Annotated in this window: 38 protein-coding genes and 3 pseudogenes (2 of these 41 running past the window's edge); 23 read left to right on the top strand and 18 right to left on the bottom strand. The window is 50.0% G+C overall.

Annotation, left to right across the window (positions count from 1 at the left end):
- The 5 genes in view from C8R30_RS02345 to C8R30_RS02360 are tightly spaced (at most 46 nt apart) and all read right to left on the bottom strand, a layout consistent with a single transcriptional unit that may run on beyond the window.
- Positions 1 to 995 carry the 5' portion of a phytoene/squalene synthase family protein gene (locus tag C8R30_RS02345; RefSeq protein WP_258191917.1) on the bottom strand. 73 nt of this gene lie to the left of the window's left edge, so 995 of the gene's 1,068 nt are visible here — the first part of the coding sequence; it begins with the start codon at positions 993 to 995; the stop codon falls past the left edge of the window.
- Between the two features lie 46 nt (positions 996 to 1,041).
- Positions 1,042 to 2,310: a diaminopimelate decarboxylase gene (gene lysA / locus C8R30_RS02350; RefSeq protein ID WP_107789451.1), complete on the bottom strand. Its 1,269-nt coding sequence runs from the start codon at positions 2,308 to 2,310 to the stop codon at positions 1,042 to 1,044.
- Positions 2,307 to 2,480, bottom strand: coding sequence for an LPS translocon maturation chaperone LptM (gene lptM / locus C8R30_RS16615; protein ID WP_420812380.1), 174 nt, complete (start codon positions 2,478 to 2,480; stop codon positions 2,307 to 2,309). The genes lysA and lptM overlap by 4 nt, the downstream gene beginning before the upstream one ends.
- A gap of 22 nt (positions 2,481 to 2,502) precedes the next feature.
- On the bottom strand, positions 2,503 to 3,126 hold the full coding sequence (locus C8R30_RS02355) for an ABC-type transport auxiliary lipoprotein family protein (protein WP_090667114.1): 624 nt from the start codon (positions 3,124 to 3,126) through the stop codon (positions 2,503 to 2,505).
- Complete coding sequence (locus C8R30_RS02360) at positions 3,123 to 4,031, bottom strand: MlaD family protein (RefSeq protein ID WP_090667112.1); 909 nt, start codon at positions 4,029 to 4,031, stop codon at positions 3,123 to 3,125. The genes C8R30_RS02355 and C8R30_RS02360 overlap by 4 nt, the downstream gene beginning before the upstream one ends.
- 224 nt (positions 4,032 to 4,255) lie before the next feature.
- Between C8R30_RS02360 and C8R30_RS02365 the strand changes: the two genes are divergently transcribed.
- The 6 genes from C8R30_RS02365 to C8R30_RS02390 all read left to right on the top strand — a co-directional run bounded on the left by C8R30_RS02365 (position 4,256) and on the right by C8R30_RS02390 (position 13,087).
- Entirely contained in the window at positions 4,256 to 6,568 is a 2,313-nt protein-coding gene (locus tag C8R30_RS02365) for an acyl-CoA dehydrogenase (RefSeq protein WP_090667109.1), read from the top strand.
- Positions 6,569 to 6,842: 274 nt separating this feature from the next.
- Positions 6,843 to 8,687: an AMP-dependent synthetase/ligase gene (locus C8R30_RS02370; RefSeq protein WP_107789452.1), complete on the top strand. Its 1,845-nt coding sequence runs from the start codon at positions 6,843 to 6,845 to the stop codon at positions 8,685 to 8,687.
- Positions 8,688 to 8,755: 68 nt separating this feature from the next.
- Positions 8,756 to 9,178 carry an acyl-CoA thioesterase gene (locus C8R30_RS02375; RefSeq protein WP_107789453.1) on the top strand — a complete coding sequence of 141 codons (423 nt, stop codon included), beginning with the start codon at positions 8,756 to 8,758 and terminating at the stop codon, positions 9,176 to 9,178.
- A gap of 52 nt (positions 9,179 to 9,230) precedes the next feature.
- Positions 9,231 to 9,671, top strand: coding sequence for a copper resistance protein NlpE (locus C8R30_RS02380; RefSeq protein ID WP_107789454.1), 441 nt, complete (start codon positions 9,231 to 9,233; stop codon positions 9,669 to 9,671).
- A gap of 61 nt (positions 9,672 to 9,732) precedes the next feature.
- Complete coding sequence (locus tag C8R30_RS02385; protein ID WP_107789455.1) at positions 9,733 to 11,484, top strand: SagB/ThcOx family dehydrogenase; 1,752 nt, start codon at positions 9,733 to 9,735, stop codon at positions 11,482 to 11,484.
- Positions 11,485 to 11,623: 139 nt separating this feature from the next.
- Positions 11,624 to 13,087 carry a porin gene (locus C8R30_RS02390; RefSeq protein WP_090667095.1) on the top strand — a complete coding sequence of 488 codons (1,464 nt, stop codon included), beginning with the start codon at positions 11,624 to 11,626 and terminating at the stop codon, positions 13,085 to 13,087.
- A 93-nt stretch (positions 13,088 to 13,180) separates the two neighbouring features.
- Here C8R30_RS02390 and C8R30_RS02395 read toward each other — a convergent pair whose 3' ends face one another.
- Genes C8R30_RS02395 through C8R30_RS02405 form a run of 3 tightly spaced genes read right to left on the bottom strand, consistent with a single transcriptional unit; the run spans position 13,181 to position 18,956 of the window.
- On the bottom strand, positions 13,181 to 16,564 hold the full coding sequence (locus tag C8R30_RS02395) for an EAL domain-containing protein (RefSeq protein ID WP_107789456.1): 3,384 nt from the start codon (positions 16,562 to 16,564) through the stop codon (positions 13,181 to 13,183).
- A gap of 5 nt (positions 16,565 to 16,569) precedes the next feature.
- Entirely contained in the window at positions 16,570 to 16,992 is a 423-nt protein-coding gene (locus C8R30_RS02400; protein WP_090667089.1) for a response regulator, read from the bottom strand.
- 5 nt (positions 16,993 to 16,997) lie between these two features.
- On the bottom strand, positions 16,998 to 18,956 hold the full coding sequence (locus tag C8R30_RS02405; RefSeq protein ID WP_181258687.1) for a PAS domain-containing sensor histidine kinase: 1,959 nt from the start codon (positions 18,954 to 18,956) through the stop codon (positions 16,998 to 17,000).
- Between the two features lie 663 nt (positions 18,957 to 19,619).
- Here C8R30_RS02405 and C8R30_RS02410 point away from each other — a divergent pair.
- The gene (locus C8R30_RS02410; RefSeq protein ID WP_107789458.1) at positions 19,620 to 21,467 is read left to right on the top strand and encodes an ABC-F family ATP-binding cassette domain-containing protein; all 1,848 of its coding nucleotides are present in this window, start codon (positions 19,620 to 19,622) and stop codon (positions 21,465 to 21,467) included.
- 2 nt (positions 21,468 to 21,469) lie between these two features.
- On the opposite strand, the gene C8R30_RS02415 is transcribed toward C8R30_RS02410, so the two are convergent.
- A complete protein-coding gene (locus C8R30_RS02415) occupies positions 21,470 to 22,978 on the bottom strand; it encodes a DUF4139 domain-containing protein (RefSeq protein ID WP_107789459.1) in 1,509 nt (502 codons plus the stop codon).
- Positions 22,979 to 23,074: 96 nt separating this feature from the next.
- The gene (locus C8R30_RS02420; RefSeq protein WP_181258688.1) at positions 23,075 to 23,377 is read right to left on the bottom strand and encodes a flagellar protein FliT; all 303 of its coding nucleotides are present in this window, start codon (positions 23,375 to 23,377) and stop codon (positions 23,075 to 23,077) included.
- A gap of 470 nt (positions 23,378 to 23,847) precedes the next feature.
- Between C8R30_RS02420 and C8R30_RS02425 the strand changes: the two genes are divergently transcribed.
- From C8R30_RS02425 to C8R30_RS02475, 11 genes are all read left to right on the top strand, one after another.
- Positions 23,848 to 25,368: a hybrid sensor histidine kinase/response regulator gene (locus C8R30_RS02425; RefSeq protein ID WP_090667076.1), complete on the top strand. Its 1,521-nt coding sequence runs from the start codon at positions 23,848 to 23,850 to the stop codon at positions 25,366 to 25,368.
- A gap of 10 nt (positions 25,369 to 25,378) precedes the next feature.
- Entirely contained in the window at positions 25,379 to 26,011 is a 633-nt protein-coding gene (locus C8R30_RS02430) for a response regulator (protein ID WP_090667074.1), read from the top strand.
- Between the two features lie 483 nt (positions 26,012 to 26,494).
- Positions 26,495 to 30,649, top strand: a complete 4,155-nt coding sequence (locus tag C8R30_RS02435; protein WP_107789461.1) for a PAS domain S-box protein — start codon at positions 26,495 to 26,497, stop codon at positions 30,647 to 30,649.
- Complete coding sequence (locus C8R30_RS02440) at positions 30,649 to 31,851, top strand: EAL domain-containing response regulator (protein ID WP_090667071.1); 1,203 nt, start codon at positions 30,649 to 30,651, stop codon at positions 31,849 to 31,851. Before C8R30_RS02435 ends, C8R30_RS02440 begins: the two co-directional genes overlap by 1 nt.
- 73 nt (positions 31,852 to 31,924) lie before the next feature.
- A complete protein-coding gene (locus C8R30_RS02445; protein ID WP_107789462.1) occupies positions 31,925 to 35,890 on the top strand; it encodes a PAS domain S-box protein in 3,966 nt (1,321 codons plus the stop codon).
- Positions 35,891 to 35,925: 35 nt separating this feature from the next.
- The gene (locus C8R30_RS02450) at positions 35,926 to 38,847 is read left to right on the top strand and encodes a chemotaxis protein CheB (protein WP_090667067.1); all 2,922 of its coding nucleotides are present in this window, start codon (positions 35,926 to 35,928) and stop codon (positions 38,845 to 38,847) included.
- 45 nt (positions 38,848 to 38,892) lie between these two features.
- On the top strand, positions 38,893 to 41,391 hold the full coding sequence (locus tag C8R30_RS02455; protein ID WP_090667065.1) for a hybrid sensor histidine kinase/response regulator: 2,499 nt from the start codon (positions 38,893 to 38,895) through the stop codon (positions 41,389 to 41,391).
- Positions 41,388 to 41,696 (top strand): antibiotic biosynthesis monooxygenase family protein, encoded by a 309-nt coding sequence (locus C8R30_RS02460; RefSeq protein ID WP_090667063.1) that lies wholly within the window; start codon positions 41,388 to 41,390, stop codon positions 41,694 to 41,696. The genes C8R30_RS02455 and C8R30_RS02460 overlap by 4 nt, the downstream gene beginning before the upstream one ends.
- A 5-nt stretch (positions 41,697 to 41,701) precedes the next feature.
- The gene (locus C8R30_RS02465; RefSeq protein WP_090667062.1) at positions 41,702 to 42,763 is read left to right on the top strand and encodes a cobalamin B12-binding domain-containing protein; all 1,062 of its coding nucleotides are present in this window, start codon (positions 41,702 to 41,704) and stop codon (positions 42,761 to 42,763) included.
- Between the two features lie 3 nt (positions 42,764 to 42,766).
- The gene (locus C8R30_RS02470) at positions 42,767 to 44,344 is read left to right on the top strand and encodes a two-component system sensor histidine kinase NtrB (RefSeq protein ID WP_090667060.1); all 1,578 of its coding nucleotides are present in this window, start codon (positions 42,767 to 42,769) and stop codon (positions 44,342 to 44,344) included.
- A 397-nt stretch (positions 44,345 to 44,741) separates the two neighbouring features.
- Entirely contained in the window at positions 44,742 to 45,548 is an 807-nt protein-coding gene (locus tag C8R30_RS02475) for a GGDEF domain-containing protein (RefSeq protein ID WP_090667058.1), read from the top strand.
- 420 nt (positions 45,549 to 45,968) lie between these two features.
- On the opposite strand, the pseudogene C8R30_RS02480 reads toward C8R30_RS02475, so the two are convergent.
- Positions 45,969 to 46,085: pseudogene (locus C8R30_RS02480) on the bottom strand (IS200/IS605 family transposase); the annotation flags it as partial.
- Positions 46,086 to 46,194: 109 nt separating this feature from the next.
- On the opposite strand from C8R30_RS02480, the gene C8R30_RS02485 reads away from it, so the two are divergent.
- The 4 genes and pseudogenes from C8R30_RS02485 to C8R30_RS02500 all read left to right on the top strand — a co-directional run.
- Complete coding sequence (locus tag C8R30_RS02485) at positions 46,195 to 46,428, top strand: hypothetical protein (RefSeq protein ID WP_090667056.1); 234 nt, start codon at positions 46,195 to 46,197, stop codon at positions 46,426 to 46,428.
- The gene (locus tag C8R30_RS02490) at positions 46,428 to 46,874 is read left to right on the top strand and encodes a type II toxin-antitoxin system VapC family toxin (protein WP_090667054.1); all 447 of its coding nucleotides are present in this window, start codon (positions 46,428 to 46,430) and stop codon (positions 46,872 to 46,874) included. Before C8R30_RS02485 ends, C8R30_RS02490 begins: the two co-directional genes overlap by 1 nt.
- The gene (locus tag C8R30_RS02495) at positions 46,867 to 47,568 is read left to right on the top strand and encodes a transposase (protein ID WP_090667052.1); all 702 of its coding nucleotides are present in this window, start codon (positions 46,867 to 46,869) and stop codon (positions 47,566 to 47,568) included. Before C8R30_RS02490 ends, C8R30_RS02495 begins: the two co-directional genes overlap by 8 nt.
- Before the next feature lie 333 nt (positions 47,569 to 47,901).
- A pseudogene (locus C8R30_RS02500) lies at positions 47,902 to 48,153 on the top strand (ISNCY family transposase); the annotation flags it as partial.
- A gap of 25 nt (positions 48,154 to 48,178) precedes the next feature.
- Here the strand turns inward: C8R30_RS02500 and C8R30_RS16620 are convergent.
- From C8R30_RS16620 to metH, 3 genes and pseudogenes are all read right to left on the bottom strand, one after another.
- Positions 48,179 to 48,298, bottom strand: a pseudogene (locus C8R30_RS16620) (DUF5615 family PIN-like protein); the annotation flags it as partial.
- Between the two features lie 49 nt (positions 48,299 to 48,347).
- Positions 48,348 to 48,578 (bottom strand): DUF433 domain-containing protein, encoded by a 231-nt coding sequence (locus C8R30_RS02505; protein ID WP_107789463.1) that lies wholly within the window; start codon positions 48,576 to 48,578, stop codon positions 48,348 to 48,350.
- 148 nt (positions 48,579 to 48,726) lie between these two features.
- Positions 48,727 to 52,440 carry a methionine synthase gene (metH, locus tag C8R30_RS02510; protein ID WP_107789464.1) on the bottom strand — a complete coding sequence of 1,238 codons (3,714 nt, stop codon included), beginning with the start codon at positions 52,438 to 52,440 and terminating at the stop codon, positions 48,727 to 48,729.
- A 263-nt stretch (positions 52,441 to 52,703) separates the two neighbouring features.
- Here metH and C8R30_RS02515 point away from each other — a divergent pair, with 263 nt between their 5' ends.
- Positions 52,704 to 54,020, top strand: coding sequence for a glycerophosphodiester phosphodiesterase family protein (locus tag C8R30_RS02515; RefSeq protein WP_204799846.1), 1,317 nt, complete (start codon positions 52,704 to 52,706; stop codon positions 54,018 to 54,020).
- A 95-nt stretch (positions 54,021 to 54,115) separates the two neighbouring features.
- On the opposite strand, the gene C8R30_RS02520 is transcribed toward C8R30_RS02515, so the two are convergent.
- The 4 genes in view from C8R30_RS02520 to accB are tightly spaced (at most 60 nt apart) and all read right to left on the bottom strand, a layout consistent with a single transcriptional unit that may run on beyond the window.
- Complete coding sequence (locus tag C8R30_RS02520) at positions 54,116 to 54,895, bottom strand: DUF3426 domain-containing protein (RefSeq protein ID WP_107789465.1); 780 nt, start codon at positions 54,893 to 54,895, stop codon at positions 54,116 to 54,118.
- A gap of 16 nt (positions 54,896 to 54,911) precedes the next feature.
- Entirely contained in the window at positions 54,912 to 55,832 is a 921-nt protein-coding gene (gene prmA, locus C8R30_RS02525; RefSeq protein WP_090667042.1) for a 50S ribosomal protein L11 methyltransferase, read from the bottom strand.
- 31 nt (positions 55,833 to 55,863) lie between these two features.
- Positions 55,864 to 57,231 carry an acetyl-CoA carboxylase biotin carboxylase subunit gene (gene accC, locus C8R30_RS02530; RefSeq protein WP_090667040.1) on the bottom strand — a complete coding sequence of 456 codons (1,368 nt, stop codon included), beginning with the start codon at positions 57,229 to 57,231 and terminating at the stop codon, positions 55,864 to 55,866.
- Positions 57,232 to 57,291: 60 nt separating this feature from the next.
- Positions 57,292 to 57,671, bottom strand: the 3' portion of a protein-coding gene (gene accB / locus C8R30_RS02535; RefSeq protein WP_107789466.1) for an acetyl-CoA carboxylase biotin carboxyl carrier protein. Its footprint extends 79 nt past the window's final position; only the last 380 of its 459 coding nucleotides appear in the window; the start codon falls outside the window, past its right edge — the gene reads right to left on this strand; the stop codon is at positions 57,292 to 57,294.

Genomic DNA, 57,671 nt, shown 5'->3' on the forward strand with positions numbered 1-57,671 from the left:
CAATCTTGGCGCGCCAGTAAACTGGTCAGCAATACGGTTGTCTTGACGCTTTGCCGTGAAATTTTGACTTGATTGCCTTCGTCAAAGTTACGATTGCGATTGATTTTGTTGAGCGTCAGCACAGCCATACCCAATGCCCATAAACAAAAGCGGCGTATGCCTGCTTCCTTGGATGGAATCATGCAGGTATAGGTAAGCGCGTTGCGTAAATGCGCCTTGGCAATACCGATCAGCACAGCAAGTCCTTGGTGGAATCGTGGGTCACTGATTCCAGGTCGTAAATCGGCAAGATCGAATCCTTGCTCCCGGAATATATCCTGTGGCAGCCAGCAAGCCCCCCGTTTTCTATCCTCCCAGATGTCTTTGAGGATATTGGTCATTTGCAAGCCTTGACCGAATGATACAGAGAGCGCCATCAAGGTTTGTTTATTGCGGCCAATTTCATCGGAGTAATCGCTGAACAATTCAGTCAGCATTTCACCGACAACACCCGCGACATGGTAACAGTAGCGATCAAGCGCCGCTAAATCCTTGAGTCCGGCGAGTGATTCGCAATCCTGGTAATCTGCCATGCCTTGACCCATGATACGGACACAACGCTCGAGTGCATTGCGCTGAGTCGCATTGAAGCTATGTGTAATGCGAATCACTGCCGGGGTGTTTTTGATCAAGTCGTGCTCAGCCGGAATCGTGTGGGTGGAGAGCAGGGGATAGAGCGCTTCTGCAAATGCTTCTGCTGGGATTTCGCCACTCACGACACGTATGAACATGTCGGTAAATTTGCGGGTTTGCTCCGAGGATAAACCGTTATCGTCTTCCACTGTATCCACGATACGGCATAGCAAATAAGCATTCCCGATGACCGGATAAAGCGAAGGGGGCAACTGCGGGATAGTCAGTGCAAAAGTCCTGGAGACATCTTGCAGAATGCGATCTTGATAATTTCTATCTTCGATACTGGCTGGGATCGTCATTACCTGATAGCTTGTCGTCATAAATAAGCGTTGTGATCGGATGAGAACTCGATTTTTCCGGGCCGACTCATCGGTGGAGCTCATCAAGCATTTTTTCGGGTGCCATGAGTTGCTCGACTGTTTCCCGGGCGCGAATCAAATGAACAGTATCACCATCCACCATGACTTCTGCTACGCGCGGGCGTGTATTGTAATTCGAACTCATGCTCATTCCATAGGCCCCGGCAGCCATGACGGATAATAGATCATCTTTCGCCAAGTTTAGTTTGCGGTCGTGGCCAATAAAATCGCCAGTTTCACAAACAGGCCCAACCACTTGATAAGTCATGCATTCACCAGTTTTCGGGATGACCGGCAAGATGTCATGATATGCATCGTACAGGGCGGGGCGCATCAGATCGTTCATCGCGGCGTCGACAATCGCAAAATTGCGATGCGGGGCGTGCTTAAGATATTCAACACGCGTCAGCAATATACCCGAATTGCCAACTAGCGAACGGCCTGGTTCGATCAGCAAACGTTGTTTGCGGTTGTCCAGGCAGCGGCATAATGCAGCGACATAGTTCTGGATCGAAGGCGGGGTTTCTTGATCGTAGCGAATGCCGAGGCCGCCACCCAAATCCAGGTGTTCGATGTGCACACCCTGCTTTTCTAGGCGATCCAGGAGAGCCAGCATTTTGTCGCTGGCTTCGATGAACGGCTCGAGTTCGGTCAACTGCGAACCGATATGACAATCTAAGCCTGTAACATGAACGTGGCTGAATGACAGTGCGGCAGTCAGATAGATGCGTTCTGCCTCGTTCATCGGAATGCCGAATTTATTTTCCTTGAGCCCGGTCGAGATATAGGGATGTGTCTTTGCATCGACATCGGGGTTGACGCGCAAGCTCACCGGCGCAATCCGGTTCATTTCCTTGGCAACCTGGTTGAGGCTTGCCAACTCCATTTCGGACTCCACGTTGAAGCAGAGGATTCCTGCCGCCAGTGCTGCGCGCATTTCATCTTGGCTTTTACCTACGCCGGAAAATACGATTTTCTGTGGATCGCCACCCGCTGTCAGGACGCGTTGCAGCTCGCCGCCCGAGACGATATCGAAACCGCTGCCGAGCCGTGCAAGTACATTGAGAATAGCCAAATTGGCGTTCGCTTTGACCGCATAACATATGAGATGGTCTCGTCCCGCAAAGGCTTGATCGAAGGCCTGGTAGGCCGCCGTCAGCGCTTTACGCGAATAGACGTAACAGGGGGTACCGAATTGTTTGGCGATCGCTGATAAAGGTACCGATTCAGCATGGAGTTGGCCGGACTGATAGGTAAAGGTCACTGACTCGCTCATTGATTGGGTTGCTCATCCTGAATTGATTGCGACGCGGGCGGTGGCTCATTTTGCGGAAGATAGAGTGGTGCTTTGTGACCGCAGGCAGCCAGCCAAAGAGGCAGTAGAGCAGCAAAGTAAAGTAAACGCACGTGATGCATAGAGTGTGGACAATGAAAAGATATTAACATAACCCCGGCGGCATCGCTGATATCATTGATTGCCGTGGGATGCTTTCAATGTCAGATGTTCGATCAACCAGTCGATCAATGCGGCAGCCATCGCATCGCTCGCTGAAATCAGCGTAGCGACCGCGCCTGCTGCATCTGCACTGGGCGTATTCCGTTCGATTGTGAAGGGATTTTGCGCGAGCAACTGCCGTGTGCTGCGTTCGATCAAACTGGCACGCAGGCGGATAACAGCACGGCTCTGCTCAGGCTGATCGAATACCTGGGTGAATTCTTCGAGTTCGATGAGCAAGGTATAATCCGCTTTTAACCCATCGCGACTGCTGACGATCCCGTTGCGGGTATGCGTGCTCAGCTTATGCTTGAGGCGCTGAGTGAGTAATTTCGCGGGTGAGGCAGCCCAGCGGCTATTGGCATAAGCATAAATACGCGCGGGGTCATGATAAGCCAAACGGTAAGCAATGGTTTGGTTATCCAGCCAGACTGGCGCAAGGATATCGGTTACCAAAATGCTGTGGTCGATGGAGATGGGGGTATGCTGTTCAACGGATGCCGGTGGGCCGAAATCATAAACCGCTACCGGTGTGGTTTTTTTGGGCGTAAGCGTACAGCCGGCAAGCAACAATAACATAATAGCAAATTTCATCATGGCTGGATTTTCCGTGGCGGTATAAAGCCTGTTTCTCCTGGACCAGGTGCGGCTGGCGGGCTGCCAAACAGTAGGCTTTGCGGTTGTTCTTCCAGTTTGAGTAACATGCGATTGATATGGTGGGTACTTTGAGTTATCGCAGAGGTGACCTCCCGTAATCTGGGCAGGCTGTCTGCAATTTCGTGGCTACTTTGTGTCAGGCCGTCCAGCAACCCTTCCCGCTGATTGAGTTTGGCAATGGTTTGATTGATATCGGATAGCAGTTGGTGGGTTTGTTTCATCACCTGGCTCGCTTCATGGGTGACTTCCGGCAGGGATTGAACGCCTAATTGCAATTGTTCCATCAAACTATCGGAACGGCGGATGGCCTGAGCGAGATGCGTGAGGATGGCACCGAATTGGGCTTGATTTTGCTCGTTCAACAACGCGTCGATCCGTTTGATCGCCTGATTGGCGTTTCTAATCAAATCCTCGAAAGAATTCGACAGCTCTCTCATGAACGAAGGCCGCAAGGGAATGCGCGCATCGTGAGGGAGTCGTTCGGTGGATGGCTCCTTACCTTCGATATTCAATTCGACAAAGGCAAGTCCGGTAAAACCTTGTGTAGCGAGTTGCGCATAGATGTTTTTAGGAAAAACAATGTTATTGCTCACAGCGATGCGTATCAGGATACGGTTGGGGTTGTCACGATCGAACTTGATGTCTTCGACCTTGCCAACCGGAACACCCCGGTAACGTACCGAAGATTCAGGATTCAACCCCGCTACCGATCCTTCTTCAGATACCAGGGTGTAATGATCATGCAGGATCTTCTGATCACTAAACCACATGATGGCGGCGGCGGCAGCGACACCAAGGATAATGACGAATAAACCCGCGGCAAGGGCGTGAGCCCGGTTTTCCATTGATAATCCTAATGAAATGAATGCTGATGTATGTAGGTGCTAAGATGCCGGTTCACGTAAATCTACCGGACATGAACGTTGATTGAGCATGGTTAATCACTGCGTTGATTTTACAACACCTCACGAGAATTTTGATAGCCCATTGAAAACTTCTCTACACAAGACTTGACACAAGCATTTTCTGCGGTAGTGTAACTAGCATCTTAACTTAAACAGGGAAAACTATGCTCCTGTCTTTCATATTGTTCATGCTCTCGTTGATAACCATTATCGTGGTCGTTATGGTGGTTCCATTCTTGCGTCGCCACCTTTTTTCGAAATGGATTCTGAAATTTTTTCGTAGAATTCTTCCCCAGATTTCGCAGACTGAGCAAGAAGCACTGGATGCGGGTACCGTATGGTGGGAGGGTGAGTTGTTCAGCGGCAAGCCTGACTGGCATAAGTTGCTGGCTTATCCCAAGCCTGTGCTCAGCCCGGAGGAAAGCGCTTTTCTGGAAGGGCCAACCGAGCAACTCTGTGCAATGCTGGATGAGTGGCGTATTACTCATGAGCACTATGATCTGCCCCCGCCTGTGTGGCAATTTATCAAGGAGAATGGGTTTTTTGGCTTGATCATTCCTAAGGAATATGGCGGGTGCGGCTTTTCAGCGCTCGCACACTCCGAGGTCGTGATGAAAATCAGCTCCCGCAGCAATTCGGCAGCGGTTACGGTCATGGTGCCCAATTCGTTGGGGCCGGCGGAATTGCTATTGCATTACGGAACAGAAGAACAAAAGCAACATTATTTGCCGCGTTTGGCAAAAGGTAACGAGGTGCCTTGTTTTGCGCTGACAGGACCTGAAGCGGGCTCCGACGCGGGGGCGTTGCCCGATGTGGGAATCGTCTGTCGAGGCGAATTCAATGGACAGCAAGACGTCCTTGGCATGCGTGTCACATGGGAGAAACGCTATATTACTTTGGGCCCGGTTGCGACTATTTTAGGGCTGGCATTCAAGCTGCGCGACCCGGACGGATTGCTGGGCAGCGAAGAGGAGCTAGGCATTACGCTGGCGTTGATTCCAACCAATACGCCTGGCGTCAATATCGGCCGGCGTCATTTTCCATTAAATGGGGCCTTCCAGAATGGACCGAACTCTGGCAAGGATGTATTCATTCCGATGGAATGGGTAATCGGTGGGCGTGAAGGCGTGGGCAACGGTTGGAAAATGTTGATGAACTGCCTGGCTGCTGGGCGAGCGATATCGTTACCGGCTACCAGTACAGGCGCAGCCAAACTGGCAGCACGCACGAGTGGGGCCTATGGACGCGTGCGGGTGCAATTCAAGCTGCCGATCGGTTATTTCGAGGGCGTCGAGGAGGTCTTGGCGCGCATTGCTGGCAACACTTATATGATGGATGCTGCGAGAGTCATGACAGCCGGTGCTGTCGACCTGGGAGAAAAACCATCAGTAGTCTCGGCTATCGTCAAATACCATTTGACCGAGCGCAGTCGCCAGGCGATCAACGATGCCATGGATGTCCATGGCGGTAAAGGCATTTGTATGGGGCCAAGCAATTATCTTGCGCGCACCTATCAGCAAATTCCAGTGGGCATTACCGTGGAAGGCGCCAATATTTTGACGCGTAATATGATCATTTTCGGTCAAGGTGCGATTCGCGGCCACCCTTATGTATTGCAGGAAATCAATGCCGCTAGTGATCCGGATAAAAAACGCGGCTTGGTGTCGTTTGACCAGGCGTTGATCAGCCATATTGCGTTCAGTGTGCGCAATGTGTTTCGCAGTTTCTTGTATGGGGTAGGTAGCCGGTATATCAAAGGGGTGCCTGAAGGCGTGCTGAGTGACACCGTTGGCTACTATCAGCAATTGACTCGTTTCTCGGCAGCATTCGCCCTGTTTACCGACATTGCCATGCTGAAGTTGGGAGGGGCACTCAAACGTAAAGAGCGGCTGTCAGCCAGACTGGGCGATATTCTCAGTATGCTGTACTTATGTTCCGCAACGCTTAAACGTTTTGAGGATGATGGGCGGCCTGCCGCAGATCTGCCATTGTTGCACTGGTCGATGCAGGATGCGCTTTATCGAATTCAGCAAGCTTTTGATGAATTGCTGCGGAATGTGCCGTGGCACTTCTTGATGCGGGCAGGGATGCGTCTACTGATCTTTCCGTTGGGAAGGCGGCTTGCGCCCCCGTCGGATACGCTTTCCCATTCCGTTGCCAGGCTTATTTTGGCGCCAGGGGAAGCACGTGATCGTCTCACGGCAGGAATTTATGTGCCAACGGCCGATAGTGAACCATTGGCGCAACTCGAACAAGCTTTGGAGTGTGCAATCGCATGCGAGGTAATCGAGAATAAATTAGGCGATGCGGTCAAGGCGGGGCACCTGACTGGGCAAAATGACGCGAAAGCAGCTGAGGCACTAACGCGCGGCATCATTACATCCGAAGAGGCAGCGTTGCTCGAAAAAATGAAAGTGCTGCGGCGTCAGGTGATAATGGTCGATGATTTTCCACCTAATCTTAGAGGCTGTGAATAAATTAACCCTGCATTCCAATCATTCCGTTGGGCGTGTGCAGTCCGATGTTTCACAACCGTTTCACAACCTTTTAGGAGGCAGCAAGAACAGCGTCATAACCAATAGCGCCGACCAGTAGATTGTTAAAGTGAAACGAGTGCCCTTCATGGCGGGTTTGTAAGACTGCTCTGTAGCGGACTTGATGCGCTAAACCAAGCGGCAAATTGTAGTGGTTAGGCAGGAACGATCTACTGGGTTTTTGTGAATAGCGAAATTATACAAACAGGGAGTAAAAGTGACAGACAATCAGCGCACTCAAACAGATGTGATTCCGGTAGAAGTAGCTAAAACGCTCGACGGTTTATTTCGGGAGCGCGTACGCCGTTCACCCCAATCCATAGCATATCGGGATTACGATGTAACGGCGGAAAAATGGATCGACTATACTTGGGCGGAAATGGCAGGGGCGATCGCGCGCTGGCAGACTGCGCTTTCGAGTGAAAATCTGACCCCGGGTGATCGTGTGGCGGTAATGTCGAGAAACTGCCCGCAGTGGGTAATGTTCGAACAGGCGGCCATCGGATTGGGGTTGGTGGTTGTGCCCCTTTATACTGAAGATCGTGCGGAAAATGCAGCTTATTGCTTGCAGCATTCCGGTGCCAAATTACTGTTAGTAGAAAAATTGACACAGTGGGAAACGTTCTCCGAAGTAACAGAACAACTTGTTGAATTGTCGCGCATCGTTGTCATGACGCTATCCGTGGATGAGGCGTCTCAACCGAATGATGAACGCGTGGTGGCATTGAGTGGGTGGTTGCCCGAGCAAGCAAGCGAAAGTAAACATTCGGATAGCGACCCGCACGCACTTGCAACGATCATTTATACGTCTGGCACGACGGGGCGACCTAAGGGCGTGATGCTCAGTCATCACAATATCCTGACCAATGCCCATGCCTCCGCTCAAATTGTGACGGTCACCTCCGATGATTTACTGCTTTCTTTTTTACCGTTATCTCACACTTTCGAGCGCACCGCAGGCTACTATGTGCCGATGATGTGTGGCGCAACGATTGCTTATGCACGCTCGATCCAGCAACTGCAAGAGGATTTGCTCACCATTCGCCCCACCATTTTGGTATCTGTACCACGCATTTATGAACGCATTTATGCTGGCATTCGTACCAAGTTGGATGAAGGCCCGGCATTTGCCAAAAAATTATTCAATTTTGCAGTCGATGTCGGTTACAGCCGATTCGAGTATCAGCAAGGGCGAGGCCGTTGGCGCCCCGCACACTTGTTATGGCCACTGTTGGATAAGTTGGTCGCACGCAAATTGATGGATAAGCTGGGTGGACGGTTGCAGCAAGTGATGAGCGGGGGGGCTGCGCTGTCACCTGAGATTTCACGTATTTTCATTGGTCTAGGGTTGCCGATATTGCAGGGCTATGGCATGACAGAAACCAGCCCTGTCATAAGCGCTAATCGTCTCGACAATAATCTGCCTTCGAGCGTAGGGCCGCCTATTCCGGGTGTGGAAGTCAAGCTGGGCCAGCATGATGCCTTATTGGTGCGCGGCCCTAATGTCATGCTGGGTTACTGGAACAATCCGGAAGCGACGCGAGCGATTATTTCCGATGATGGCTGGTTGAATACCGGTGATATTGCCAGTATCGACGAACAAGGGCGAATTACCATAACGGGCCGCCTGAAAGATATCATCGTGACTTCAACGGGTGAGAAAGTGCCGCCAGCTGATATGGAAGCGGCTATCTTACGGGATCCATCGTTCGAACAAGTCATGGTCATTGGTGAAGGGCGTTCTTATTTGAGTGCATTGGTCGTATTGAGCAAGCGTGGCTGGGAAAACGTTGCCGCACAATGTAGGGTACAGGCCGATCCGGTCCAGCTCGCAGAGAATGAGCAAGCTCGAGAAAGGGTGCTGGAGATGATAACTCAGCAAATCAGAGAATTTCCCGGCTATGCCAAGCTTTATCAGGTTGCCTTGATCCCTGAACCCTGGACTGTCGATAATGAAATGCTGACACCAACGTTGAAATTGAAGCGGGCAAAAATCATGGAACGCTATAAGGATATCATCGAAGAGCTGTATGCTAGGCGTTCAGAAGGGAAAAACGAATAAATTACTGCACGCGCGATTTCATTTTAACCGCTGGTGTAGGTTTTTCTAAGGATTACGGAAAGACAAAAATGCTAAACATACCAAGTGATCCGACCTTGCATGTTGCCTTGCCAGGCGGGCAGCCTATCCTGCGTACCGTGCCAATGCCCGCGGATACCAATCATGCAGGGGATATTTTCGGGGGTTGGATTATGTCGCAAGTGGACATGGCAGGCAGTATTGTTGGCATTCGGTGTGCACGTGGGCGCGTTGCCACCGTCGCCGTCAATTCTTTCGTGTTCAAACAGCCTGTGTTTGTGGGTGATATCGTCAGTTTTTACGCCGATATCGTCAAAATAGGACGAACCTCGATCACTGTCGACGTGTCGGTCTACGCGCAACGCGGTGTACGTGAAGGCGGTGAGGAAATTTGTATCAAAGTAACCGAAGCTGTGTTGACTTACGTGGCCATCGACGAACAGCGTCGGCCCAGGATGGTGCCCCAGGAATAGTGAGACTTAATTTATTCTGCCCCAATTGACAGGTGCGCGAAGCATAGACATCATGAGACGACAAATAACTGCCATCACGTTTGCCACGATTGCGTTTTTTTTGTATGGCTGTGATGCGGAAGTGCCGACACCTGTAGCACACCAAGCGGCAAGTGGGCATGTGAGCGTGAATTCTCTCGATTGGCAGGGTCGGTATTCGGGTGTTTTGCCTTGCGCTGATTGTCCGGGGATCGTGACCTTGCTCACGCTTGATCTAGATCAATCGTATCGTCTCAGCAAATACTATTTAGGCAAGGATGATAAGCTATTTGAGCAACGGGGTGTATTTATCTGGGAAGAGAAGGGCAGTGTCATTCATTTGCAAAATTCACCGGATGGACCCGATCGTTATCAAGTTGGTGAGAATATCCTTTTTCAGCTCGACAAACAGGGAAAAAGAATCAGCGGCGATTTGGCAGAGGATTATATTCTGCACAAGGTTAAAGACGATTAAAACGGAGTACTACACATTTCGTTGCTCTTATCTCTTTTGAGGGTGACCGGGTTGAACGATCATGAATGAGGCGCCCCCTAAACCACTGAAAGCGCCGGATATCGATCGGGTTATTCGCTATCATATCCAGACGAAGCATCATTTCAATCGTTATGCGAGATCCTTGGGGTATCTCGATTGGTCAAGCCAGCCCGATCCATTTCGGCGATTCGAGGGCGCGCCCTTGATCGCACTGCCATTGCTGGCGCCGGATGAATCGCCGCGATCACCTGTCTATGATGCACTCTTCCGATACGGTTCCGTTGATAGTCAACCTGTCAGTATTCGTTCGCTGTCCAGATTCCTGGAGCTTTCACTGGCTTTGTCTGCGTGGAAGAAAAGCGGGGCCTCCGAATGGGCTTTGCGTAGCAATCCTTCTTCGGGCAATCTGCATCCGACCGAGGGCTATCTTGTTATACCGCAGAGCGAAGGACTCGATCTTCAATCTGGGCTCTATCACTATGCGCCTAAAGAACATGGTTTGGAGTGGCGAGCGGCATTCCAGGATGAAGAATTGGCAAGATTGATGTCGCCATTTCCATCGGGCGCGTTTCTGTTCGGGCTTTCGTCAATTCATTGGCGGGAAGCCTGGAAGTATGGCGAGCGGGCGTTTCGCTATTGCAATCATGATGTTGGGCACGCGCTTGGCGCTGCACGGGTCGCGGCGGCAACACTGGGTTGGAAAATGGCGTTGCTGGAGGGTATGGAGCAAAGGACAGTGGCACGCCTTTTGGGGGTCGACCGTAGTAGCGATTTTGTCTCGGCAGAACAGGAGCATCCGGACTGCCTGGCAGTGATCTGGCCATGCGATGCAAGCCATGATGCAGGGGCTGATGTCAATCCGCAGGAAATACCGTTGCTGTTGGATACGTCGATTGTGGATGCGCTTGCGGCTATGACATGGCAGGGAAAAGCGAACCGGCTGAGTAGCGAGCATGGCGTGCACTGGCAAGCGATCGATGAGGTAGCAACTGCATCGTGGAAGAAACGGGCTGATAAACAGATTTTATCGCTGACAGTCCTTTTCGATCGGGACGCTGCAACTGGCGATGGATATGCGCCTTCTTCCAGCGCGTTATCAGCAGCTCAAATCATCCGTCAGCGTCGCAGTGCGGTGTCGTTTGATGGGCAGACATCGGTTGCGGCAGCAACTTTTTTCCGGATGTTGCGGCGGACCGTTCCTGGTGTCGAATACAAACAAGCGGCGCGTCCGGTGCCATGGGACGTCTGGCCGTATGATCCGGCGCTTCACCTGATGATTTTCGTGCACCGTGTGGAAGGGTTGGTGCCCGGACTCTATCTTTTAGTCCGCGACCCGGCAAAGCTTCCATTCATCCAGGCATCACTCAGCCAGGAATTGATTTGGAAACGGCCACTGATCTGTCCTGAAGACCTGCTCTTCTACCAGCTATGGGAAGGTGATGTCCGCTATGTGGCTGCACAGCTAAGCTGTCGTCAGAGTATTGCCGCAGACAGCGCTTTTTCGCTGGGCATGCTAGCCGAGTTTGACAGTCGCTTGCAGGCTGAGGGCGCGTGGTTCTACTCACGATTGTTTTGGGAGGCCGGATTGCTAGGTCAGATCTTGTATCTGGAAGCAGAAGCGGCGGGTGTGCGGGGGACAGGGATCGGGTGTTTCTTTGATGATGCCGTTCATGCCTTGGTGGGGATAGAGGGGATCACATTCCAATCGCTTTACCATTTCACGATAGGCGGGGCAGTGGAAGATCGACGCTTGCTGACATTGCCTGCTTATTTCCATTTGAACCGGCAATAGGGACCGGCTAGACGGTTCTCAGATAGGTTTGTTCGCTTGTAACAAAACTGTCATAATAGGCGATCTGATCGAGTTGAGTCTGATTTTTCTGGTGAACTTCGAGCCATGATTGAAACCGGCAGAACCCAGGAATGTGAATATGCGACTTATTTCTAAACCCCTATCGCACATTGTTAAATCAACGTTGACCGGCGCGCTACTCACTCATTCAGCAATGGCGGCAGAACCTAAAGATCCTGAACAATATAAGCAAGAGCTGCTGACCATCGAGAGGCGTTTGGACGCCAAGCTGAAAGAACTGGATGAGAAGCTGAAGCGGTTGGAATATCTGGAACAGCGTGAGTCAGCCAGGATGACGGATGCTGCGCCGGTTGCGCCCGAAAATGCGGCACCGATCGCTACTACACCGGTAAAAGTTGAGAAGATCGCGCCGGTGCAAACCGCTGAAGAAAAAAAATCTGATAAAGCGGATGCTAAACCGAAGGAGGGGTTTGCCAACGTCAGTTACGGCAAAAACGGATTCGAATTCAGAACGGAAAATGACAAATTTTCGTTGGCTATCCAGAATCGAATACAGGCTCGCTATGCAATTCCATTCGACAGCGACCCTCGCTCGCTCAGCGATCTGGAGCGTGATGACAGTTCATTCATGATCCGCCGGGCGCGAACCCGGCTCAGAGGCCATGCGTACTGGCCATGGCTGCAGTTCTATTTGCAATATGACTGGTCTCAGCCTGTACTGCGCGACCTTACCCTGACCATCGATAAGTATAAGTGGGCAAAATTGTGGGTTGGCCGAGGCAAGGTTTTTTATAACGATGAACGGGTAACTTCTTCCGCTAATCAGCAATTTGTCAATCGTTCTATCGTCAACGATCTTTTTACCGTGGACCGGCAACAAGGTGTGCAAGTTTTCGGTAATCTATTTCCAGGTGCTTGGCATGATATTAGCTACTATGCCGGTGTCTTTACGGGGCTGGGGGTTGGCGAAAGCAGCAATGACGATGATCATATGATGTATTCGGGCAGGTTGCAATGGAACCCCTTGGGCGGGCAGATGCCATTTTCTCAATCGGATATCGAATATCATGAAGAACCAGCACTGAATTTCGCTGTTGCGGCTGCCACCAACCGAAGCCGATGCACGGTATTTGCAACCGATAGCAACAGTTGCCGTGATCTACCCGGCTTGGCAGCGGGTCAAGATGGCCAATACCGTATCAATCAAATGATGGAAGAAGTTCGTTTTAAGTGGCGGGGTTTTTCGATGCAGCATGAAATGCATTGGAAAGAAGTGGTAGATACCTTTAAAAGTCAAGGCGATCCAGCCAGAAAAACGAACATGATGGGCGGCCTGGTCCAAGCGGGCTATTTTCCACACTATCTATTTCCGCTCATTCCTAAAAATTTGGAGTTCGCCGGCCGATATGCTTTCGTCGATCCCAATACCGGCTTTAAAAACGATCGGCAGCAAGAGGCCAGTGGGGTGGTGACCTATTTCTTCAATGGGCATTTAAACAAAGTGAATTTCCAAGTCAGCCATTTAACGATCGGCAATCAATCGAATCAGCGCTACTGGCTGCAGTGGGATCTCACGTTTTGATAAAGCCGGCGGGAGAGGAGGCAATGCATAACCAGCCTTAACCCTATTTGTCATGCCATCGCGAACGAATTATTGTTTGATATGCCGGGCTCGTTAGTTGGGAACGGATTGGTATTTAGGCAGTAACTTGTCTCGTAGCCACTTATCGAGTTGCGCCGGCGGGGCGGGCCGGTGAAATAGATAGCCTTGATAGTAATCGCAACCATGCTGCTGCAAGAAACTCAACTGTTGCTCGGTCTCCACGCCTTCGGCCAACACTTCCAGCTTGAGGCCACGCGCCATGGCGATAATTGTGGCGGCAATTTCACGATCATTGGGGTCTTCGGCCAAATCACGCACAAAGCTCTGGTCGATTTTCAATTTGTCGATAGGAAAACGTTTCAGGTAAGCGAGCGAAGAGTAGCCCGTGCCAAAATCGTCAATCGCCAGACATACGCCGAGGTCTTTCAACGCTTTAAGTGTGGCAATAGACTGCTCTCCGCGTTCGATGAACATCGTCTCCGTTAATTCTAACTCCAAATATTCAGCGGGCAAGCCCGTGTCAGCAAGGACACGGCGCACCATGCTAACCATATTTTCCGACTGAAATTGACGTACCGAAAGATTGACGGCCATGACCAGGGGGGGTAAACCGGCATCCATCCAAGCACGCGCTTGATTACAGGCGGTACGCAGTATCCATTCGCCCAGTGGCACGATCAAGCCGGTTTCCTCAGTGATGGGAATGAATTTGGCGGGTGGAACCATCTCTCCATCCACCGGCTGCCAGCGTACCAACGCTTCTACCCCTGCGATCCGGTTGCTGCGTGCATCGATCAAAGGTTGATAATGAAGGATGAATTCATTGGCAATGAGCGCGTGGCGCAAGCGGGTTTCCAGTGCCAGCCGCTCGTTAGCGGCAATACTCAATGCTTTTGTATGAAAGCGATAAGTATTGCGGCCTTCTTGTTTGGCCAGATACATGGCCATGTCAGCATGTTGAATGAGCTCGGTGACACATTGAGCGTCATCCGGATAACTGCTGATGCCAATGCTGGCGCCAATAAAGATTTTATGGCCACTCGGCAAGGTGAAAGGCGTTGTGAGCTGGTCGATCAGCGCTTGCGCAACCGTAGCGGCTTGGCGAGTATCTTTTATTTCTTCCAGTATCAGTAAAAATTCGTCTCCACCCAGGCGTGCCAAGGTGTCTTCCTCACGCAACCGGCTCTTCAGGCGATTCGCCAGTAATGAAAGCAATTCGTCACCCACGGGGTGACCGAGACTATCGTTGACGTTTTTGAAGCGATCCAAATCCAGATAGAGCGTGGCAATGCGATAGTGGTTCCGGTCCGCACGCTCAATCGCGTGTTGTAAACGCGATTGTGCCAGCAGGCGATTAGGAAGACCGGTTAGCGGATCATAGTGGGCAAGGTGTTCGAGGCGCGCCTCAGATTGCTTGATCTGGCTGATGTCGGTAAACACGCCCACGTAGTTACGCGGTTTCCCGCTTTCGTCGTGCACGGTGCTGATGGTCAGCCACTGCGGATAGATTTCCCCATTTTTGCGGCGATTCCAGATTTCACCCCGCCAATAGCCTGCTTGAATCAGATTGTTCCACATCGACTGATAAAACGCTTGATCATGGCGGCCTGATTTGATGAGTTTTGGATTTCTGCCGATCACTTCCGATTTACGGTAACCGGTAATTTCCATGTAGGCGCGGTTAACAGCCACGATACGCGGTTCAAGATCAGTGATCACCACGCCATCGCGCGTCGATTCGAAGACTGTGGCAGCTTGCTTCAACGCATCGGCATTACGTACCTTCTGCACTGCCAGCGCAGTAATACGCGCAAATTCATCAACCAACTCAAGGTCGGCAGGCTCGGGTTCGTGCGGCATCGTGTAGTAGATGGTGAAAAGTCCCAGAACCTGTCCCATCTCATTTTTGAACGGGACTGACCAGCAGGCCTGTAGACCGGCTTTATGCGTGAGTGTTAGAAAAAAATCCCAATAAGGGTGGTCATCGAGATTGCTGACGATAACCGGCTCACCGCAACAGGCAGCTGTTCCGCAGGGGCATGTGTTGTCGGTAACTTCTAGCCCGGTGATGGCTGCATTATAGTCTTCAGGCAGGCTTGGCGCTGCACCATGGATCAAGCGCTTGGTATAGGGATCCAGTAATAAAATGGAAACGAGCATGTCCGTTTCGATGGTTTCCAGATGTCGTGCAATATCATCCAGGATCGCTGGCAAGGGATGGTTGGCAACAATCTGATCAAGCACGGACTGGCGTGCTTGACGGATGACCTCGGCGCGTTTGTGTTCGGTTACGTCGAGCCAGGCGCCTACGATTTCCAACGGTTTGCCTAGACTATCGCGAATCAGCCGCGCTTCATCCTTGATCCAGACAGCTTGACCCGCGCTATTGAGAAACCGGTATTCGTGCGACAACCGATCCTTGATGAACAGATCGGGTTGGCGGGACAATGCAGCTTCTCGATCGTCTGGATGCAAGTGCGAACACCACCAGTCTGGCTTCAAGACTTGACCGGAGGGGTAACCGAGCAGCTGTTCGATGTTGTCGCTGACCCAAACAGGGTGGGGTGTATTGTCTACGAGGCGAAGGTTATAGAGAATCGCCGGGCTGGCGGCTAACAAATGGGACAGGCGCAGATTGGCTTCTTTTAGATTGGCCCGCTCGTGCGCCAATTCCGCCTGATATTGAACTCTTTCAATGACAGCAGCAACTTCATAGAGATAACCTTCGTGTTTGGCTACATAGTCATCCACCCCGAGCCGTAATGCCTGGGCGGCCACCATTTCACTGCCTTGGCTCGTGATCAATACCACTGGAAGGTCCAGCTTGCGATCTTCGCGTAACAATTTGATAAATGCCAACCCATCCATGCCGGGTAAACGGTGTTCGATGAGCAGTACATCGAAATCGGGATCTTCGCCTGCGCTGCTCGGCAGGGATGCTAACGCATCCTGGGGGCTGCCTACGGTAGTCAAGCAAATGTGAGGAGCATATTGCGCGAGATGCTGGTGCATGGATTCGGCATCAGCAGCATTGGACTCGACCTGCAAGACTCGGATTGTCCGCTGGCTGTGGACCGCTTTATTGCGGAAGCGGCTGAGCGCGGTACGCAACGTACGAGGCAGCCATTCAAGATAATTATCCCGCTTGACCAGATAATCATCGGCACCCATTTTAAGCGCGGCAATGGCGGAATCCTGATCGCCGTAGCCGGTAAGAATCACAACAGCAATGGGGAGTTGCCGATCGCGCACGAGTGTTAATGCTTCCAAGCCTGTACCATCAGGAAGTGAAAGATCGGTTAAAAGCAGATCATAAGCATCGGGTTTAGTTAACAGTGCCAATCCTTGGGCCAGTGTCGTTGCAATTTCCAATACGATTTCAGGTGCCGATCGGGCCAGCATACGCCTGGTTAGATCGGCGTCACTGGAAGAATCTTCAATATAGAGCACACGCATGATCTTTACCTTGGCAGTTCATTGGTGATACACCAGTAGAGCTCGATTTGCTGGGCTACTTGCAAGAAATTGTCGAAATCGACAGGCTTGACGATGTAGGAATTCGCGCCTAGATCGTAGGCGGTATTGATGTCCCGATCTTCTTTTGAAGTCGTCAAGATAACGATCGGGATACGGCGCAATCCGTCGCGCGTTTTCAATGATCTCAAAACGGAGAGACCGTCGATGCGTGGCATGTTGAGGTCAAGCAGGATGACGGCCGGTTGTGTTTCTCCTGCTTCCCACAGCGGTATCCAAGCCAAGGCTTCTTCCCCATCACGCGCAACGTGCACAGGATTGACCAGGTTGCGGCGCTTGAAAGCGCGTAGCGTGAGATCGACATCGAGCGGATTGTCTTCGACAAGGAGAATGGGTGGATGCGACGTCATAATTATTATTGTGGATCTCTGTGAGTGATGTACACGGGTAGCTTCAGATAGAAGGTGGCGCCTTTCCCCGGCGCACTGTCGGCCCAAACTTGCCCACCCATGCGTTGCATGGCTTTCTTGACCAACGCTAGGCCAATACCGGTTCCAGGGTAGTCCTCCAGTCGGTGGAGACGCTCGAAAATTTCAAATATTTGATCATTGTATTTCATATCAAAACCGATGCCGTTATCGCGAATCCATGTTATGACGAAGCTAGCCTCCTTGCGAACGCCAAATTCGATGCGGGGTTGTGATGCGTACTTACTGAATTTGATTGCATTTCCCAGCAAGTTGCGCAGCACGAGCGCAAGGCCATCGGCGTCAGCCTGTACATAGGTAGACGGCAAATCTGCAACAATCTTAATCTCATGCGCCGAAATATCTTGTGTATACTCTGCGATCACTTCATTGACCAGGATAGATAGATCGAGTGGAGTAGGTTCCAGTTTGCACCGTTCCATCCGTGAATAAGCAAGCAAATCATCAATGAGCGCACTCATTTGAGTGACCCCGGCACGAATATTGGCGACAAACAAACGACCTTCCTCGTTCAGCCGCTCAGCGTAATCTTCCTCCAAGAAACGGCTATAGCCTTCAATGCCACGAAGGGGCCCCTTCAAATCATGTGAAACAGAATAGACGAAACTCTCCAGCGATTGATTGAGCGTATTGAGCTCGGCGGTTCGTTCAGCAACGCGTGCTTCCAAACTGGCATTGAGCTGGAGGAGCGCTTGTTCCGCTAGCTTCCGGTCGGTGATGTCTTGCACTGTGCCATGCAGTGCCAAAATTTGGCCATCGCGCTTGCGGATCGCATCACCGCGGGCGGTAATCCAGCGGTGGCTACCATCGGGTCTGACGACCTCTGCGTCACATTCATAGGCACCCCCTTCGGCCAAGCTTTTTTCGACGGCAGCAGCTAATTTTAGCCAGCTTTCTTCAGTAAAATACATCTGAACTTCCGGATAAATGGCTGGAGGGAGTGCTGGATTACGACCATAAATACGATAGATCTCCTCGGACCAGGTATGCGTGTGCGTATCTCTATCCCATTTCCAGTAACCTAGCTTGGCTAGCCGTTTCGCTTCTTTGAGATTTTCTTCCATTTCTTTGCATGTTTGGATATCCTCAACGACCAGCACGAAATAATCAACCAAGCTATCTGCCAGACGGATCCATGTCATAAACAAGCGAACCCAAATACCATGCCCATTGTTGCGAAGGTGGTATCTTTCTGTCGAGCGGGTTTGAATTTCACCCGCAAGCAGAGGGTGTAGGAACTCAGCGTAGCCGGTGGGATCGTTTGGATAAAAGATATCCTGAAAAGAGCGCATCCGTATTGCTTCATAGCCATCACCAATGATCTCACACAGCCGTGTGTTGGCTCGTATCCAGTGACCCTCTGCGGTAAGGAGGGCAAGACCGACTGCGGCTTGCTCGAAGATGGCAGCGAATGCTGAGATGCTTTCGCTCCTTTGCGCGCATGCAATCATCGGGTCGATGATGTGCTCAGCTTGGTGGATGATATAGCGCAGATGGCCTGACGGATCGAATACAGGCGTATTGCTTAGCTTCCAGTATTGGTATAGGGCACTTTCTCCGCTATCCCGCGACGGGATAATGTATTGCCTTATAGTGATGGTGTTTGCGCATTGATCTGTCAGCACGCGATTGAGCGAGGCACGTAGCACGTTGATGCTGTCGTCACTATCTTCTATTGAGCTGAGAGGAAAGATTTCGAACAAATTTTTGCCAATAATCAACTCACGCCGCAGCGAGGTAGCGGCGAGAAATGCGTCGTTTGCCATTTCAATGATGAAATGGTCATGAGCGCGTAGGATCAAGCAGAGATGAGAACTGGTCTCGAAAAATTGTTGTAGCGGCAGGATTGCGGGTGTGGATATCGGATCAGTGCGCTGATTTGTCATTGGTTTTGAAGGTAATAGCGTAACGATCACTACGAATGACCATTTCTTAAATGGACCTGAATGATACATTCGAGGCTATATCGGTTCTTTTGCAATTCACCACAGAACTTCTCCTTGATTGCAGAGGGCCCAATGTTTGGTGAACGATGCCACAAGTCTTTTATAATAATACGAATTATTATCTTCATGGTTTCCAATCAAATCTTTTTGTCCACAGTTTCTGTGGATAAGTTTGTGGGTAATTTGTAAATACCTGTGCTAAGGTAATTGGTTTACAACTAAATTTTCTGATTCGATCAAATATTGAGCAGATTTATTATCTTTAATAATCAGTTACTTAATATTCAGAGTGCGTCATTGTGCGGGCTTGGCAGCGATGTCGCTGACGCTAGCAGAAGTGTGGATTATTTTATAATGTCAAGCAGTTTCTAATATAAATGCATAACAGGGATGAGGGAATATTCCTTGCTAAGCAGGTTGTACTTTCTACGCGTGCCCAAATCGGTTTGCCAATGAAATGCCGAGAGATGTTGCTAAGCTTGGATCGCATAATCGATCTTTTTTAGAAAGATACCCATCGATCGGTATTGTAGAGATTACCGTTCGCGTAGGTTTCCGGAATGGGTTTGAAGCGATGGAATCGATACATTTCTAACATTAATCATGCTTAATATTCAGCACCTTACTTATTTGCAAAATGGTATTCCGCTGTTACAGGATGCGAACTTACAGGTCTTTGCAAACCAGAGAGTTGGTCTTGTCGGTCGGAATGGTTGTGGAAAATCAACCTTATTTCGTTTGATACGTGGAGAAATACAACCTGATCAGGGAGAAGTTACGCTGCAAGCCGGAAAAACCATTGCATTCGTCGAGCAAGAGATTGTCAACTCGCATCAGCCTGCGTTGACGTTTGTGTTGGATGGAGATAGTGAGCTGCGGCGATTGGAGGCCATTTTGGCGCGCGCTGTTCATGATGCCGAGTGGTTTGATGCCCAACAACGCTATGAAGCGATTGATGGGTATGGTGCGCAGGCACGTGCCGCACAGTTGCTGAATGGCTTGGGTTTCTCGAACGAGGCGTTGAACTATGCTGTCAAGCAATTTTCTGGCGGCTGGCGGATGCGCTTGAACCTGGCACGTGCCTTGATGCATCGTGCAGATTTATTGCTTCTCGACGAGCCAACCAATCACCTTGATTTGGAAGCCATAATCTGGTTGGAGCACTATTTGGCCCGTTATCCAGGTAGTTTGATCGTGGTGTCGCATGACCGTGAATTTTTGAATGCGTGTGTGAATCGTATCGCCTATATTCATCACCGTATCATCGACAGTTATAGCGGCAATTACGATGATTTCGAGCGTGCCCGTGCAGAACATAACGCACAACAGGCTCAAGCTTTTCAGCAGCAACAGAAGCATATTGCGCATATGGAAGATTTTGTGCGGCGTTTCAAGGCCAAAGCGTCCAAAGCCAAACAAGCTCAGAGCCGGATCAAGGCGCTTGAGCGATTGACGCGTATCGTGCCCATGCAGGTAGAAGAGGGACAGTATTGGCTTCAGATCGAGGCGCCCGAACGTGGCCCGGATGTACTGATAAAAACGCACGATATGGGCTTTGGCTATGATGGCCAGCCGTTGTTTGAGCATGTCAATCTCCATCTCCGGGCCGGTGCGCGAATCGCACTCATGGGGCCGAACGGCGCAGGCAAATCGACACTGATCAAACTCTTGTTAGCAGAACTGATGCCCCGTGCCGGTGAAGTGGAGATCGCGACGGATATTCGCATCGGTTATTTCGCGCAGCATCAGCTCGAGCGCCTGGATGGCGCGATGACGCCGCTGCAGCATCTTCAGTGTCTGGCGCCTAAGGAAACGACTTTGGCGCTCCGCACCTTTTTGGGTCGGTTTGGGCTGGCTGCCGAAAGCGAAAACCGGCCAGTAATGACTTTTTCAGGGGGGGAGAAGAGCCGCCTGGCGCTGGCTTTGCTGGCCTGGCAACGGCCGCATGTATTGCTTCTGGACGAACCGACCAATCACCTCGATCTGGATATGCGAGACGCGTTGACGCTGGCATTGGAAGAATACACTGGAAGCGTTGTTCTGGTATCCCATGATCGCAGCCTGATACGCGCAGTAGCCGATGAGTTGTGGCTGGTGGCAAATGGGCAGGTGCGTCAATTTGACGGCGATTTGGAAGATTATAAAAATTGGGTTGAGCGTCAGCGTACACGCCCCACCGATAAGCCCAAGCAGACGAATTCCACGCAAGCAAAAATGGCCAGGCCGAATAAGAAAGCGTTGCTCACTAAGCAAGCCAAGCTTGAAGTCGCATTAACTCAGGCACAAGCAGAGCTGGCGTTAATCAATCAGCAGCTCGCTGATCCGGCAACTTACACAAGCCGTGCACGCGAAGAAATCAATCGGCTCAATGATTGCCATGCTGAGCTGGAACGCAAAATTACGGCGCTGGAAGAGAGTTGGTTAGCACTGGAAGCTGCAATGGAAGAATAGGTTTAATAGTTGACCCGTACACGGTAATTCAGCGTGGCTTCACTTTCAGCCGGAACCGCAATTTGCCATTCAGCCATGCCTGCCGAGAGTTTGGTATGGGGTGAAGACTCGGATAGGACTGCCCAGTCCCCAGGGATAGGTTCTCGTACGTGTACGGTAATGGTTTCTTTTTTTGCGTTTCTGAGCGTGATTTGATATGCCGTTTCGTAGATGCTGGTATGGCGTAACGTACCGGCAATCTGCTGGAAATCGGTTTGAACTTTGTCCGCTGTCACGTCAAACGCATTACCTAATTTGAGCCGTACTTGCTCATTTCTCGGGGTGTGATCAATTTGATCTTCCCCGATGAATTGACTGTTTCCCTGGGTATCTTTTTTGTATACGCGAATAATGCCTTTGGGTAATGGTATGCCCAGACCCGCCCCCTTATTGAGAAAGCGAACCAATACGCTCGTTTTTAGTTTTTGGCCGATGGCAGTGTACATTCCGGTATAGTAGTAGTCACCACCTTGCAGCACATATTCCTTGCTGACAGCAATATTCGCAGCCGACATGAGCGCAACCTGCTTGGTTTGGTTGTCTGCAAGGGTGGTTGGCCGCTGGAGGGTGTAGAGATGGTATTCGAACAAAGATTCTTCTTTCATTTGTGCTGCATCGATAGCCTCGGCTGCCATGGCCATCGTTTTTCTAGTCAAGCGGCGCGCGGGTTGAACGCGGTGCACATCACCCGCGACCAGTTGTAATTCAGCTTGCGGATAAGTTACCCCACTTTGATTGGTCAGGGTGACAAGACCATTCAGATCGAGGTGGCTATCATCCTCGTTAAGAGCGGCTACATAATCAGCGTGCCAGGATAGTCCTTCCGTAAGATAGGAAAGCTCGAGGTTGTGTTTGCCTTGTGAAGGGCTGATCAGTGAAATGAGTAGAGTCGGTCTGTCACGCAGATTCTCCGGTACGCCAGGAAATACGATCCGACCAGGTGGGTTATTCTCGATACGGTCATCGAATTTAAGTATGACGCCTTCATTGACCGAGAGTATCGTCGCATTTTCTTTTGTTTCCTCACCCGTTGTGGGATGTGTGCGTACGACGGTGACTGCCTTGCCTACATGCTTTTCCAGCAGTTTTCTGGGTGTGAGTAGATCGAAATCAAAGTTCTGTTCCAGCAGATGAAAGCCAGTAGGAGCAGTCAGATTGCGCAATAACGCTGTTTCGGGGCGTATCTGCGCAGAAACTTCGCGCCAGGCAAGGTTGTTGCGCGCGCGGTCCAATATCAGTTGGCGTGTATCTTTGATCAGCGCCAGATTGTCGTTATAAATGGTAACGACTAGATGCTTCTGATCCTGCGCCGTGGTGACAAGCTCATCGCTGTTTGTCGTTGCATGACTAAACGGGATGGTTATCAGAGTGAATATCCCTAAACTCGCGTGCAACCATTTTTTTTGAACGCGCTTTTTTCCGGAAATGAAAGAGGGCGTGTTTTGCTGTCGTGCCGTTGTTAACCTGCTCATCGTCTGGATCGCAATTTTTATTGGGTGATAACGATTATTTCAACATGTCCGCCAACGACTGTCGAGCGTTATTGATTGCCCTCAATCCACTGAAAATCATTCGAAGGCTTTGTGTACGCTGGATAAGTAGTGATGTAAACGCGTTATGCCCGGTTCGGTGATCGCTCTGATTTGCGCGTCACAAGCTAAAATCTGCTGAATAAGCGCTACTTTCTCTTTTTGTGCCTCTTTGCTCAAGACCTGACGAATGGGGTGGGCGGTCAATGTATCTGTCAGCTGTTTGCATTGCTGCCCAAGCTTATTCACGGTATCCCACTCATTTTTTTCAACCGCTACCAGCATCTGGCGGGTGGTCGCCAAAATCGCCTTATAGGTCGCAAGGATTTGCGCTTCGTTCATATCGATGGTGAAGTAAATTGAACAATCAAAAAAGGTGAAAGATGAGCATCGCATGCAGGTAAGTTATCGCTTGTATTTAAGGGCGTCATTCTACGTGTGCAGTATGGGTGGTTAAAAGCTTAAAAAAAGCTAAAAATTAGCGTTCATTCGCCACATGATTCTTTAAGATCAAAAATCACCTCTTAACGAGCGATCAAGTTGGCCTTGTTACCGCTTCAGTGAATTGATGATTGTTGTTGAGGTAATCGGCAAAATGGAGAAAAGTTTAATGCGCATGTAATCGAGCCGCGGTACTATCGCCAATATATGTGGCAATAAAATGTAGGAATAGCATGGTGTTGCGGATTTATGGCTTGTTTTCTTAGCTAAAATGGACAGTCGGCAGAGAAATCTATTGAAAAAATACTTTAGCTTTGACGGATAGCTCTGTAATATGCATCATTCATTTTCCAGGTAAAGTGTTGAGAACGATGACGATCAAAACGCTCAAGATACTGTTGGTGGGATATACGACCGATCATGCTAGGCAGATTTGTACCATGCTAAAGCAAGGAGAATTGCACTTCCATTCGGAATTTATCAATGATGTCAGTGCTCTACCTAAGGCCTTGGTGGAATGCTCGTGGGATATCATCTTGTGCGATGATGTCACGCCTGACTTGGGCGCCATACAAGTCCTGTCTTATCTCGCCAAGCATCATCTCACCATTCCTGTGATTATCGTGTCGAGTAGGGAGAGTGACGAAACATTGGCGGAACGGTATATGAAGGCCGGAGCGCAGGATTTTATCCTGATGGCGCGTATGGCAAGATTGGTGCCAGCGATCCAGCGCAGCCTGAAGCAAATGGAAACAGTTCAGCATATTCGCGAGACACAACTTGCGCTGCAGAAAAGTGAAGCGCGTTTCCGAGCGATCGCTTCTAATCTGCCCGGCCTCGTGTTTCAATTTCTATTGAATCATGACGGAACCAGAAGCTTCCCCTATGTGAGTGAAGGTTCTGTGATGTTGCTGGGGATTTTACCGACCGCATTGATTGCACAGCCTGAATTATTCACCGATTTGATATTGCCTGAAGATAGAGTGGCTTATGAGGAACTTATGTTCGCATCAGCTAAACATTTTTCAACTTGGAATTGGGAAGGACGCATACAAGTCAAGAGTGATCCCGATATCAAATGGGTCGGTTTACGTGCAACGCCACGGCGATCACTCAACGGTGCGGTATTGTGGGATGGTATCGTCATGAACATTACCCGCAATAAACTGGCGGAAATCGAAATCGCGCGCTCCCATGCGCAGCTGGCGGAGTTGTCTTCTTATCTGCAGAAGGTCAAGGAACATGAACGTGCCAGAATAGCACGCGAAATTCACGACGATATCGGTGGAACGCTGACAGCGATCAAGTGTGAGCTGCTGCCCTGTATGGATACGAAACCAAGAAAACCTGATTTCTATCGTCAAAAAGCGGTTTCGATCGAAGAATTGGTCGATTACGTCATTGATAGTACCCGTCGAATTTCTATGGATTTACGACCGGGTGTGCTGGATTTTGGCATCGTGGCGGCCATCGAATGGCAAGCCAAAGAGTTCAGCAAACGCACGGATATTGCTTGTCAGTTTTCTTGTGAACAGGACGATATACCGCTGGATGCTGACTTGGCCATTGCGATCTTCCGTATTTTCCAGGAAATACTGACCAATATCTCCAAACATGCGAGCGCATCGAGAGTCGATGTCAGATTGTCCGAATACGATAACTGGGTTCATCTCGAAGCATCCGATAATGGAAGGGGAATCACCGACGCAGATATGAAGAAAACGGGCTCCTTTGGCATCCGTGGTATGCGTGAACGTTGCCAGCAATTAGGGGGTGATCTGCGTGTTTATGGTGTGCCAGGTCAAGAAACACGTGTCGTGGTTCAAATTCCGGTCGCTGGTAAAGTGCAATCATCCAAGAAAATAGCCGGGAGTTCCCCAGTTTGGCAGTAAGGAGGAAATCATGATTCGTGTAATGATTGCCGATGATCATGCCATTGTTCGCCAGGGATTGAAACAGATTCTCAGTGAAACAAATGATATTGAAGTCGCGGGTGAAGCCGAAACCGGGTTCGAAGCCATCACGATTGCACGTCAGCAGGCTTTTGATATCATGCTGCTCGACATTTCGTTGCCGGACAGAAATGGCATCGAAGTACTCAAACAGATCAAAAAAGATCAACCCAACCTGACCGTTTTGATGCTCAGCATGCATAACGAGAGCGAATTCGCGATACGTGCGATCAAGGCAGGTGCCGCCGGTTATTTGAACAAGCAAAGCGCGCCCATGCAGCTTGTCACCGCCATTCGTCAAGTTGCAGCCGGAAATAAATACATTACACCAGCACTTGCCCAGGAGCTGGCCAATGCCATAACAGCCAATAGCGAGCGGCCATTGCATGCGAGTTTATCCGACCGGGAATATCAGACGCTCTGCTTGATCGCGGCCGGTAAATCCCTGTCGGAGATTTCAGCCATCATGTGTTTGAGCCCCAAAACAGTCAGTGTTTATCGTGCCCGCCTCATGGAAAAACTCAAACTGACGAATAATTCCGAGTTGGTCCGCTACGCGATCAAACACAAACTGGTCGATTAGCTACCGCTACACTTAGCTCGCCTGCTTGATGCATTTTCGGTAGCCGCTAAACGCTACTGACCACAGCGAACGCCAATTCTCGGTATCGTCGTCAAAGTCACATCATTCCCCCCATGGATTTTTCGATTTCAATTTCCTGTGCAATCGCTATAAATAACCACCTTTGATCCGTTTATTGCTGGCACCATCGCGAGACGTATACTTCGATAATCAGTTATATTATCTTGACCACAATGTGGATTTGGCAATGCAGCTACGGAAGCGCGAAAGCATCGAAAGGTACCCTGACCCACAGGGTAGGCGAACGAACAATTCGTTTCAACAAATGTTTTATTCGACGGGTTGAACCGGTCGAATCAAAAAGTGATAAGCGCGGGCTGTATCGTGTCTGGTTCGAATGATAGGTTGCAATCGTTAAATCGTTAGACTAGCAATCGGCTGGTTTGCAGTCTTACAGTCTCAAGGGCGCAGGATAGAGGATAAATGGATAATCATAAAACAGGGTGTTTTCAAGAACAGAACGCTGCACGCAGCGACGCATTACGGTATTACCGGATCTTGGATACGCCTGCAGAAGAAGCTTTCGACCGTGTGACGATATTGGCGGCACACACGCTCAATGTGCCCATTGCGGCCATCGGCTTCGTCGAAGCACACCGTGTCTGGTTCAAATCACGCCATGGGTTAGAAGTTAGTGAAGTCGAAAGCGTGCCTGGGTTATGCGCATCGGTCGTACTGGAGAACGAACCCTATATTGTAGAAGACGCAAAAACAGATCCGCGAACAGCACAGCACCCTATGGTCACCGGCTCGTTTGGCTTGCGTTTTTATGCCGCTGTTCCCCTGGCCGGCAGAAACGGACTAAGATTGGGCGCCCTTTGTGTATTTGATCGATCGCCCCGCCAGGTGAGCCAGGCGCAGATCGATGTGTTACAACATCTCGGTAAATTGGCCGAAGAACTACTTGAGCTGCGTCTTGCCCAAATCGCGGCAGAAGAGCGGCGAGAAAGTTTAGTCGAATTGGCGGAATCCTTGCCGCAAATCATCTGGACCGCGACGCCGGACGGTATTGTCGATTACCACAGCAATTATTTTTATCGTTATACCGGCCTTGGGAAGGTGGATTTGGCAACCAATGGCTGGCTCGAGGCGCTTCATCCAGACGACCGGGAGCGCTGCCTCCGAAGCTGGAACAAAGCCATTAGAATGGGTAAAGAGTACCGGATCGAGTTTCGAATCCTCAGTGCGGAAATGGAGGAATACCGCTGGCATCTGGTGACTGCCCAGCCGATTCGCGATGCATCGGGGTACATCAGAAAATGGTACGGCACGGCATTCGATATCCATGACCGGAAATTGGCCGAACAGTCATTGGCGCGACGGGAAGAACGACTGCGTGCGATTATCGAAAACGAACCCGAATGCGTCAAGATCGTTACGCCCGAAGGCATCCTCCTCGATATGAATCCTGCCGGCCTTAACATGATTGGCGCCGATGAACCCCAGCAGGTCGTTGGTAAAGCGGTGATTAACCTGATCCATCCTGACGACCGTGAAGCGTTTAACGCATTGCATCACCGGGTGCTGAGTGGCCAAAGCGGACGGCTGCATTTCAGGATTACCGGTTTGAAGGGAACCGAACGGTGGATGGAAACGCATTCTACCCCCCTGCGGGGCGCCAATGATGTCATCGAAGGGGTTTTGAGCGTTACGCGGGATATTACCGAGCGGCGACGGGCGGAGATGGCGCTATCGGAAATTCGTCAACGTAACCAACTGATCCTGTCGGCCATTGCCGAGGGTGTGCACGGACTGGATGCACGTGGCCATATCATTTTTGAGAATCCGGCTGCGCTCGCGATGCTCGGTTATCAAGAGCATGAAGTATTGGGGCAGCATTCGCACACGCTGATACATCATCACCATGCGGATGGCAGCGTGTATCCTGCTGGAACTTGCCCGATCTATCAAACTTTGCGCGATGGTGTGACGCGGCATGTCGATAACGAAGTATTTTTTCGTAAAAATGGCACCAGTTTCCCGGTGGAATATACCGTTGCGGCCATGAAAGATGAATTGACTGGCGTAATTAGCGGCGCAGTCGTCAATTTCCGTGATATTACCGAGGAGAAGCGCGACGCGGCGTTGCGTTCTCTCGAAATAAGGGTGCTCGACATGGTCAGCGCTGGCATGACGTTGACGACCATCCTGGAAGAGGTGGCTAATACCGTCGATCGGTTATTGCCCAATGTGCTGACTTCCATTTTGTTCATCAATGAAGCCGGCCGTATCCATCATGGTGCAGCCCCTCGCCTGCCCGATGATTATAAGCGCGCCATCGAGAGCATGCCTATCAGAAACGATCATTCGAATGCTGATGGGGCCACTTATCAGCGAAAACAAGCCGTGATCGCCGATATTCAGCTCAATCTACTATGGCAGGATTATCGTGATCTCGCCCTGAAATATGGCTTGCGAGTGAGCTGGGCGTTACCTGTCATGAATACGAAGAGCGAGATATTGGCTATGTTTGTGCTGTATAGCGAAAAACAGCAAATGCCTAGCGAGCAAGACCAATTTCTGATTGCACGTGTTGCTCAGCTAGTTAATATTGCGATCGAACGTATCCGTCAGAATGAACAACTGCGAGCGAGCGAGGCACGCTACCGCTCGATCTATAACCTCGTTCCCGTATCGATCTGGGAGGAGGATTGGACGTCAGTCATTGCCATGGTGAACAAATTGCGCGAGCGTGGCGTCAACGATTTTAGAAGTTATTTTGACACACATCCAGCCTGGGTGAGGGAAGCGCTGCGTGCCGTCAAGATCGTGAATGTCAACGAGGAAAGTTTGACGCTGTTCGAAGCGAATGACAAGGAAGAATTGATCAATTCGCTGGAAACGGTGTTTTCGACACCGGACACCTTGCCTGGATTTATCGAGAAATTGGTAGCGTTGACAGAAGGGAAGCAGGTTGCAGAATTTGAAGCCTCGTTGCGTACCGTGAGGGGGAGACGCATACATGCGCTGATTAGAATGACTTTTCCGCCGACTGATAGCCCCTCGGGACAAGTTCTTGTCAGCAGGCTGGATATGACTGCATATCGAGAGGCGGAAGAGCGTTTTAGGATCATCGCGCAAGCAACGAGCGATGTGGTGTGGGACTGGAATTTGCTCACCAATTCGGTTTGGTGGAATGACGGGATGTACCGGCTGTTCGGTTACGAAGCAGATACACTGCCTACAGATTCTACTTCCTGGACGATGCATATTCATTCTCAGCACCGTGAGCGCGTTACCTCGAAAATCCAGGCGGTGATTGAAGGCAAAGAGGATAGTTGGCAGGATGAATATCTATTCGCACGCGCGGACGGAAGCTATGCACTCATTATGGATCGTGGTTTTGTTATTCGTGACAGTGATGGGCAACCACTGCGTATGGTGGGCAGCATGGTCGATATCACTCTGCAAAGGCGACTCGAAGAACAGTTGAATCAAGCTCAGCGGTTGGATGCGATCGGTCAACTGACAGGGGGCGTGGCGCACGATTTTAACAATTTATTAACCGTGATCCTTGGCAATGCCGAAGTGCTTATGGAGAGTAAAGTCCTGGAGGGTAAGGACCAAAAGCTTGCACAGATGATTCTGACCGCTGCCGAACGTGGTGCGGAACTCACGAGCCGCTTGCTCGCGTTTGCGCGTAAACAGCCGCTTGATCCCAAAGTTATCGATGTCAATAAATTGGTGAGCGGAATGGATGGGTTATTGCGCCGGTTGCTGGGTGAGCAGATTGAGATCGAAGTGGTGCAACGAGGCGGGCTATGGCCAGCACTGGTCGATGCTTCGCAACTCGAGAACGCGATCATGAATTTGTGCATCAATGCACGCGATGCAATGCCTGCTGGGGGACGTTTGACTATCGAGACGGCCAATGCCTATCTCGACGATGCCTATACGGCCCAAGTTGCCGAAGTGCGGCCGGGTCAATACGTGATGGTGGCCGTGTCCGATAGCGGTATGGGGATGGACGAAGATACTTTGGCCCATGCGTTCGAGCCATTTTTCACCACCAAGGAGGTCGGAAAGGGCAGTGGTCTTGGGCTCAGTATGGTGTATGGCTTCATCAAGCAATCGCGTGGCCACGTCAAGATTTACACCGAATTGGGTCAGGGTACGACCGTCAAGCTTTATTTACCGCGCGCGGTCAGTGCATCGAAACGGACAGACAGGATCGAGGTCGTGGATATAAACGAATCCGATGACAGGAAAAAAATATTGCTGGTCGAGGATGACGAGCTCGTGCGCACTTATGTGGAAGAGCAACTCAAGCAATTGGGTTACGATGTCGTTAGTGTAGCTAATGGACCGGAAGCAATCGAAGTATTGAAGGGCATTGCTGATTTTGATTTACTGTTTACCGATATCGTCATGCCAGGTGGGATGAGCGGACGTCAGCTTGCCGATGAAGCGCAGCGAATGTATCCGGATTTATCCGTTTTATTTACTTCGGGGTACACTGAAAATGCAATCGTTCATCATAATCGACTGGACCCGGGCGTTCATCTCATTCAAAAACCCTATAGCAGGCAGAGTTTGGCAGCAAAAATTCGTTTGGTGTTAAATAAGGATAGCCATTAATGGATCAGCTTGTACAAGAAAATCGTTTGTTGGTGCTGGATGACGATGCCAGTGTCGGTTTTACGATTTGCGCTATCGCCGAGCGGGTCGGTTTTGAGGTTCGTTCGACTGTCGGTGTGGATGAATTCTTCGCTTTGCTCGATACCTGGCAGCCGACCCATATCATCGTCGATCTGGTGATGCCGGACATCGATGGCGTCGATGCGCTGCGGCGGCTGGCGGAGCTAGATTGTCGTGCGACCATCATTGTTGCGAGCGGGGTCGGGGCGCGCGTGCTCGATGCAGCCAGCAGGGCCGCAGTCGAGCATGGTTTGACGGTTGCAGGGGTTCTCTCCAAACCGTTTACCCCGAGAGATTTGCGTGCACTCCTGATGGTGAAACCTCCGCCCAGCAGAGGATACGCCGAGGTGAAGACAACCCATGATCCAATCGATTTTATCGAAGTGACGGAGGAAATGATGCAAGCCGCACTCGAGGGTCAACAGTTCAACGTTCACTATCAGCCAAAAATCGATTGTGCCAGCGGTGCGTTGGCGGGTATGGAGGGATTGGTTCGTTGGGTCCATCCCGAGCATGGGTTGATCATGCCGAATCGTTTTATGGCACTGGCGGAGGAGTCCGGGTTGATTGGTCGCATGACCATACAGATTTTCGAACAGGCCTTTGCCTGGTTGGCAGCGCATTTTCAGAATGCCGATATCGCCTTGTCTCTCAATGTTTCTGCCAAATCACTGGACGATCCGAAAATGGCGAGTTGGATCGCCGGCTTGTGCGTGGATTATGGAATCGACCCGAGCCGTATCATACTGGAGATTACCGAAACCAGCACGATGGCCGATCCCGTTGCCATGCTCGATTTGCTCACACAATTCCGGCTGAAAGGATTTCACCTGTCCATCGATGATTTCGGAGTAGGGTACTCTTCCCTCATTCAGCTTGCGCGCTTGCCGTTTTCTGAGCTGAAGATCGATAAAATGTTCGTGATATCTGCTCCCGCTTCGGAAGAGTCACGGAAAATCACGATAGCGATCCTGGGGCTGGCGCATAATTTGGGCTTACGCGTCACTGCTGAAGGCGTTGAAGATGATTGGACGCTCGATTTTTTGCGTGAGATCGGTTGTGATTATGCCCAAGGGCATTACATCGCTCGGGCGATGAAGGGGCAAGATTTACTGGCATGGTTACACAACCGCTATCAATGATGATTAACTGGAACGCTGTAGAAAACCCAATGAACAAGGAAGTACCCAGCAGTAACGCAGAGAAGCAAGGAAAATGAGCATGGAGGTCGACTGGACTTTCCTGTTTGAGAACCACCCTGATCCCATGTGGGTTTATGATAAGGATACTGATCGTTTTCTCAACGTCAATCATGCCGCTATCACAAAATATGGCTACTCACGAGATGAGTTTTTGTCGCTGGGAATCGATGCCCTTCGTCCACCCGAGGATCTTGCCGCGCTAACGCAAACTATCGAGCAGGCCGGTACAGGCCTCGACGAGACCGATATAGGGCGGCACCAACTCAAAAGCGGGGAAGTGATCCACGTCGAGATTCGGTCGCATACCCTGGACTATTGCGGGCGCAAGGCTGAATGGGTGTCAGCGCGCGATGTATCACGCTTCGTTGTGCTGCAGCAGGAAAAAAATGCGCTACTCGTGCGTGAACGTGAATTACGTCAGCAAGCTGAAAAGACGGCTTATCATTTCAAAACTTTCTTTGAGACTGCGCCAGGTAAATTTCTCGTATTGCACCCCGACAATTACGAGATTGTCGCAGTGAGCGACGCGTATTTGAAAGCGACCTTTACGAACAGGGAAGAAATTACCGGTCGAAGCATATTCGAAGTCTTTCCTGATGATCTGGGCGACTTACCCTCAGACGGTGCCCGCAACCTGAAGGCTTCACTTGAACGCGTTAAAGCGAGTGGGACAGCCGATATCATGGCGGTGCAACGTTATCCTATTCCTCTGCCGGAGAAGCGTGGCGGCGGGTTCGAGGAGCGTTACTGGAGTCCGGTCAATTCACCCGTAAAAGACCCGGATGGCCGCATCGCATTCATTATTCACCGCGTCGAAGATGTGACCGAATTTGTTCAGTTTGCCGAAGCGCGCTTGAGTCATCCGGGCGTGACGCTTTCATTTAAAGACCAGTTAATGCGGCAGGAAGCAGATATTCTTGCGCAGTCGAAAGCGCTCAAAGAAATGAACGAGCGCCTCTTGCATCAACAGGTGTTATTACGCAACGCACAACGACTGATCGATATGGGGAGTTGGGAAATCAACCTGGATAGCGGTACGTTACGCTGGTCGGAAAATATCTATCCCATCTTCGGTGTTAGTGCTACTGACTTCGGGCATACGTTCGAAGCATTTTTCCGTCTCGTTCACCCTGATGACCGTGAGATGCTGTATCAGCAGTTATCGGAAGCGATGGATACCCATTCACACTATGATTTAACGCATCGCATCGTCCGGCCAGATGGTTCGATCCGCATCGTACGCGAGGCGGCAGAAGTGGCTGAAACATCGATGGGACGCGTGTTGGTCGGTGTCGTTCAGGATATTACCGAACAACACGCTGACAAGATCAGAATGCAAGAAACCATGAAACTACTGCGCTTAGCTGGGAAAACGGCGAAACTGGGTGGATGGCGTGTCAATATGGGTGACGATCACGTGATCTGGAGTGAACAGACTGCCGCCATTCATGAGATGCCTGCTTCCTATAGCCCGACGATCGCGCAGGCGATCGATTTCTACGCGCCTGAATGTCATGAGTGGATACGAACGGTATTTTCCGCATGTGTCGAGCACGGCAGGCCATTCGATGAGACGTTGCAGATCGTCACGGCAAAAGGCAGGCGGGTATGGGTGCGCGCCATCGGTGAAGCAGAAAGAAACGAGAAGGGTGAGATTTGTGCGGCCTACGGCGCCTTTCAGGATATCTCCGAGCTGGTTACCGCCCGCGAGCAATCGGAATCCATGGCCAGGCGCTTGCAAGAGACGCTAAATAGCATCAGCGACGCGTTCTTCCTGCTGGATAGAAATTGGCGTTTCTCATTTATCAACCAGGAATTTGAGCGCATCATCGGCAGAAATCGGGAGTCGTTGATCGGCAAGAATGTTTGGGAGAGCTTTCCCGAGGTAACAGGATACGCCTTCCAACGCGAATACGAGTATGCCCTCGAGACAGGCAAACCCGTGGCCTTTACCGAATATTATCCGCCGTTGCAAGTCTGGCTTAGTGTAAAAGCGTACCCGACAGCGGAAGGACTGGCAGTGTACTTTCAGGATATCACGCAAGAGCGGGTGCAACAGGAGCGATTGCGTCTACTCGAAACTGCCGTCTCGCGTCAGAACGATATCCTGTTGATCACGGAAGCGGAGCCCATCGATGCGCCAGCGGGTCCAAAGATCGTGTATGTCAATGAAGCGTTTGTACGGAGAACGGGTTACCAATTCGAGGAGGTGATCGGTAAAACGCCCCGCATATTACAGGGAGCGAAGACGCAACCTCTTGAGCTCGCGCGCATTCGCCGAGCGCTCGAAGCATGGCAGCCAGTGCGGGCTGAGTTGATTAACTATACCAAAGCGGGGGAAGAATTTTGGATAGAACTCGATATCGTTCCGATCGCCGATGATAAAGGGTGGTACACCCATTGGGTTTCGGTCGAGCGTGATATTACTGAACGGAAGCAAGCGGAAGAAGTTGCGCGCCTCAGCAATGAACGGTTCAAACTCATCGCCCGGGCAACCAACGATGTCATTTGGGATTGGAATTTAGTCACGAACAAAGTCTGGTGGAATGATAACTACCAGAATTTATTCGGCTATAGTCCGGGGCCAGCAGCGCCAGGTCCTGAATCCTGGACCGACGCTATCCACCCCGCGGATCGAGGGCGGGTGGTCAAGGGCATCCATGCAGTGATCGAGGGAATGGAAGTCAACTGGCACGATGAATATCGTTACCTATGCGCCAATGGGGAAGTGATTACGGTGATTGACCGAGGGTTTGTCATTCGTGACGAAACGGGTAAAGCGGTCCGGATGTTAGGCAGCATGGTCGACGTCACGGAACTCAGAGCGCTCGATGAGCGCCTGCGGCAAGCGCAGCGCCTGGAAGCGGTCGGTCAGCTGACCGGTGGAATTGCGCATGATTTCAACAATCTGTTAACGGTCATTCTCGGTAATGTCGAATTGTTGAAAGAAAGTCTGGCCGAGGATTCTTCGCTGCAGCCGTTGGTAGAGATCACCTCGACCGCAGCGGAACGAGGAGCCGCGTTGACCAACCGCTTGTTAGCGTTCGCGCGCCGCCAGGCACTCGATCCGAAGGTTGTGGACATCAATAAATTGGTGCGGGGAATGGACGGCTTGTTGCGGCGCGCATTGACCGAGAATATCGATATCGAGATCGTTCAAAGCAGCGGTCTGTGGCGCACTGAGGTCGATCCGGGGCAGCTCGAAACGGCCATCCTCAATTTGGCGATCAATGCGCGTGACGCGATGCCGCAAGGAGGCGAGCTTACTATCGAAACCGCTAACATTTTCCTGGATGAAAGGTACACTCATCGTTATGGCGATGTTACCCCAGGCGAATATGTCATGCTGACGATTTCCGATACGGGCACGGGCATGTCTCCAGAGGTGGCGGCCAGAGCTTTCGATCCTTTTTTTACCACCAAACCCGCAGGCAAGGGGAGCGGCCTCGGTCTCAGCATGGTTTTCGGGTTTATTAAACAATCGGGAGGGCATATCAGTATTTATACGGAAGAAGGCGAAGGCAGTACGTTCAAACTTTTTCTGCCACGCGCAGCGATGAACGAACCTGTCTTTGAGCATATTGGTAGGAAATTGGAGATGGTTGGTGGAACAGAGCATATTCTGGTTGTTGAGGATGATGAATTGGTGCGCGAGCATTTAATCGCACAGCTCAAGAGTTTGGGTTACCGTATCACGAGCGCGACCAATGGTCCGGAAGCGCTCGAAAAGCTCGAGCAGTTGTCCGATATCGATTTGCTCTTTACGGACATAGTGATGCCAGGCGGGATGAATGGCCGCGAACTGGCCGACGAAGCGCACAAGCTGCATCCGGCGCTTAAGGTATTGTTTACGTCGGGTTATACCGAAGATGCCATTATTCATCAAGGCCGATTGGATCGCGGTATCCATCTGTTGAGCAAGCCGTATCGCCGGCAGGATTTGGCGGCTAAGCTAAGAGTTGTGCTGCACAATGGGTAGAGCCGGTTAGAGAAAATGTAAAAAAACAACCGTAAATGATCAAGCCTGAGAAACAAAGCGCATTTGCCGGACCGATAGTTGCGTTGGGAGCGTCAGCCGGGGGGCTGGACGCACTGGATCGCTTTTTTGCTTCATTGGCTCCCATGGATAATACGGCTTTTGTCGTGATACAGCATCTCGCGCCTGAACATAAAACCATGATGGATACTTTGCTGGCGCGCCATACCCGAATGCGTGTCATGGTGGCAACAGATGAATTGCAACTCGAGGGAGGGCATGTCTATGTGATTCCTCCGGGGGCGACCATGACCATATCGGGCGGGTTTTTGAGACTTGTGCCAAGACCTGCGACGGGCATTACCCTGCCGATCAATGCTTTTTTCAATAGCCTTACTCTGGAGGCGCCAGAACGGGCGATCGGAATCATTCTTTCAGGCACCGGATCAGATGGCACGCAAGGTGCTTTGGCACTCGATGCAGCAGGCGCTTGGGTGCTTGCGCAAGATCCTGAAACGGCGCGCTTCGATGGCATGCCACGTAATGTCATCGCGACAGGCGTGGTTGACCATGTCCTGTCACCTGAGGGTTTAGCGGTAGAAGTCGCCTCGATTGTTACCAAAAGCGAGATTCGCCCTAGAAGTCTTGTCGGCAGTGAGCATTTACGCGAAGAAGTTTCGCTCAAATCTGTGCTGCAATTGTTTAGCGGCATCATGCAGATTGATTTTTCGCAATACAAACCGAATACCTTGTTGCGCCGGTTGGAGAGACGCATGAATGCAACCGGCATGGTTAATTTGCAAGGCTATGCCGATTTTCTTTCTGCTCACGCAGAAGAAATTGAAGCATTGCGCCATGAATTACTGATCCCGGTCACGCGTTTTTTTCGCGACCCGGAAGCATTTGAAGCTTTGAGCGCGCTCGCGCTGGAAAACTTGATTGCCGGACGTCAGCAGCAGTCTAACGAGCCTATTCGCGTGTGGGTGCCGGCATGCTCGACAGGGGAAGAAGCCTATTCGATTGCCATCATGCTGCTTGATCTGATGGCAGAATACCGCTGCGATATACCCATGAAGTTTTTTGCAACTGACGTTGAGCCTGCTTATCTCGAGCGAGCGGGCGCCGGGCGGTATGCCGAAGCGCAATTTGAGAATATGCCGGTCGAGATGCGTAATCGATGGTTTACCGCTGCGGGCGTTGGCTACTGGCAGGTACGCCCTGAACTCAGACAACGCATCGTATTTTCGCGGCACGACGTGCTGGCCGATGCGCCGTTTACCCAGCTTGACTTGATATCTTGTCGCAATATGCTGATTTATTTGCAGCCTTCCGCACAGGATCGTGTTATTCGTCGGCTGTCCTACGCACTTAAAGTGGGTGGTACGCTGTTTCTAGGTACCAGTGAAAATCCCTCTGCATCCGATAACGACTACCTGCCGCTTGATACACGTCAGAAAATTTATCGATTGCAGCATCGCGTCACTACATTGCCACCTGATGATTTGCTGATGGGCTTTAACTTTTCAGGTCGCACGCGCCATGCAAAAAACGTCTATCGTACTGATCAGACCGCGACCCGCTCGGTATTATTCCGATCTTTGGAATCACTCGTACGCCACTATGCTCCCCCCGCCATGCTGATCAATGCGGAGCGCGAGCTGATTCACCTTTTTGGCGATATACAGAAATTTCTACGCTTCCGGCCAGGGGATGCTTCACTCGATATCCTGCATCTATTACCACAAAATTTGGCGCCGGTGGTTGTGACGCTGCTGCATAGCGCAGTGCGCGAAAAACAGCCGCAAAAATCGCGCCCGGTTCAGATTCAGACCAATGATCATACCAACGGCATACAAGAATTGCATGTCACGATCTGGCCATTGGATACCGATGCAGTCCGTATCGAATACCTTCTGGTCTGTTTCGAAACGCCCGCCGTTGTGCCAGCGGAGAAGTTACGCGTGCTGGAGGATATCGACTTATCTTCCATCAGCAGCCGGCAGGTAGAAGATCTCGAACGTGAATTGGTGCTAACGCGTACCAATCTGCAAGATACTATCCAGGAACTAGGGACGACCAACGAAGAACTGCAAGCGGCTAACGAAGAGCTCATGGCCGCCAATGAGGAATTACAGAGCACCAATGAAGAGTTGCAATCGGTCAATGAGGAGTTGCACACCATCAATGCCGAATATCAATTGAAGATCAGTGAGTTGAATGAAGCCAATGCCGATCTGGAAAGCTTGACCCGTGCTGCGCAGATTCCGCTGATTTTCCTCGATGCTGAATTACGGTTGACACGCTACACGCCACAAGCGACCCAGTTGTTTCGTTTTCGTGAAAGCGATATCGGCAGACCGATTACCGATTTCAATCATGGACTCGTTTATCCGGAGTTGTTTTCGGAAATCTCGGCAGCCTTGGAGGACCCTTCTCCTCGGCAAAGAGAAGTTCGAGATGAGTCCGGTGGAAATTGGTTGGTGACGATTTTATCGTTTGCCAATCACCGGCGGGAGCTGACGCGGTTGGTGATTTCTTGTGTCGATGTGTCGAGTCTGCGCGATATCAAACGTTTGCAGTCCGTACTCGATGCCTTGCCCGCGCATATTGCCGTGCTCGATCAGAACGGGACTATCCAAATCATTAATCAATCTTGGCGGGTATTCGCAGAATCCAACGATGATCATGTTTTGATACAGAGCGGCGTTGGCATCAACTATCTCGATATTTGCCGAACATGCGATATGGGAGATGAGTATAAGCATGCGTTACTGAATGGACTCTCTGCCGTTCTCGAACGCCAACAACCCCATTTTATGATACTTTATCCTTGTCATACGCCTGAACAGCAGCGGTGGTTCCTGATGCATGCCGTTGCGCTCAGCGAGGGTGGGTGTGTGGTAGCCTATTTCAATTTAACAGGTTGGATCGATCCGGCGTGCGTGCTATCCTTCCGTTGAGAGCAAGCAGAAAGAGAAATCAGTAGTAAATATGGCGAAGACAGAATGACAAAGGCTAGCGATCAGATCAAGGCGGATGCGATCGAAGCTTTGAGGAAGGGCCGTATCGACACGGCTCAGGACATTTTGTCACGGGAAGGTATTACCTTGGCCGAGCTCACTCACGAACTGCTGGTCTATCAAGCTGAACTGGAAATCCAAACGCAGGAATTACGCGACGTAAATGTGCGATTTGAATCATCCTCGCGCCGCTTTCAGCAATTATTCAAAGCATTGCCTCAACCGGCCATGATCGTAGAGGCCAAAACTGGTCACATCATCGATTTCAATAGGCAAGCAGAGCGCAGCCTATTACCGGCGAAGCGTGCGATGACCGTTCCTCCCATTTTTCGGCGTATCGGCCATGGTAGTGAGGCACGCGATGCCTTGCAGATTGCCTTGTCGATTGCCAATCAACAAGGCTACACCCGCTTGAATGATTGTCAGCTTGAAACTAATAGAGGCGCGATCATGCAAGCCGATTTGTTCCTTGAATACCTGGAAGATGACGATTATCACAATCCACGCATCTTGGTATTGATAGTCGATCAGACTGAACGTATCGCCGATGCAAAAAAACTTGCTGAGAGCGAGCGGCGTTTCCGGCAGATCGCCGATACGATTAATGAAGTCTTCTGGATACTCGACCTTTCGGATGGCAGCATAGAATATGTCAGTTCTGCTTACGAGCGTATTTGGGGCCGTTCCTGTGCTGCGCTTCTGCAACACCCGCAACAATGGTATGAAGCGATCGTTGATGCTGATAAACCGGCTGTCAACCTGACAATGGCCGAATTCCAGGATGAAGGCTGTCAATTTGAGTACCGGATCACCCGGCCGGATGGCGCCATCCGCTGGATCAGCGATACCCGTTACCCGCTCAAGGACGAAAATGACTCTATCCAGCGTTTGATCGGTGTGGCAAAAGATATAACAGAGCAGAAGGCGGCGGAACATGCGATTCTGGAAAGTAATGAACGCTTCCAGATCGTGGCGCAAGCGACGAGTGATGTCGTGTGGGATTGGAATTTGGTCACAGATACCATTTGGTGGAACGACGGCATGGGTAAGCAATTTGGTTATGCTCCGGAATCGTTGCCTTCCGATTCGTCTTCCTGGACAGCGCATATTCATCCGCAGCATCGGGATCGTGTACTGACAAAAGTACAGGCGGCCATCCATGGCAATGCGCAAAATTGGCAGGATGAATATCTATTCGCACGCGCAGATGGGAGCTATGCACTGGTGATCGATCGCGGTTTTGTCATCCGCGATAAGGATGGCAAGCCTATCCGTATGGTGGGAAATATCATCGATATCACGCAGCAGAGAGAACTCGAGGAGCAGTTACGACAGTCACAGCGATTGGAAGCACTTGGCCAGCTTACAGGTGGAATAGCGCACGATTTCAATAATTTATTAACGATTATCCTTGGCAATGCTGAAATATTGACGGAGGATTTGGCAAAGGGTGATCAACACCGGCAACTTGCACAGATGATACTCGCGGCAGCCGAACGTGGCGCAGAGTTGACGCATCGGTTGCTCGCATTTGCGCGAAAGCAAACGCTTGCCCCAAAAGCGGTGGATGTCAATAAATTGATGGGGGGAATGGAGGGCTTACTGCGGCGGGCATTGGGGGAGCAAGTTGAAATTGAGATGGTTCAGCATGGAGGGTTGTGGCATGCAATGGTGGATGCACCCCAACTGGAGAATGCTCTATTGAATCTGTGCATCAATGCACGTGATGCGATGCCTGATGGTGGCCGCTTGACTCTTGAGACCGCTAATGTCGAGCTTGATGATGTTTATGCCAGCCAGCATGTGGAGGTGCAGCCTGGCCAATACGTTATGGTGGCCGTATCGGATACAGGTGTGGGGATGGATGCTAAATCGTTAGCGCGTGCGTTCGAGCCGTTTTATACCACTAAAGATGGCGGCAAGGGGAGCGGCCTAGGACTCAGCATGGTGTATGGGTTTATCAAGCAATCGCGTGGACATGTCAAGATTTACAGCGAGTTAGGCCAGGGTACGGCGGTGAAACTTTATCTGCCAAGTGTGGCCAATGTGCCGAATAATCAGGGAATAACAGAAAGCGTGGCCGCTTGTCATACTGGAACGGAAAAAATTCTGCTGGTCGAAAACGATGAGCTTGTTCGTGCCCATGTGGAAGGATTGTTGAAGCAATTAGGTTATGAAATTGTCAGCGCCGCCAACGGACTTGAAGCTATCGAAGTACTGAAACAGAGGGATGATTTTGATTTGTTGTTTACCGATGTTGTCATGCCTGGTGGTATGAATGGCCCTCAATTGGCTGATGAGGTGCATCGGCTCTATCCCAATTTGGCTGTGTTGTTCACTTCCGGGTATGCTGAGAATGCGGTCGTCCACCATAACCGGCTCGATCCGAGTGTACATCTTCTCCAGAAACCCTATAGCAAGCAACGTCTTGCTACCAAAATACGGACTATCCTCGATCTGCATCAGGATAAGCGGCAGCCATGACCGGTGCTTTCGTTGCGGTAAGTCAATTTGCGGTAATCAACGATAAAGTGGATGAGGTAAAAGAAGCTTTTCGTAATCGGCCTGGTTTGGTCGATCAAGCACCGGGTTTCCTGAGAATGGATGTGTTGAGCCCTGAGGATGCCCCGGAAGAGATTTGGCTGATCACGTATTGGATCGATCGTGCCAGCTTTCTTGCGTGGCATCATAGTGATTTGCATCGTGAATCACATCGATTTATGCCAAAGGGATTGAAGCTCGATCGGAAGCGTACTCGTCTTGTCTATTTAGAACACATCACCGAGTAATATGAATGAATTGGGCAGTGCTGATCGCTAAAAGAATTTTGGAGTGTAAACAAGCGATTACCGCAGAAGTGATTGCCACCGACTATTCCAGACGGCCTGAGTTGATGTTTCGTTATGGTGAACGGGGGCGTATGCTTTACAAGCGAGATAATGATTATCATCTTGATTTTCTTGCCGAAGCCATCGGACACGACGAACCCGCACTGTTTGTCGACTATATCGCATGGGTTAAGTCGATGCTGATTTCCCGCGGTGTACGGGTCGAAGATCTGGTTGAAAATTTATTACTGCTGAAGACGGTCATCATGCAGCAATTGATTGATGATGAAGCAACAACTGCGATCGTGCCGATAGAGGCGGCTTTGGCGCATCTTCCCCGATTGCCCGAGTCGCCGCCTGATTTTATTTCCGTTGAAACATCGCTAGGCAGGTTAACACAGGATTATCTCAATTACCTATTGCAGGGTAATCGACGTGAGGCTGTCCAGTTGATCGACCAAGCTTTGGCAGCAGGGGTGCCACTCAAGCAGATTTATCTGGATGTATTTCAGCGTTCACAACGCGAGATCGGCCGCCTTTGGCAAATGAACCGGATCACTGTTGCGCAAGAGCATTTTTGCACGGCCGCGACAATGACGATAATGAATCAGTTTTATCGCTCGATTCTTGAAGTGCCGAAAACAGGATTGCGGGCCGCTGCCCTTTGTGTGGCAGGTGATTTGCATGAGATCGGCGTGCGTATCGTTGCCGATTTTTTTGATCTGGCGGGTTGGGATTGCGATTATTACGGCGCTAATACGCCGAGCAAAGATTTGTTGGCAACATTGGAACAGCATCCACCCGATATCATCGCGCTATCCGCTACGATGACTTACCATGTCACTGCAGTTGGCGATTTGATCGAGAAACTCCGAAAGCAACCGTTGTTGAAGAAAATTCCTGTGATCGTCGGCGGGCGTCCTTTTCTGGTTGCAGATCGTTTATGGCGCAGCGTCGGTGCAGATGGTTGGGCAGCTGATGCTGAAAGTGCAGTCAGTAAAGCCATGGAGCTGGTGAAGCGAAACTGATTTATGTCTGACAGGAAAGGCTTGGCGGCGCTTTGCGATGAAACGGGCAAGATTATAGAAATCATCTGCAATGATCTGGCGATCCCGATTAATAGGCATGAAAATTTGATCAAGATGATCGATCATGCTGATCGGGTCAAATTTGAGCGATTCTTTGCAGCAACCCTATCACACGACGCTGCGTTCGACTGGGAGATCCATGTCCTAGTGAATGATCAGCCTCTTACCCTTCACTTCGGCGCAGCGCATGTCGATCAGCAGATCATAGTCATCGCCGCCGAGAGCCGCAAGTATCTCGTACGCCTGAGCGAACAAATCGCGAATGATACGGGTATTTCCTTGAGTCGTTTGCGGCAAGTATTGCAAGAAACGACACGGCAAATCAATGCTCGCACCGAGCAAGATAGGCATCTTTACGATGAGCTTTCCAGGCTGAACAATCAGCTGGCAACGACACAACGCATGTTGATCAAATCCAACGTGCAGCTTTCCCGAGTGAATCAGGAATTACGCGCTTTATATGATTCATTGCCAGTGGGTGTTTTTAGCCTGGATGAGCATGGCCAACTCGTTCAGGCAAATGCATTGTATTTTACTTTGGCTGGAGTGGATGCTTCGCAGCATTGGCTGGAGCGGGTAAATGTTGAAGATAAAGCTCGCCTCCAGGCTGCCTGGCGTCGTGCCATTACTGAAGCGTTACCTTTCGAAAATCAGTTTCAGCAAAACGAGCCAGGAAAATCACCGCGCTATTTGTCCATCAAAACACTCCCGCTGCAGAACGAGCGAGGGGAATTGAATGGATTTGTCGGAGTAATGGAAGATATCTCGGTACGTTTGCGTGCGGAAGAGCAAATGCGAGAAATAGAGCGACAAAATGCAGTGCGCAAACTAACGGGTGGCTTGGCGCATCATCTCAACAATATCATGTTAGTGATATTGGGTTCGGCCGAGCAGCTCCTCGATGAGCTTTCACCCACAGATACCGCTTATGAAAGTGCCAAAATGAATATGCGTGCAACCGAACGTGCTGCGAGTCTGGTTCGCCGACTGAAGATTTTCTCTGGAATAGCCATCATCGAGGCTAATGCAATCGGCGTCAATGAGACGCTCATATCGCTCAAAGAGCGTATCGATCAGGTGTTGCCAAAAACATGCAAACTCGTACTTGACTTGCAGGCAACCGGAGCGACCATCAAGGCGGATTCCTCGGTTTTTGAAGAATCCATCATCGAATTGATCATCAATGCGAATCAGGCAATGAATGGCCAGGGCGTTATATCGCTATGCGACTACATAGAGGCAGATGCGTGCCACGAAGACCGCCGGTGGGTGATCATTCAGATTGAGGATAGCGGTTGCGGTATGGATGAAATTACGTTGAAACGGGTAAGAGAGCCCTTCTTTTCGACGCGTGAAATTGGGCAGGGTATTGGTCTTGGCTTAAGTCTGGTGGATGGATTTGCCCGAGCCTCGGGAGGTATTCTGGAGATAGAAAGTGAATTAAACCGAGGAACGTGTGTGAAACTGAAATTGCCGCTTGCTGATTCGAGGGAAGGTGTCCCAGGTGAAATAATGACCTGATTTGGCAGTAACAGACTGAAAATTGAGGTTAGCTGCCAGTCATGCTGAGCAAAGCACGTGACCCTCCCATCTAGGTAAGCTTGCCCTCCTTAGCGCGGGCTAAACGGAGAACAGCATGAAATTTCTATGGTTAATCCCGTTTATCCGAGAAGGTTGGATTTGTTAACCTACCGCACAGGATAAATATTCCCAAACGGGGAATATATTTCCAGGTTCCAGGAAGTATGCCGCGTATCACTCAAGTGTTGTCTTCGAGTTTTTAATGATTGCTTGCCCGGTTAAATTGCAAGCTGATCAGAGTAGAAGGAGGAGAGGTTACAGGAGCGGCCTACTCACCTGGATCTGGCCAAGTTTCCCGTTGATAGTGAATAGAGTGGCTAACAGGAGATACGTGATCATGCAGACTTCGCGTCACAAGCGATTAAAATTGGTTAAATCATCCGAAACGACGAGTGAGGACAGCTCGGTCAGTACGAAAAAACATCAATCGCAACTTACCCTTGATGAATATTATGAACACGCTGAGCAATATGCGCAGCAGATACGCAAAACCCACGACGTCAGTGAGATCATCGGTATACTGAATACTGTGTTGTCTGAAACGCAGGACTTGCGTCATAACAGTGAGTTATCCAGTGCGCAGGAACAAATTCGTTATGCCGAACAAAAAATCGAATCGTTACGGCATGAGCTCGAGCTCATTCGGGAATTGGTACATAACGATCAGATGACGGGGCTACTCAATCGACGCGGATTGGAGGAATTATATGCGCGCGAGGCGGCGCGTGCTGATCGGAATCAAAGTCCTTTATGCGCGATATTGATCGATCTGGATGATTTCGAAGAAATCAATGAAGTTTATGGTTATCCGTTTGGTGACAAGGTATTGATCCACTTCTCCAAGCTGATGAAACGGACCCTGCGCCCCAGCGATGTCATCGCCCGCTTCAGTGGCAAAGCTTTCATCATTTTACTGCCCGATACCGGCATAGCAGAGGCAGTGTGCGTATTGCAACGATTGCAGCATACCTTGGTAAACAGACCGATTCTAAGTGCGCGTCACCAGCCGATACCCGTTACGTTTAGTAGCGGTGTGACGCTACGTCAACCCCACGAGCACTTACAGGTGGTGATCAAGCGTGCAGAGGAAGCGTTGGTACGCGCTAAAAGCAGTGGGAAATCTCAAATAGAAATTTACTCTTGATGCTCAGTTAAACCTAGATCCTCAGTTGATTGCTAATTCTGGCGCTAACATTATGAATATTCTAGCTTTGCAACAATTTTCGCCTTCACCTTTCGGGTTGTCAACGCTACGATGCAGACTGCGCGATTTTATGGGCGCATGACTGCGTTGCAACTCCTTGGAATAGCGTGACTATTCCGCGTCGTTGCGCCTTGTCCTGCACCCCTAAAACCGCACACTCCGTCCCGTCCAACCGAGGAATCTAGGTTAAATCTTCCTATCTGACGGCCTGTTAATACCGGAGTAAAAAAGTGTCAAATAGCACGCGAAATATGTGCCAATAAGGTAACTCAAATCCACAGGCTTTAGCCGCTGGGTTTGAGTTACCGACTGGAAGTCCGGTACGCACCGACTAAACGACGCGTCTTATTCCGGCTCCATTCAAAAATTATCGTTTGGATTGGGTGCAATGTGATTCTCCAAGAGTTGCTTGATCATTTCTTCTGTCATCTGATTTACCGTCGCGCAGAAATATCCTCGCGCCAAAAAATGCCTTCCCCTGGTAAAAACGGGTCAGATCCATTTTATAAATAACATCATTATGTTTAATTAATTGCTTTATGCTATTCTTTATACTTATAAGAACTTGTATTAAAGGGTTTTAATTATGAGAACGACCATTGATATCGATGACCAGTTATTACTTTATGCGAAGCAGAAAGCTGCGGAACAGAACTGTTCACTGAAGAATATTGTGGAAGATGCGCTAAGAGAGTTTTTTTCACATCCTCCAGCTAGTGATCGTGAAATAAAACTAGAGACTTTCTCAGGCGACGGATTAAAGCCAGGAATTGATCTGGACAATAGCCGCCGTTTGAATGACGTTATGGATGGTTTGTGATGTTTTTAATGGATGTCAATGTTTTGGTATATGCCTATCGTGAGGATGTTGCACATCATCAAGCTTGTCACCGTTGGTTGGAATCCACTGTTAACAGCCCAAAAGCATTCGGTTATTCCGAAATGGTGATGAATGGTTTTTTACGGGTTGTTACGCATCCAAAAGTATTTGAAACACCGTCGGATTTATCAAGTGCCATGCGTTTTGTGAACCAGGTGAGGCATGCGCAGAATGCTGTATGCATTATGCCAAGTACAAGGCATTGGCAGATTTTTACGGATTGTCTGTTGCAAATCGATGCTCGCGGGAATGATGTGTCCGATGCTTATCTTGCGGCATTGGCATTGGAATGGAATTGTCAATGGGTAACTATGGATAAGGGTTTTAAACGATTTAAAGGGTTAAAGTGCCGAAATCCTATGCAGCTATTGTCCCGTAATGCCTAGAAAATCCCGGTTCTTTATGCCCGGTATTCCGGTGCATGCATTTCAGCGCGGGCATAATAAAGCACCTGTATTCTTTGACGATGAAGATTACCTGACTTATCTGCGTTTTTTGAAAGCAGCAGCGGACGATCTGGATTGCCGGCTACACGCTTATGTGTTGATGACGAATCATGTGCATTTGCTCGTCACACCCAAAACATCGGACGGTATTAGCTTGTTGTTTCAAAGTGTCGGCCGTCAGTATGTGCCCTATATAAATAAAACATATGGCAGACGGGGGAGTTTGTGGGAAGGGCGCTATAAAGCTTGTTTGATCGATGCAGATAACTATTTGCTGGCTTGCATGCGTTACATTGAGCTGAATCCAGTGCGTGCTGGAATGGTGATGCACCCAGCAGAATACCGTTGGTCTAGTTATGCCTGCAACGCCTTGGGTGTTGATAATGCATTGATTACACCGCATGCCCAATACTTGGCGTTGGGTTTAACAAGTATACCTCGGAGGAAAGCTTATAAAGAATGTTTTAATGTCTCTGTAGAGGATAATGAATTGGTACTGTTTCGCCAAGCGCTGCAATCCGGTACGCCGCTGGGTCATGATCGATTCAAGGCAGAAATTGAATCTGTGCTCGGCCGTAAGATTGGTCAGGTTAAAGCAGGTAGACCGCGTAAATTCGACCGGATAGCGGGTTAGATAGCGAAGCGGCTTGGTTAGCTGAATAGGATTCAGTAAATGAGCGAGTTGCGTATAATTGATTGAGTTTTTAATGTTGTTATCCGCAGCGCGTGAACAGCGGGGTTAATCATTGTTGGCATATCATGGCTTATGAATCAGAATCTTTCGATTGGCAGTTGTTGTTAAGCGATTTTCTAAGGATACTCAAATCGGTACCTGTATTAGATTCAGTATTGCCTGCAGATAGCGATATTTTTCTGTTTTTCAGTCCCAGTTACCCAATAAATCTTTTCAAGCAATCGATCTTTTTTGATGATCGGCACACTGATTCCTCATTTTTCCCCGGCTTATTACGCAGCAGTGGAATCAGCCATTAATGCACTGGAAGTGCACGGTTTAGACAAATGTCCAAATTATGGCATTGAAGGTTTTAAACGTTATGTTGCACTAGCTATCGTTGCCAGAAACATCCGCCGAATAGGTGATATTCTGTGGCAGCAGGATGTGGAACGGAAACGCAAGGCTATAAAACGTAAATTAAAATACCAGCAAGCAGCCTAGACTCGCCAACGACGAAAAAAACGCCTGATTGCGAGCAATCAGAGATGGGTGCTGGGTGAAATTCCAGAACGTGTGTCAGAACGATATAATCATTCGCTTTGGCGTAAGCCATGATTTCACTGTCTGATGCATTGTATGTACCAAGTGCAGACCCGTGAGCTGCCTCAAAGCCTGCGCTAGTTTGCATATCGACCCAGCGCCCCAACGTAGAAGCAAATTCATGTCGATGAGCAGTTTCATGAAGAAGCTAAAATGACTTCACGTTCCTCCGCACGCCATGCGGCGTAACGCAGCGCCTGCATAATGTCTTCACGCGCAAGATAGGGATAGTCGGTGAGAATTTCATCGACGCTGCGGCCCGCACCGATTTGTCCGACGATCATACCGACTGTAATACGCATTCCCCGGATACAGGCTTTGCCGCCCATGATGCCGGGTTGCTGGGTGATACGATCGAGTTGCTCCATATTCTTATCCTTGTCAGTCTCAACAGCACCGTCATTTTTAAAACAAAAACATGCAAATACAGGATTAATGTGCTTGTCGGGAGGAGGGAGATCCATCTGAATGGAAAGCTTGCTCTGTTGTCGATAAGCACACTACCATGAAGCCTGCTCAACGTTCATAGGACAATATCGGCGCTAGCCACCTTTCCGCTTCTTCGATGCTCCAGCTTTTTCTTCTAGCATAATCTTCGACTTGATCCTTACCGATTTTACCCACGGCAAAATAGGTCGATTCCGGATGGGAGAAATAGAAGCCAGAAACGGCTGCAGTGGGTACCATGGCAAAGGATTCAGTAATGATAATACCGGCGCGTTTTTCTGCTTCAAGTAAAGCGAATAGGGGCCCTTTTTCGGTATGGTCGGGGCAGGCTGGATAACCCGGCGCCGGGCGGATTCCTTGATATTGTTCATCAATGAGCTGTTCGTTGGTTAGGGTTTCATCTTTGGCATAGCCCCAGAATTCCCGTCGGACGCGTGCGTGCATGTGTTCGGCAAACGCTTCGGCTAAACGATCAGCCAATGCTTTTAAAATGATTGCACTGTAATCATCGTTGGCTGCTTCGAAGGCGGCGACACGCTCATCGATACCGAAGCCTGCACCAACGGCGAATAAACCAATCGTATCTAGCAGGCCGCTTTCTTTGGGCGCGATGAAATCAGCCAGGCATATGTTGGGTCGCCCGGCCGGTTTGACCGTTTGCTGGCGCAAGCAGTGGTAGGTCATCAGTACTTTGCTGCGCGATTTATCAGCGTAAATTTCGATATCGTCATGATTGACCGTATTGGCTGGAAAGATCGCGATGACCGCATTGGCGGTGAGCCATTTCTGCTCGATAATTTTTTTCAACATCGTTTGCGCGTCACGGAACAGGCTGCTCGCAGCCTCGCCAACCACTTCATCCGTGAGAATGGCCGGGTAGCGCCCAGATAGCTCCCATGCCTGGAAAAAAGGCGTCCAATCAATATAGGGTACTATCGCTTCCAAGGGATAGTTGTTCAAGGTGCGAATACCCGTGAAGCTAGATTCAGGCGGTGTGTACTGTTGCCAGTCTATTTTCACTGCATTGGCACGTGCCTCAGCAAGGGTTAGTAATTGCGTAGGCCCTTTCTTGTTTTTTTGCTGGGTACGCACTTTTTCTTGCTCAGCTTTGATTTCCTGTGCATAAGCAACATGCTGGTCTTCCGACATGAGTTGACTGCATACGCCCACGGCACGGCTTGCATCGGGTACCCATACCGTCACACCACTGTAGTGCGGGGCAATTTTTACCGCTGTATGCACTCGAGAGGTGGTGGCACCGCCAATGAGCAACGGGATGGTGAAGCCTTCACGCTCCATTTCCTTGGCGACATGGGCCATTTCCTCCAGCGACGGCGTAATCAGACCGGACAAGCCGATAATGTTTGCTTTTTCGTTGCGGGCCATTTCCAGGATCTTGGCGCTTGGCACCATCACGCCCATATTGATCACTTCATAATTGTTACATTGCAGCACCACGGTGACGATATTTTTGCCGATGTCGTGCACATCACCTTTTACGGTGGCAATGACGATTTTCCCTTTAGGCTTGTTATCGCCAGAGAGCTTCTTTTCCGCTTCGATGTAGGGAAGCAAATAAGCGACAGCCTGTTTCATGACGCGTGCAGATTTGACGACTTGCGGCAAGAACATTTTTCCTGCACCAAACAAATCGCCGACTACATTCATCCCGTCCATGAGCGGGCCTTCGATTACTTCGATGGGTCGCCCGCCTTTGTTTTCGATTTCTTGCCGGATGATTTCGGTGTCTTCTTCGATGTAGCTACTGATCCCTTTGACCAGTGCATGGGTCAGACGTTGACGGACCGGTTCGTTACGCCAAGAGAGATCTTCGATCTGCTCTTTCTTCTGCCCTTTGAAATTTTCGGCAAATTCAACCAAGCGTTCGGTCGCATCGGGGCGGCGGTTGAGCAGCACATCCTCTACCCGCTCGAGTAAATCTCCGGGAATATCGGAATAAACGCCCAGTTGCCCTGCATTGACAATCCCCATAGTCATGCCTGCTTGGATCGCATGGTATAAGAAGGCGGTATGTATGGCTTCCCTGATCGGCTCGTTTCCGCGGAAAGAGAAGGAGACGTTGGATACGCCGCCACTGACTTTGGCGTAGGGTAAGGTTTGCTTGATGACTCGGGTCGCTTCGATGAAATCGAGCGCGTAGTTATTATGTTCTTCGATACCCGTGGCAACCGCAAAGATATTGGGGTCGAAAATGATATCTTCAGGCGGAAAGCCGACCTGGTCGACGAGCAAGCGGTAACTGCGTGTGCAGATTTCCACTTTGCGTGCTTGTGTATCGGCCTGTCCTTGTTCATCGAATGCCATGACGATGATCGCGGCACCATAGCGACGCGCGAGCTTCGCATGATAAATGAATTCCTCTTCTCCTTCTTTCATGCTGATCGAATTAATGATCGCTTTACCCTGGATGCATTGCAGGCCAGCTTCGATGATTGACCATTTACTTGAATCGATCATGATCGGCACGCGGCTGATATCGGGTTCGGCTGCGATCAAATTGAGGAAGGTCACCATGGCTTTTTGCGAATCGAGCATGGCTTCGTCCATATTGATGTCGATAATTTGTGCGCCATTTTCGACTTGACTGCGCGCAATGCTTAATGCTTCCGCATAGTTGTCGTTCAGGATCAAGCGTGCGAACGCTTTCGAACCAGTCACATTGGTACGCTCGCCGACATTGACGAATAACGAGTCATCGCCGATATTGAGCGGCTCTAGACCCGATAGGCGGAGTTTCTTGGGGATGTCGGGTATTTTTCTCGGTGCGATATCCTTGACGGCCTCGGCGATAGCCTTGATATGGTCGGGTGTTGTACCACAGCAGCCCCCGACAATATTCACGAAACCCGATTGGGCAAATTCTTTGATCAGGCTTGCCGTATATTCGGGAGATTCATCGTAACCCGTATCCGATAAGGGGTTCGGTAGACCGGCATTGGGGTGGGTGCTGGTATAGACGTCGGCAACATTGGAGAGTTCTTCGACATAAGGGCGCATCAATTCTGCACCCAACGCACAATTGATCCCGATCGACAAAGGTTGGGCGTGCCTGACCGAATTCCAGAATGCTTCCGGGGTCTGACCGGAAAGATTGCGACCGGAAGCATCGGTGATCGTAACTGAAATCATCACCGGCAGGCGCAACTGATGTCGCTCAAAATATTGATCGATGGCAAACAATGCTGCCTTGGCATTTAAGGTATCGAAAATGGTCTCGACCAGCAGGATATCGACTCCGCCGTCGACTAAACCGTGAATCGATTCGGAATAGTCGGTGACGAGTTGCGCGAAGGTAATCGATCGGAAGCCAGGGTCATTGACATCCGGTGAAATTGAGGCAGTTTTGGTAGTGGGGCCAATAACACCGGCGACAAAGCGAGGTTTGTCGGGTGTCTTGGTTTCCATCGCGAGCGCTTCTTCTCGCGCCAGTTGTGCACCGGCAAAATTCAGCTCATATACCCATTCTTGCATGTGGTAATCAGCCATCGAAGGTGCATTGGAGTTGAAGGTATTGGTCTCGATGATATCAGCCCCAGCTTCGAGATAGCGCGCATGGATCGAGCGGATGATTTCAGGCTGCGTCAAAGTCAACAAATCATTGTTACCTTTGAGATCATGAGGGTAGTCCGCAAAACGGGTACCTCGGTAATCGGTTTCACTCAACTTATGGCTTTGGATCATAGTGCCCATTGCGCCGTCGAGAATCAGAATGCGGCGAGCAAGCAAATTTTCCAAGAGAGTAGTGCGGTGATGGTGAGACATGATGAAATGATGTTAAGTTAACAATGCAAAGGGTAGATTATACCCCATGCCCTCCCTCATGACTTGAGGAAGGGCGATACGGAGGGGGTATGTCTTTGTGTGGCGATCGTATAACGCGCTACCAGCGTGTCTAAACAGGGCCTACTTCAAAAAAAATTAACATAATTGAGATCATTCAGACATGAACACATCGTAAGGTACGCGTGCACGGCGCTGTGCTTATTAGACGAAAAATGTGTTTCCACTATTAAGAGGAATCTCTCATGGATTATGAAAAAACATTAGCGATCGTTGCTGCATGCATGTTGTTGTCCTTGGTGGCGGTCAGATTGTCGCATGCTGGGATGGATGGCCCTGTTACATTACCTAAGAAGGGTGCAGAAGAAGCAGCAAAAGCAAAAAGCATGAATGTGCAGCTCGGCCCTCGGCCATTTTTTTTGATCGACGATATGGACGAAAGCGTACTTAAGGATAAGTTGATGTCCTGTACGGAAGGGCCGTTTAAAAGAACGGATTTCTCGATTGGGCACCGTGGCGCACCCTTGCAATTTCCTGAACATACCCGAGAATCTTATTTGGCCGCGGCACGAATGGGAGCAGGCATGATCGAATGTGATGTCACTTTCACGCAAGATCGTGAGCTGGTTTGCCGTCATTCGCAGTGCGATCTGCATACGACGACCAATATTCTGGCTATCCCAGAGTTGGCGGCAAAATGCAGCATCCCTTTTGTGCCTGCCGAAATTGACCCAGTTACAGGAGAAGTGATTAAGCCAGCCTATGCGCAATGCTGTACCAGTGATATTACGCTCGCTGAATTCAAGCGGCTCAGCGGCAAAATGGATGCAAGCGATCCAGCTGCTACCACGGCAGAAGCATATCTGGGAGGTACAGCGAACTGGCGCACTGATCTCTATGCCGGGAAAGGTACGCTATTGTCGCATAAGGAAAGTATTGCATTGTTTAAGCAATTGGGGGTGAAAATGATACCTGAACTCAAGCAGGCGAGTGTGCCCATGCCTTTTCAGGGGGATTTCACCCAGCATGATTACGCGCAAAAAATGATCGACGAATACAAAGAGGCAGGTGTTCTTCCTCAAAACGTTTATCCGCAGTCTTTCAATCTTGCTGACGTACTCTACTGGATTCAGTATGAGCCGGAATTTGGCGAACAGGCGGTTTATCTCGATGGTCGTTATGAGGAGGCTGAGTTCGATCATACCGATCCCGCTACCTGGAAACCCAGCATGAACGACCTTGCCGCTCGTGGGGTAAAGATTATCGCGCCGCCCATGTGGATGTTGCTTGCAGTGAATGAGAATGGTCAAATCGTGCCGTCACGTTATGCGCAGGCGGCCAAAGCATCAGGTCTCGACATCATCACCTGGACATTTGAACGTTCTGCGCCATTGATCAATGATGGCGACTGGTATCATCAGACGATTGACGATGTTATCAACAATGATGGCGATAAATATGTCGCGTTGGATGTGTTGGCCAAGCAGGTGGGAATAACCGGTATCTTTTCAGATTGGCCGGCCACGACCACTTATTATGCTAATTGCCTGAATTTGAGATAACTCGTTGAGAAAATTAACTTAGATTAGTAATAAATTGGTGTTTCTCTAAAGGTGGTTGGAGTGTATTCCTGCCACCTTCCTTTTTGCCGAGTGAATCAGGGGTAGTGCAACAGGAGGCGGTAGCCGGTCGCTTTTAGTTCGCTGTTATCGAAATGATGTTCGATTTCGATCTCGCTTTTGGCTGCGAAAAATTTCGATTTGTTGTTAGGGCCGAGATAGTCTTTCGCCGTCAGAGTGCGTCTTGCCAGCGGCTGTCCTTGATTGTCCGTCAGAGTGAGTAACAGCGCAGGTAGCTCCTGGGGAAAAGGTGCGTGATTCTGTATGGTTGCCGTGAGGACTACCATTTCTCCCGGTCGGTTTGGATCGATACGCAAATCTGAAGATTCCAGGCTCAACAATTTCTCTTGGCGCGGTAAGCTGATTGTACATTGCAATAGTAAGCAATATTTTTCCAAGAATGGCTTGATAGCGGGTACGGAAACAGACAGTTCTATCCGGTAAAAATAAAGGCTGTACCCTACCAGAATAATCAGCATCATTAGACTCGTAAAAAACCATTTTCGTGTTTTGCGAGAAGGAGGTTGATCGCCGAGCAAGGTGGCTTCATAAGCCAAATCTTTTTCTTGATTCAAGAAATCGAAAGCGGGAGCAACCGATTCATGTCGAGGCGGGGATACCGATTCGCTGATTCGAGTTGATTCTTTATCGGAAAGTAAGTTGATGATCAACGATTCAGGAATCGTTACGAGCGATGCAAACGCGTCAAACACCTGCTGGCATTGGTTGCATTGCACTTGGCCATCGTGAGCACGTAACTCATCGATCGTTAGACAGAAAACAGTGCTACATTCCGAGCATCGCGTGATAAGCGCCATTGCTATCCTGAAAACGTTATTGTTTTACGCCGGTTAACAAAACCCAGCCTTCTTTGTTGTCTGCAATTTCCATTTTAATATTTTGCCGGTAAGCATGGATAACTTCATTGGCCTGCGCTTCTAGGACACCTGAAAGGGCGATCGCGCCTCCTTGCCGTAAAGTATTCATTAGGATTGGCGCGAGCATGATCAAAGGGTTGGCCAGTATGTTGGCAACAACCTTATCAACTGGCTTATTCGCCGCTGGATTGGCCGTAAGGAGCGTGTCCAGATGAGTGGAGAATGCAATTTTTTTCGGATCACATCGATTGAGGATCGCATTGTCACGGCTAGCGATAATGGCGTGATCATCGATATCGACCCCCATCACAAAGCCGGCTCCCAGTTTCAATGCTGCAATTGCGAGGATGCCCGAGCCGCATCCATAATCGAGTACGGTTTCGCCTGGGTGGATGTGCTGATCCAGCCAAGCGAGACATAGTTGTGTAGTCGGATGGCTGCCTGTGCCAAAAGCCCGCCCTGGATCCAGGATCAAATTGATCGCGGTCGGGTCAGGGGGGTGATGCCAAGTAGGTACAATCCACAGTTTTGAGGAGATGCGGATAGGGTCGAACTGAGATTGTGTTAATTTGACCCAGTCTTGTTCAGCAACGGTAGATAAGTGGTATTCAGGTTGGTCAGCAAGTTCGAGCACTTGAGTGATGGCTTGCATGATTGCGGCACTATCTGCATCCTGTCCAAATAGTGCGGTAATTGCTGCCTGCGACCAAAGCTCTCCAGCATATTCACCTGGTTCATCGAATAAAGGTTGCTCGTCCGAGGTGCCTGCAGCTGCATCGTGAATGTCGACGGATAACGCCCCTAATTCGAATAATTTGTCGCTTACGACCTCGACGTCGGCGGCATTGACTTCAAATGTAAGCGCTAACCAGGACATTGTTGGAGGATAAGTTCCTCAGTCGGCTTGATTAACCATTTTCCTTGCTTGTTTTATTATGCAACGCAAGTTTATGCTCGAGGTAATGGATCGAGATACCTCCGCCGAGGAAATTCGTATCGGAGAGCAAGTCGAGGTGCAGCGGGATATTTGTTTTGATGCCATTGATGACGGTTTCCGACAGTGCGATACGCATGCGGGCAATGGCTTGATCCCGATCATCTCCATAGGCAATGATTTTGCCTATCATCGAGTCGTAATAGGGGGGCACCATATAATTATGATAAACATGCGAGTCTACGCGGATACCTGGGCCGCCCGGCGCATGATATTGCGTGATGCGGCCAGCGGAAGGTGTCAGCTTATAAGGATCTTCCGCATTGATACGGCATTCGATGGCATGACCCTTGATTACGATATCTTTTTGCCGCACGGATAGCTTTTCACCCGCGGCAACTTGAATCTGGGCTTGCACCAGATCGATGCCTGTCACGGCTTCGGTCACAGGGTGTTCCACTTGTAGACGGGTATTCATTTCAATGAAATAGAATTCATTGTTTTCGTAAAGAAATTCAAAGGTGCCTACACCACGATAATGGATGCGACGGCAAGCTTCTGTGCACCGTTCTCCGATTTTATCGCGCAGCCGTGGCGGGATATCGGGGGCGGGCGCTTCCTCCAGAATTTTTTGATGGCGGCGTTGCATCGAACAATCCCGCTCGCCTAAGTGAACTGCATTGCCGTGCTCGTCAACCAATACTTGAATTTCAATGTGTCTTGGATTTTCTAAATATTTTTCTGCATAGATGACGGGGTTGCCAAACGCTGTTTGTGCTTCATTCCGAGTGGTGATGATCGCATTCGATAAGGCGCCTTCAGTGTGTACGACCCGCATGCCGCGACCACCGCCTCCCCCAGCCGCTTTGATAATGATGGGGTAGCCTATCGATTTGGCGATCTTTTTGATTTCGTCTATCGAATCTGGCAATGCGCCATCCGATCCAGGAACGCAGGGCACGCCTGCTTGCCGCATTGCATTTTTCGCGCTGACTTTGTCACCCATCAGACGGATCGTATCTGGGCGGGGGCCTATGAATACAAATCCACTTTTTTCTACTCGCTCAGCAAAATCTGCATTTTCCGAGAGAAAACCATAACCAGGATGAATGGCTTCGGCGTCGGTTACTTCGGCTGCGCTGATAATGGCCGGAATATTGAGGTAGCTTTGCGTAGAGAGTGCGGGGCCTATGCATACCGACTCATCAGCAAGTTTGACATATTTGGCTTCTGAATCAGCGACCGAATGCACGGCGACGGTTTTGATGCCCATGGCACGGCAAGCACGTTGGATACGCAATGCGATTTCGCCTCGATTGGCAATAAGTATTTTCTCAAACATATTTAATGTATTTGAGGTGAAGTCAGGGAGATAACATTTAAAAGATGAATAATAAAAAAGTTAGCCAATAATAAATAAGGGTTCACCATATTCAACGGGCTGACCATTTTCAAGCAGAATTGCTTTGATGACGCCATTTTTATCGGCCTCTATTTCATTGAGCAGTTTCATGGCCTCAATAATGCAAAGCGTATCACCAACTTTAACGGTTTGTCCGACTTCCACGAAAGGCTTTGTTCCGGGTGCAGAAGCGCGATAGAAAGTACCGACCATCGGCGATTTGACGATATGCCCTTCTGGTAGATTTGGTTTTGAATCATCTGTTTCAGACGCAGATTCGACTGCATTGATGTTCGAAGGCGCACTGGGTGGATAGTATTGCGGTGTAGCTGAGTGCGTCTGCGGTGGGTGACCGAATTTGTTGATGCGAACTTTATCTT

This window comes from Nitrosomonas nitrosa (assembly GCF_003051105.1).
Taxonomy (GTDB): Bacteria; Pseudomonadota; Gammaproteobacteria; order Burkholderiales; family Nitrosomonadaceae; genus Nitrosomonas; species Nitrosomonas nitrosa.

Bases quoted from the DNA above. Each gene is read 5' to 3' on its own strand.
- lysA (WP_107789451.1), bottom strand. From the start codon at position 2,310: ATGAGCGAGTCAGTGACCTTTACCTATCAGTCCGGCCAACTCCATGCT.
- lptM (WP_420812380.1), bottom strand. From the start codon at position 2,480: ATGTTAATATCTTTTCATTGTCCACACTCTATGCATCACGTGCGTTTA.
- C8R30_RS02355 (WP_090667114.1), bottom strand. From the start codon at position 3,126: ATGATGAAATTTGCTATTATGTTATTGTTGCTTGCCGGCTGTACGCTT.
- C8R30_RS02360 (WP_090667112.1), bottom strand. From the start codon at position 4,031: ATGGAAAACCGGGCTCACGCCCTTGCCGCGGGTTTATTCGTCATTATC.
- C8R30_RS02365 (WP_090667109.1), top strand. From the start codon at position 4,256: ATGCTCCTGTCTTTCATATTGTTCATGCTCTCGTTGATAACCATTATC.
- C8R30_RS02375 (WP_107789453.1), top strand. From the start codon at position 8,756: ATGCTAAACATACCAAGTGATCCGACCTTGCATGTTGCCTTGCCAGGC.
- C8R30_RS02380 (WP_107789454.1), top strand. From the start codon at position 9,231: ATGAGACGACAAATAACTGCCATCACGTTTGCCACGATTGCGTTTTTT.
- C8R30_RS02385 (WP_107789455.1), top strand. From the start codon at position 9,733: ATGAATGAGGCGCCCCCTAAACCACTGAAAGCGCCGGATATCGATCGG.
- C8R30_RS02390 (WP_090667095.1), top strand. From the start codon at position 11,624: ATGCGACTTATTTCTAAACCCCTATCGCACATTGTTAAATCAACGTTG.
- C8R30_RS02395 (WP_107789456.1), bottom strand. From the start codon at position 16,564: ATGCGTGTGCTCTATATTGAAGATTCTTCCAGTGACGCCGATCTAACC.
- C8R30_RS02400 (WP_090667089.1), bottom strand. From the start codon at position 16,992: ATGACGTCGCATCCACCCATTCTCCTTGTCGAAGACAATCCGCTCGAT.
- C8R30_RS02405 (WP_181258687.1), bottom strand. From the start codon at position 18,956: ATGACAAATCAGCGCACTGATCCGATATCCACACCCGCAATCCTGCCG.
- C8R30_RS02410 (WP_107789458.1), top strand. From the start codon at position 19,620: ATGCTTAATATTCAGCACCTTACTTATTTGCAAAATGGTATTCCGCTG.
- C8R30_RS02415 (WP_107789459.1), bottom strand. From the start codon at position 22,978: ATGAGCAGGTTAACAACGGCACGACAGCAAAACACGCCCTCTTTCATT.
- C8R30_RS02420 (WP_181258688.1), bottom strand. From the start codon at position 23,377: ATGAACGAAGCGCAAATCCTTGCGACCTATAAGGCGATTTTGGCGACC.
- C8R30_RS02425 (WP_090667076.1), top strand. From the start codon at position 23,848: ATGACGATCAAAACGCTCAAGATACTGTTGGTGGGATATACGACCGAT.
- C8R30_RS02430 (WP_090667074.1), top strand. From the start codon at position 25,379: ATGATTCGTGTAATGATTGCCGATGATCATGCCATTGTTCGCCAGGGA.
- C8R30_RS02435 (WP_107789461.1), top strand. From the start codon at position 26,495: ATGGATAATCATAAAACAGGGTGTTTTCAAGAACAGAACGCTGCACGC.
- C8R30_RS02440 (WP_090667071.1), top strand. From the start codon at position 30,649: ATGGATCAGCTTGTACAAGAAAATCGTTTGTTGGTGCTGGATGACGAT.
- C8R30_RS02445 (WP_107789462.1), top strand. From the start codon at position 31,925: ATGAGCATGGAGGTCGACTGGACTTTCCTGTTTGAGAACCACCCTGAT.
- C8R30_RS02450 (WP_090667067.1), top strand. From the start codon at position 35,926: ATGATCAAGCCTGAGAAACAAAGCGCATTTGCCGGACCGATAGTTGCG.
- C8R30_RS02455 (WP_090667065.1), top strand. From the start codon at position 38,893: ATGACAAAGGCTAGCGATCAGATCAAGGCGGATGCGATCGAAGCTTTG.
- C8R30_RS02460 (WP_090667063.1), top strand. From the start codon at position 41,388: ATGACCGGTGCTTTCGTTGCGGTAAGTCAATTTGCGGTAATCAACGAT.
- C8R30_RS02465 (WP_090667062.1), top strand. From the start codon at position 41,702: ATGAATTGGGCAGTGCTGATCGCTAAAAGAATTTTGGAGTGTAAACAA.
- C8R30_RS02470 (WP_090667060.1), top strand. From the start codon at position 42,767: ATGTCTGACAGGAAAGGCTTGGCGGCGCTTTGCGATGAAACGGGCAAG.
- C8R30_RS02475 (WP_090667058.1), top strand. From the start codon at position 44,742: ATGCAGACTTCGCGTCACAAGCGATTAAAATTGGTTAAATCATCCGAA.
- C8R30_RS02485 (WP_090667056.1), top strand. From the start codon at position 46,195: ATGAGAACGACCATTGATATCGATGACCAGTTATTACTTTATGCGAAG.
- C8R30_RS02490 (WP_090667054.1), top strand. From the start codon at position 46,428: ATGTTTTTAATGGATGTCAATGTTTTGGTATATGCCTATCGTGAGGAT.
- C8R30_RS02495 (WP_090667052.1), top strand. From the start codon at position 46,867: ATGCCTAGAAAATCCCGGTTCTTTATGCCCGGTATTCCGGTGCATGCA.
- C8R30_RS02505 (WP_107789463.1), bottom strand. From the start codon at position 48,578: ATGGAGCAACTCGATCGTATCACCCAGCAACCCGGCATCATGGGCGGC.
- metH (WP_107789464.1), bottom strand. From the start codon at position 52,440: ATGTCTCACCATCACCGCACTACTCTCTTGGAAAATTTGCTTGCTCGC.
- C8R30_RS02515 (WP_204799846.1), top strand. From the start codon at position 52,704: ATGGATTATGAAAAAACATTAGCGATCGTTGCTGCATGCATGTTGTTG.
- C8R30_RS02520 (WP_107789465.1), bottom strand. From the start codon at position 54,895: ATGGCGCTTATCACGCGATGCTCGGAATGTAGCACTGTTTTCTGTCTA.
- prmA (WP_090667042.1), bottom strand. From the start codon at position 55,832: ATGTCCTGGTTAGCGCTTACATTTGAAGTCAATGCCGCCGACGTCGAG.
- accC (WP_090667040.1), bottom strand. From the start codon at position 57,231: ATGTTTGAGAAAATACTTATTGCCAATCGAGGCGAAATCGCATTGCGT.